This is a genomic window from Streptomyces sp. NTD91 (genome assembly GCF_059510455.1).
This window is the reverse complement of record NZ_JCAJZW010000025.1, coordinates 56,191-112,314: the sequence shown is the minus strand read 5'-3', so window position 1 is coordinate 112,314 and position 56,124 is coordinate 56,191. Positions and strand designations below refer to the sequence as shown.

Here is a 56,124-nt window from a genome sequence, read left to right as displayed (position 1 = left end):
GGACATCTGCCGTGAGGCCGGCCGCGAGGACGCCCCGGTCTCGACCACCGCCGCGGGGCTGTCCACGCTGGTCCAGTTGGTCGCGGGCGGCCTCGGGTGCACGCTGCTGCCACGTACGGCCCTCAAGGTGGAGACGACCCGCAGCAGCCAGCTCCTCACCGGCTACTTCGCCGAGCCGGCCCCCAGCCGCCGGGTCGCCTTCGCGATGCGGGCGGGAGCGGCACGCTCCGCGGAGTACGAGGAGCTGGCGGAGGCGCTGCGGGGGGCGCTGGGCGCGTTGCCCGTGCGGGTACCGGACTAGGGCCTGCCTGCCGATGCGCGTCGTTGCCCGAGGGCGGCCGCCCGACGCCCGGCACGCACTCGCGCCGACCGGAAGCCCACGTACGTCCAGTACGATGGCTTCCGGTCGGCACGCCGACAGCACGCACCGGGCGCCGCTCCTTGACGGGCGAACGGTGCCTGCCGGGGCACTGGTGCCCCGGAGGGGGCGTGTCCGGCATGCGGTTCCGCCGCGCGGGCGCGATCAGGCCCCACCGAACGGCCGCCGCGTGCACTCCGGTTCCCCTCCCGGAGCGGCCACGCTGAACCAGAGCCGCGCCGCCGTCACCGTCTTCGTCGCCAAGAACGCCTCCGTCGCCCTCATGGACGCCCACGTCGGCCCCGAGCACCGCCCGGCTACTCGGTCCGCAGCCCCTCCGGCCGCATCATCCGCACCAACGGCGGCAGGCTGAGCAGCGTCACCGCGAGGACCACCGCCGCCCCCGCCCCCGTCATCGACAGCAGGCCCGGCCAGTCCACGCCCACCGTCGCGCCCACCATCTTCAGCAGCACCGTGCCCAGCGCCAGCCCGACGGCCGCGGCGAGCAGCAGGCCCAGGGCGATCGGGATCGACGTCTGCCAGAGCACCGACAGGCTCAGGGTGCGCCGCCGGGTGCCGAAGGCGACCAGCGAGGACAGCAGCTTGCGCCGCTCGCGCAGCTGCTCCAGCTGGGAGACGAGCAGGCTCAGTCCGATCAGCGTCAGCACGCAGATGGCGCCGACGAACGTGCCGGTGCGGATGGAGGTGAACTTGTGCGACTGCTCGGTGGACGACCACACCATCGCGTCCGCCAACGGGTCGACGCGGGCCGCGGTGTTGCGGACGTACTCGTGCACGTCCGGCACCGTCTCGTCGAGCCTCAGGTACACGGATCCGGTCAGTGCGCCGCTCATGCGACCGGTCAGCGCTGCCGGGGTCATCAGCACCTCGCTGTCCATGATGCCGGTCGGGCCCTTGATCGCGTGGGCCTGCTTCGGCGAGTGCGGCACGGTCCACACGACGTCCGGTCCGCTGCCCAGGCCGCTGCTCGTGTCGAGGTGGAGCGTGCGGCCCGGCCGGACGAGCCGGTCCAGGTCGGCGTCCCGTTCCCCGCCCCGCGCCGTGAAGACGTCCCCGTCGCGGCAGGACGGCAGGTCGGCCACCGTACGCAGCGCGGCGCAGGTGCCGACGGTGAGGCCGACCGAGGTCGCCGGGCCCTTGTCGGGCCTCCAGCGCCCGTCGCCCAGTTCGGTGCTGCCGAGTGCGACGGCCCGGCGGACGCCCTTGGTCGAGGCGAACGTCTTCGCGGCAGGGGCGAAGGGCATGCCCCGTGAGAGGTTGACCTGCATCTGCCACTGGTCGGTGTCCTTGGCGGTCTGCTTGGTGTAGTCGCCCTGGATGCCCGCGAACAGCATCTGCAGCGCGATCGCCCCGGCCACCGCGACCGCGATGCCGTTGACCATGCGGGCCGCCGAGCCACTGCTCAACTGCAGCCGCCGCACAGCCAGTTGCCAGGCGACGCCGCCGTGCCCGAGCCGGGCCACGACGGCCTCGACCACCCACGGCAGCAGCGCGGTCACGCCGACGAGCAGCAGCAGGACACCGCCGATCACCAGGTACTCGTTGAAGGCGCCGTTGTAGCGGCCCTGTCCGACCATCGGCGCGAGGCAGGCGAGGCCGCCCAGCGGCAGCAGCAGCCGCCACCACAGCCGGCGGCGGGCGGGCCTGGCCGTACGGACCACGCCCAGCGGCTCGATGACCACCCCGCGCAGCGCGAACAGCGTCACCAGCACCGCCGCCGCGGGAACGGCGAGGGCGACCAGCGCGGCCAGCGTGGGCGAGGGGTCGAGGTAACTGGGGAACACGCTGATGTCCATGACCTCGACCGAGCCCGCGAGCTGCCGGCCGAGCAGGAAGAAGACGGTGCCGAAGACCAGTCCGACCAGCGATCCGGCGAGCGCCTCGCCGGCCGCGATCCGCCGGGTCATCCGGCTGTCGGAGCCCACCAGCCGCAGCGCGGCCAGCCTGCGGTCGCGCCGCTCGCCGCCGAAGCGCACGGCCGCGGCGATGAACACCGCGACCGGCGTCAGCAGCACCACGAAGACGACCAGCACCAGCAGGATCAGCACCGGGTCGAGCCCGTCGCGCTGGGATGCCTGCTGCGGCCCGAAGTGGGTGATGCGGGCCGTCCGCCAGCCGTCGATGCGCGGGGCGAGGTTCTTCGCGCCCGCGTAGTAGGCGAGTTCGTGCGAGCCGACGAGTCCGCGCTCGGCGATGGTCCCGACGATCCGGTACGGCAGCCGCTCGCGCAGCAGCTTGCCGTCCGCCGAGTCCAGGAGGTGTTTCAGCGCGGGGGAGACGACCATCTCGCCCGGCGCCGGGTACTTCGTGAGGCCCGGCGCGAGCGGGGCGCGGGGCCCCTCGGGCTCCACCAGCCGGCCGCGCACGTCGCTGCCGCGGAAGGCGCTGTCGACGTCGGAGATCACGAGGGTGTTCGCGGCCCTGGGCCGGGGCGCTCCGTAGGTGTAGTCGAGGCGGTCCTGGTTGCGCTGGTCGCGGACCGCGAGCGCGTTCGGGATCGCGGTCGTCAGCAGCAGCAGTGCCACGCCGAGGCCGACGCCGACCGCCGTCAGCAGCACCCGGATCCAGCCCTCGCGTCCTCCGGTGAAGGCGAACCGGACCCCCATGCCCAGATCGCGGGTCCACTGGGATCCAGGGGCGGCGCGAAGCGCCTCGGAGCTGGTGGCGGGTGACGAGCGGGCGTTCATATGGCGCGCTCCATGTCCCGGGACCGGCCGTCGCGTACGACGATCTCGCGGTCGGAGTAGGCGGCCACCCGGGCCTCGTGCGTGACCAGCACGACGGCCGCGTTGGTGGAGCGGGCCGCGTCGGTCAGCAGTTCCATCACGCGCTCGCCGTTCAGGGAGTCGAGTGCGCCGGTCGGCTCGTCGGCGAAGATCACGCGTGGCGCGGTGACCAGCGCCCGCGCCACCGCGACACGCTGTCCCTGGCCGCCGGAGACCTCGCCGGGCCGCTTGTCCTTCAGGTCGTCGACCTCCAGGCGCTCCATCCAGCCCAGCGCCGCCTTCTCGGCCGCCCTGCGGGACGTCCCGTTCAGCCGCAGCGGCAGGGCCACGTTCTCGACGCAGGTCAACTCCGGCACCAGTTGGCCGAACTGGAAGACGAACCCGAACTCGGACCGCCTGAGCGCACTGCGCTCGGCGTCGCTCATCCCGGCCAGTTCCCGGCCGTCGTAGGTGATGGACCCGGAGTCGGGCGGCACGATCCCGGCGAGGCAGTGCAGCAGCGTCGACTTGCCGGAGCCGGAGGGTCCCATCACGGCGACGACCTCACCGGGGTGGATGGAGAACTCGGCGCCGTCGAGGGCGACGGTGGGGCCGTAGGCCTTGTGCAGGTCCTCGGCGGCGAGCAGGGAGCCGGGGGGAGCGGTCACCGGGTCACCTCCGCGCGGAGCTTGTCCAGGCGCGCCGCCGTCAGCTCCAGCCAGCGCAGGTCGGCCTCCAGGTGGAACAGGGCGTGGTCGCAGATCAGCTGGTCGGCGAGGTCGCCCCTGCGCTTGCGGTCGGTCAGGATCCGCATGCTGCGCAGGTGCTCGGCCCGCTGGCTGTCGAGGACGACGGCGGCGTCGCGGTGGGTGAGGAGGGCGAGGACGACCTTGGTGTACAGGGTCGACTGCAGGTACTCCTCCGGCTTCTCCGGAGTGAAGAGCCAGGTGTCGACGTCGGTGATGCCGGCGTCGGTGATGGCGTACCGCTTGCGCTCGGGGCCGCCGCCGGCCTCGATGCCGTCGACTTCGACGAGGCCGTGCTTCAGCAGCCGGGACATCGTCGAGTAGACCTGGCCGTAGTGCAGTGGCCGGTCGTGACCGAACTTCTCGTCGAAGGCCCGCTTCAGGTCGTAGCCGTGGCGGGGGCCGGACTCCAGGAGTCCCAGAAGGGTGTGACCGATGGACATGCTCCGCACACTACACACGGTGTATACGCGGCATGTATACGCGGAGTGTGGAGATCATGGCCCGCTGTGCGGTCGCGCAGGTGGCGACCGATTGTCACGGTTTTGGAACAGGCGGGGGGAGCGGGCTTTTCCGGGTTGTTGCCGTGGTCGAGGCAACCTCCTGATCCCCGGATCCGTCGGTTCCCTTGGGGCAGGTGCTGATTCTCACGTCCGTAAAAGAACGGATCGGACGTCCTTTGTCATAAAGCCGGGTGTTAGCTTTCGGAGCTGACCCCGAGACGGAAGCGGAGCGAAGGGACTCATGGGACGAGCGGAAGAGAGACGAGCGCGACAGCGCGGTGGACGCCGCGCGGCGCCCAGGCGCCGCCGTTCCACGCCCAGCGCGGACGCCAGGCGGCCCCTCATACGCCGGATCTTCACCTGGAAGAAGATCCTCGGCACGTTCCTCGGCCTGTGCCTGCTCGGCATCGGCGGCTTCATCGTCCTGTACATGATGGTGGACATCCCCGCGGGCAACGCCCTCGCCAAGCAGGAGAGCAACGTCTACAAGTACAGCGACGGCTCGATCATGGCCCGGGTCGGCAAGACCAACCGGGAGAGCGTGGACCTGGCCAAGGTCCCCAAGGACGTCCAGCACACCTTCGTCGCCGCCGAGAACAAGACCTTCTACACCGACTCCGGCATCGACTTCCGGGGCCTGGCCCGCGGTCTCTACAACACCGCGATGGGCCGTGGCACCCAGGGCGGCTCCACCATCACCCAGCAGTACGTCAAGAACTACTACCTGACGCAGAACCAGACGGTCACCCGCAAGCTCAAGGAGATGGTCATCTCCTTGAAGGTCGACCAGAAGCTGTCCAAGGACCAGATCCTCGCCGGCTACATCAACACCAGCTACTACGGCCGCGGCGCCTACGGCATCCAGGCCGCCGCCCAGGCCTACTACCGCACCGACGCCCAGAAACTGACGGTCCAGCAGGGCGCCTACCTCGCCGCACTGCTCCAGGCGCCGAGCCAGTACGACTGGGCCGTCGCCACCGACACCGGCAAGCGGCTGGTGCAGGCCCGGTGGAACTACGTCCTGGACAACATGGTCAAGCAGCACTGGCTGGACCCGGCCAAGCGGCAGGCCATGACGTTCCCCAAGCCCAAGGAGCCCAAGGGAGCACCCGGCCTCGAGGGCCAGAAGGGCTACCTGGTCGACCTCGCCAACCAGCAGCTCGAACAGCAGCTGATGCAGCAGGAGAACATCAGCCGCTCCCAGGCGGAGGCCGAGGTGGTCGACCGCGGCTGGACCATCACGCTGAACATCGACAAGAAGAAGCAGGCCGGCCTGGAACGGGCGGTCAAGTCCGAGCTGACCGGCAAGCTCGACGCGAAGAAGCGCAAGGTCGACAGCGCGGTCCAGGCCGGCGCGGTCTCGGTGGACCCGAAGACCGGCAGGATCCTCGCGATGTACGGCGGCAAGGACTACTTCCAGCACTACGTCAACAACGCCACCCGCCGCGACTACCAGCCCGCCTCGACGTTCAAGCCCGTCATCCTCGCCACCGCGCTCGAGAACAGTGCGACCACGCAGGACGGCAACCCCATCACCGCCAACACGATCTACGACGGCACCAGCGGCCGCCAGGTCGTGGACCACGGCAGAAAGGTCGGCTTCGGCCCGCCGAACGAGGACGACCACAGTTACGGCCCCATCACCGTCCAGCAGGCCATGAACAACTCCGTGAACTCGGTCTTCGCCCAGATGGGCGTGGACGTGGGCATGGAGAAGGTCATGAGCACGGCCAAGCAGCTCGGCATGGACACCACGGGCATGGAGGCGGTGCCCGCGCAGACCCTCGGCTCCATGGGCGCGAGCCCCCTGGAGATGGCCGGCATCTACGCCACGCTCGACAACCACGGCAACAAGGTCACGCCGAGCATCCTGAAGTCGGCCGAGAACAGCGGCCGTACGGCCCAGCTCGCCGCCCCGGTCGGCGGCCAGGTGATCAGCCGGACCGCCGCCGACACCGTGACCTCCGTGCTGACCGGCGTGGTCGACGACGGTACGGCCAAGGAGCACGTGGCCGACAACCCGCTGCGCGACGGCCAGCAGGTGGCCGGCAAGACCGGTACCTCGGACGAGGACAAGTCGGCCTGGTTCACCGGCTACACGCCCGACCTGGTCACCTCCGTCGGCCTGTTCGGCGAGGAGAAGGGGACCGGCCGCCATGTGTCCCTGACGGGCGCGACCGGCCAGATCCCCCCGCCCGGCCGCGTGAACGGCGGTGGCTACCCGGCGCAGGTCTGGGCCGCGTACACCTTCGGCGTGACGGACAAGTCCTCGTTCGACCTGGACACCACCCAGGGCGCCGCCGTCCAGCCGACGGACAGCCCGACCGTCAGCCAGAGCCCGACGCAGACGCCCTCGCACACGCCGACCAGCAAGCCGCCGACGTCGTCCGCGCCGCCCTCCACCACACCGCCGACGCAGACGCCGACGCAGACGCCGACGCAGACTCCCACGCAGAGCCCGACGCAGAGCCCGACGCAGAGCCCGACGGGCGGCATCACCGGCAATCCGCTCGATCCGGGCGGCGGCCAGAACTTCGGCCAGTAGAGACCGGCAGGCCATGGGCCAGGAGACCGGCGCACACCGGTCCTTGCGCGTGAAGGGCGCCCGGGAACTCCCCGGGCGCCCTTCACGCAGCTACGGCTGACTCAGCCCCGGTTCAGCTCGAACCAGACCACCTTGCCGGTGCTCAGCCGGGTCGCGCCCCAGCGCCGGGCCAGCCTGTTCACCAGGTAAAGGCCGCGCCCGCCCTCGTCCGTCGCCCGCGCCTGGCGCAGCCGCGGCAGCTGCGGCACGTCGTCTCCGACCTCGCAGCGCAGCACATCGGTGCGCAGCAGCCGCAGCGTCACCGGCCGCGACGCGTACCGCACGGCGTTGGTCACGACCTCGCTGACCAGCAGCTCCACCGACTCCGTCAGGTCCTCCAGGTCCCAGCGGGCCAGCGCGCGCCGGGCCAGCCGCCGGGCCTGGCCGGGGGCCGTCTCCTCCGGGTCCAGCTTCCAGTACGCGACATCGCTCGGCGCGATCCCGTCGAAGCGGGCCGCAAGCAGCGCGATGTCGTCGTCCCGGTCGCCCGGACCGAGCATGTCCAGCACCTCGTCGCACAGGGCTTCCAGCGGCGGCGGATGGTCCGGCCCCGTCAACTGTGCGGTCGCGGCGAGCTTCTCACGCAGCTGCTCTATCCCGGTCCACACGTCCCGCAACCGGGACTCCACCAGCCCGTCGGTGTAGAGGAGCAGGGTCGCCCCGGCGGGCGCGTCCAGCTCGACCGCCTCGAAGTCCACCCCGCCGACCCCGATCGGCGCGCCCGACGGCACCCGCAGCACTTCGGCCCGTCCGCCCAGGTGCAGCAGCACGGGCGGCGGATGACCGGCGTTGGCGATGGTGATGCGGTGCGTCACCGGGTCGTACACGGCGTACAGGCAGGTCGCCATGCGGTCGGTGCCGAGCCGCTGCGCCTGCTCGTCCAGGTGGTGCAGCACCTCCTGCGGCGGCAGATCCAGCCCGGCCAGCGTCTGCGCGGTCGTCCGCAGCTGGCCCATGATCGCCGCCGAGGTCATGGAATGGCCCATGACGTCACCGACGACCAGCGCCACCCGGCTGCCGGGCAGCGGGATCGCGTCGTACCAGTCGCCGCCCACCCGTGCCGTCTCGGCGGCCGGCAGGTACCGGGACGCCAGCCGCACACCGGTCGGCCGGGGCAGCGTCTCCGGCAACATCGTGCGCTGCAGCTCGTCGGCGATGTACGCCTCCCGGCCGTACAGCACCGCCTTGTCGATGCCGAGCGCGCTGTGCGTGGCCAGTTGCGCAGCCACCAGCAGATCGTCGGTCTCGAAGGCCGGCCGCTCCGGGCGGCGCAGGAACAGGGCCGCGCCGATCACCCGGCGCCGGCCGCGCAGCGGCGCGAGGATCGCGTGCTGCCCGGACGGCACGACCACCTCGCCGCCGTCACCGAGCAGCTCGGGCAGCGCGGCACGGGCCGCGGGCGCGTCGGCGAACACCGGCCGGACCCCACGCAGCACCTCGTTCAGCGCGCCGCCGGGGCGCACCTCGCACAGCTCGGTGGTCAGCGCGGACAGCTCGCTCAGCGGGCTCGGCTCCGGCTCCGGGTCGAAGGCGGGCGGCAGCAGCACACCGTCGGTGTCCCGTTCCTCCGGGATCCGGTCGGTACGGCGCAGCCGCAGCACCACCGGACCGGTGGGCCGCTCGTCGCCGACCGGCAGCGGGTCGCGCAGATACACCAGGATCGCGTCCGAGAACGTCGGCACGGTCGCCCGGCACAGGCCCATCACGATCTCGTCCAGATCGAGGCCGCGCGCGATCCGCCGGGTGGCCGCGCCCACGAATCTCAGCCGGTCCCCGTCACGCCGCATCGGCATCGGCCGGCCCGGCGGCAGACCGCGCCCGGTCCGGCGCTCCGGACCGCCCGGCTCCCGCTCCTGCTCGGCGCCGGGCTGCGGCGGGATGACCTCCGGTGCGGGGCGCGGCCGGTGCGCGTCGGGCTCCGTGGTGGCGGGCTGGGAGTGCTCGGGGCCGTTGACTGGGGGCTCCTTCCCCTTGCCGTCCTTTCCCTGGCCACAAGAAGTGGCCGTACCCGGTGCGGAGGGCATTCCCTCCGGCCGGGCCTGTACCGGTAAGGCGGGGGCGGTCGCCGGCTTCGGGGTGCGCAGCAGCGCCCCGCGGCCCTCCGCGGGGTCGGCGCCCCGAGCGCGGTCGAAGGAGGTGGGCTGCTCCGTCACGCGTGTCGCATCCATCCGTACGGCACTGCGCGTCGGGCGCGCAGTTGCTCCCGCAGAAGTCCCGATACCCGCAATACGTGCCCCAGGAACGGATTTCCCGCGTGCTCGGAGGTGGTTCCTGTGCCGCCACCGATCGCGGTGGTCACGCCGTCGTACCCCTCGCTCACGTCCTGCCGCCCCTCGGTGACGATCGGTCAAGCCCGGCCCATGCCCCGGGAGTTGCTTGCGCCCTTGCGGAGGACGATCCTACGTTTCTTGCCCGGGGGCGCATCAAGGGTCTCATGAGGACACGTGCGCGGGCGTACGGTCCCAGTCCTCGGGGAGAGAAGGTACCGCCCAGGACGGATCCGGGCGCCAGTGCTGCCAGCCGTCCGAGAACGGCACCCCCCAGGACTCGATCACCTCGACCGCGTCGCGCCCGGCCGCCCGGACCCGCTCGGCGGTGGCCGCGTCCATCAGCCCGTCCTGTTGGGCCTGCGCGAACTCGTCCTCGTCGCGCCAGTGCCAGCTGCGGTCCGGGTGGACCGAGATGTCCAGGAAATAGTCCTCGGAGTCCACTCCGCCCGCCCAACGGGCCAGCGGTCGCTCCAGGTTGACGTACCAGTTCTTGAACCGCCAGCCCGGCTCCCAGAACAGCCACACCGACCAGGGCCGGCCGGGCTGTGCCAGCTTCAGCACGCCCGTGCCGAACCAGCGGTCCCGCTGCACCGAGCGCGGCTTGGTGTAACGGGACCGCAGCGGCTCCAGATGCACCGGCGTGCCGTCGGCGAGGACCGGCTTCACGCACTCGGTGCCGGGGGCCATCCACACGGCGAGCAGGTCGGCGTCGTCGCGCACGACGGTCACGGGCCGGGCGATGTGGATGTGCTCGCCCGCGTTCTCCCGGTACCGCCACAGGATCTGGGTCCCCGGAGCCCAGGCAGTCGCAGGTCCCCGGTCAGTCGTACCCGCCCCGTCCTTGTGCGTCATCGCTCCGTCGTCCGCCATGGACAGATATTAGGTGCCCCAGGCATACGACGCTGCGGTACGCGTCACCCTCGCGTGCCGGTGGCCGGAAAGGTTCGCTCGTGGTCACGGGCGCGTCATCCGCAGGACATCCAGCGCCTCGTCCAGCTGCTCCACCGTCAGGTCGCCCCGTTCGACGTACCCGCTCTCCAGCACGACCTGCCGGATCGTCTTCCGCTCCGCGAGGGACTTCTTGGCGACCTTCGCGGCCTCCTCGTAGCCGATGTACTTGTTCAGCGGGGTGACCACGGACGGGGACGACTCCGCGTACTCCCGGGCGCGCTCCCGGTCGGCGGTGATGCCGTCCACCGTCCGATCGGCCAGCAGCCGTGAGACGTTGGCCAGCAGCCGGATCGACTCCAGCACGTTCTTGGCGATGACCGGGAGCATCACGTTCAGCTCGAAGTTCCCGGACGCGCCGGCGGTGGCGATGGTGGCGTCGTTGCCGATGACCTGTGCGGCCACCATCAGGACGGCTTCGGGAATCACCGGGTTGACCTTGCCCGGCATGATGGACGACCCCGGCTGCAGGTCCGGGAGCCGGATCTCGGCGAGACCGGTCCTCGGCCCCGACGCCATCCACCGCAGATCGTTGGCGATCTTCGTCAGCCCGACCGCGATGGTCCTGAGCTGCCCGCTGGTCTCCACGATCCCGTCCCGGGCGCCCTGCGCCTCGAAATGGTCCCGGGCCTCGGTGAGCGGCAGCCCGGTGACACGGGCGACCTCCTCGATGACGGCGGCGGAGAAACCCGGCGGGGTGTTGATGCCGGTGCCCACGGCGGTACCGCCCAGCGGCAGCTCGGCCAGCCGGGGCAGGGACGCCTTCAGCCGCTCGACGCCGTAGCGGATCTGGGCGGCGTACCCGCCGAACTCCTGGCCCAGCGTCACGGGGGTCGCGTCCATGAGGTGGGTCCGCCCGGACTTCACGACGTCGGCGAACTCATCGGACTTGCGGGCCAGGGCGGCGGCGAGGTGTTCCAGAGCGGGGATCAGGTCGCGGGTGACGGCGGCGGTGGCGGCGATGTGGAGGGAGGAGGGGAAGACGTCGTTGGACGACTGGGAGGCGTTGACGTGGTCGTTCGCATGCACGTCACGGCCGAGCCGCTCGCTCGCCAGGGTCGCGACGACCTCGTTGGTGTTCATGTTGGACGACGTTCCGGACCCGGTCTGGAACACGTCGACGGGGAACTGTTCGTCCCATCGCCCCTCGGCGACCTCCTCCGCCGCGTCCTGGATCGCCTCGGCGATGCCCTTGTCGAGCACACCGAGCTGCGCGTTCACCTTGGCGGCGGCACCCTTGATCCGCGCGAGCGCTTCGATGTGGGCCCGTTCGAGGCGCCGGCCGGAGATGGGGAAGTTCTCGACGGCACGCTGCGTCTGGGCGCGCCACTTCGCCGTCGCCGGGACGCGGACCTCGCCCATGGAGTCGTGCTCGATGCGGTAGTCGCTCATGGCAGTCACAGCGATCGGGCACGCCGCATTGTTCCCGCTCGTTGCGCTCGGTGAGTGGCCGATTGCAAGGGGTGCCTGTGGGGACGGCGTACGGCGACTGGCTCCGGCAGCAGCGGGAGGCGTCGGGACTGACGCAACAGCAGCCGGCCGATGCGGCGATCATGTCGCGGACGCACATCGCGCACATCGAGGCGGGGAGGAGAGTGCCTTCCAGGGAGGAGGCACGGAGGTTGGACAGCGTCCCCGACACGAAAGGGAAGAGCGGTGCCATGACCCTGGCCTCGTTCCCCGGCCGGAAGCTGGTCGACGCTGAGTTCGCGCCGTCGTTCGTGCCCGGTTTTCTGCAGACCGAGGCGTACGCGGACGCCGTGCTGCGGGACGCTTCCTATCCGCCCATGGGCAAGAAGGTGCGTGCCGGGGCTGTTGCCACTCGGCTCGAGCGGGCTCGGATCCTGGACGACCCGCGCACACCGGTGGTCCGGGCATTGCGCGACGAGGTGGTCCTGCGGCGGCCGATCGGCGGTCCCGAGGTGATGGCAGAGCAGGTCGCCCACTTGGTACGGCTGGTGGAGGACGAGCGGATTCGGGTGCATGTGGTGCCGCTCGGTACGGGCTGTTATCCGCTGCTCGTCGGCCGGGCCAAGCTGATGTGGTTCGAGGACCAGCCGCCGGCCGTCTACGGCGAGGCGTTCCTCACCGGCACGGTGCACGACGAACCGGCGCTGGTCCGGCGCATTCAGGCGACCTGCGATCTCGTACTGGGAGAAGCACTGCCACAGAAGGAGTCTGTGGCGGTGATGCGGTCGATCGCGAAGGAACACGGCCACGATGACTGAGCGGCACATGATTCCCGACGCTTCCGCAGTGAAGGGCTGGCGCAAGTCCTCCTGCAGCGGCGGCAACGCGACCGACTGCCTCGAAATGGTGGACCACCACCCCCACGGCCTCCCCGTGCGGGACTCCAAGGCCCCGCACGGTCCGGCCGTCGTCTTCGGTCGGTCGGCCTGGTCGTGGTTCGTGACCTGGGTCGTTACGCCAGCCCCGGCCCCCGCACCGGAATCGTGGTGAACGTCGGCTGCGGGGCGGGATCCTGGAAGAAGTCGTTGCCCTTGTCGTCCACGACGACGAACGCCGGGAAGTCCTCGACCTCGATCTTCCAGACCGCCTCCATGCCCAGCTCCTCGTACTCCAGGACCTCGACCTTCTTGATGCAGTCCTGGGCGAGGCGCGCGGCGGGGCCGCCGATGGAGCCGAGGTAGAAACCGCCGTGCGCGGCGCACGCGTCGGTGACCTGCTTCGAGCGGTTGCCCTTCGCCAGCATCACCTTGGAGCCGCCCGCCGCCTGGAACTGTTCGACGTAGGAGTCCATGCGGCCCGCCGTCGTGGGACCGAAGGAGCCGGAGGCGTAGCCCTCCGGGGTCTTGGCCGGGCCGGCGTAGTACACCGGGTGGTCCTTGAGGTACTGCGGCATCTCCTCGCCCGCGTCCAGCCGTTCCTTGATCTTCGCGTGCGCGATGTCGCGGGCCACGACCAGCGGCCCGGTGAGGGACAGGCGGGTCTTCACCGGGTACTTGGTCAGCTCCGCGAGGATCGTGTCCATCGGCTGGTTGAGGTCGATCTTCACGACGTCGCCGGACTCGTCCAGGTGCTCGTCCGTCGTCTCCGGCAGGAACCGCGCCGGGTCCGTCTCCAGCTGCTCCAGGAAGACGCCTTCGGGGGTGATCTTCGCCAGCGCCTGGCGGTCGGCCGAGCAGGACACCGCGATGGCGACCGGGCAGGACGCGCCGTGCCGGGGAAGGCGGACCACGCGGACGTCGTGGCAGAAGTACTTGCCGCCGAACTGCGCGCCGATGCCGATCTTCTGGGTCAGCTCGAAGACCTTCTCCTCCAGCTCCTCGTCCCGGAAGCCGTGGCCGAGCGGCGAGCCCTCGGTCGGCATGTTGTCCAGGTAGTGCGCGGAGGCGTACTTCGCGGTCTTCAGCGCGTACTCGGCGCTGGTGCCGCCGACGACGATCGCCAGGTGGTACGGCGGGCAGGCGGCCGTACCGAGCGAGCGGATCTTCTCCTCCAGGAACTTCATCATGGAGGCCTCGTTCAGGACGGCCTTCGTCTCCTGGTAGAGGAAGCTCTTGTTGGCGCTGCCGCCGCCCTTGGCCATGAACAGGAACTTGTAGGCGCCGCCGTCCGTGGCGTACAGCTCGACCTGGGCCGGAAGGTTGGAGCCGGTGTTCTTCTCCTCCCACATGGTGAGCGGAGCCATCTGCGAGTAGCGCAGGTTCAGCTTGGTGTAGGCGTCGTAGATGCCGTGGGAGAGGTGCTTCTCGTCCTCGCCCTCGGTGAGGACGTTCTGGCCGCGCTTGCCCATCACGATCGCCGTGCCGGTGTCCTGGCACATGGGCAGCACGCCGGCCGCGGCGATGTTCGCGTTCTTCAGCAGGTCCAGGGCGACGAACTTGTCGTTGCCGGACGCCTCGGGGTCGTCGATGATCCGGCGCAGCTGGGCGAGGTGGGCGGGGCGCAGGTAGTGCTGGATGTCGTGGACGGCCTCCTCGGCCAGCTTGCGCAGCGCCTCCGGCTCCACCTTGAGGAACGTCCGCCCGTCCGGGCCCTCCACGGTGGAGACGCCCTCGGACGTCACCAGCCGGTACGGAGTGGTGTCCTCTCCCTGGGGGAGCAGATCGGTGTACGCGAACTCAGGCATCTCAGCCCATTCCTCACTCTGACGGACGGCCGCCCGCCGACGCTGGCGGGCCTCACCAGCCTAGAACCTGCCACCGGCGCGGAACCTGTGAGGTAAGGCTCAGTCCGTCGTCCACACCCCTAGTCGCGATCTATCGCGTTTCGGTACGCTGTCGGCGTGGACCTTCAGAAGCACACCGAAGCACCTGTCTCCGAGCTGCGTGCCTCGGACGCCGACCGTGACCGCATCGCCGAGATCCTCCGCGATGCCCTGGCCGAGGGGCGGCTGACGGCCGACGAGCATGCCGAGCGCGTCGAGGGCGTCCTCGCCGCCAAGACGGTGGGCGAGCTGGACGTCTTCATCCGGGACCTGCCCGCCGCCCATCGGCGCCCCGCGCCCGCCTACACGCCCGTGCCACCCCGCCCCACCCCGGGTGCGATACCGCACGAGGCGGACGCCAATGTCGTCGCCGTCTTCAGCAGCGCCGTGCGTCGGGGCCGCTGGCGCGCCGGCCGCCGCATCCACGCGTACTCGGTCTTCGGCAGTGTCGAGATCGACCTCAGCGAGGCGATCTTCGAGTACCAGCAGGTCGTGATCAAGGCCGTCTCGGTCTTCGGTGACGTCCAGATCCGTGTCCCGGAGAACGTGTCGCTGCGCGGCACCGGAGGCGGCGTCCTCGGCAACTTCGAGGTGGACACCCTGGACTCGGTCGACTCCGAGGCGCCGGTCGTCTACGTCGACGGCTGGGCCGTCCTCGGCAACGTGGAGGCGCGCCCCAGGCGTGGCAGGCGCGTGGCGGACATCCTGGACCGGGTGCAGAGCAAGGTCGACCGGAAGCTGGAGCGGGTCCAGGACAAGGTCGACAGGAAGCTGCGCAAACACCTGGGGCATTGACGGCCGCGAATCCACAGGTGAACGGAGGGCTCCGTTCCTGCTGTGCCGGTCCGGTGGGGCGTGAACGAGCCGCCGTGCGCTCCCAACTGCGAACGCTGTGCATAGGCGTGCGCACAGCGGGTAGGGCTTGCTGCATCGTCTCTCGCTCGCGAAGCCGTCGTCAGGAGTAGACCGTGCTGCAACCGCCGCATTCGTCCCTGCAGGTAGCCGCCGTTCCGGCCCAGCGGCTGCCAGCGCGAGACCGGGACCAGGACGCTCCCTGGCACACCGAGGCCGTGTGCCGACGCGACGAGGCGGGCCTGTTCTTCGCCCCCTCGAAGGAGCCGACCGCGGCCCGGCTCTCCCGCGAGGAGGCGGCCAAGCGCGTCTGCGCCCGCTGCCCGGTGATGGTCGAGTGCCGTGAACACGCCCTCCTCCAGCCCGAGCCGTACGGCGTCTGGGGCGGCCTCACGGCAGCGGAGCGCCGAGTGGTCCTGGCCCGGCGCCGCCGCCGGGAGATGGAGCTGAAGAAGGCGGCGCGGGCGACGGCGGCGAACCGCATAGCCGGCTAGGGCGTGTTTCGAAAGTAGCGTCGTCCGCCCGGAGGGCGGGGTCCGCGGCGTCTTGCATCGCAAGGCGGAGGGTCGTCCTCGTACCGGGCCGTACGTGGACGATCCCGGCAACGCGGCGAGGTGCCGTGCCAGGCGTCGCGGACCAGGCGGGACTTTCGAAACACGCCCTAGTGCCCCAACAGGCGAGGTTCGCCCCCTCGCGACGCCCGGCACGCTCCACCACTGCCTCAAGGGCGTGGGAGGTGTTCCGCTCGCCGCACCGACCGGAAGTCCGCGTACGTCCAGTACGAGGGCCTCGGGCCGGCACGCCGGCAGCACGCACCGGACGCCACTGGCCTGTCTGGCAATTCCCGTGTGCGGCGCGACGCCCGGCACGCTCCCCCACTGCCTCAAGGGCGTGGGAGGTGTTCCCGCTCGCCGCATCGGCCCCAGACCCGACTACGCCCAGTGCGAGAGCCTGGGGCCGGCACGCCGAGAGCACGCACCTGACGCCGCGCGGTCGCGCTTCGGGCAACGTGCGGGGGGCGGTGGAGGCGGGCCGCCCTCTCCGCACAGAGGACGTGCCCGTGCCTCAGGGGCGCGGGGCTGCGTTCGACATCCGGCTCCGCCGCGCGGGCGCGGCCCGCCGGGCGGCGGACCGCACTCGCGGCAGGCGCTACTTGGCCCGGTCGAAGTCGATCGCGCTGTATGCCCGCAGTTTGCTCAACCGGTGCTCGGAGTCGATCCTGCGCACCGTCCCCGACTTCGACCGCATCACGATCGACTCGGTGAGCGCGGTCTCCGACCGGTAGCGCACACCCCGCAGCAGCTCGCCGTCGGTGATCCCGGTGGCGACGAAGAACACGTTCTCGCCCGAGACCAGGTCGTCCGTGGTGAGCACCCGGTCCAGATCGTGCCCGGCGTCGATCGCCCGCTGCCGTTCCTCGTCGTCCTTGGGCCAGAGCTTGCCCTGGATCGTCCCGCCCAGGCACTTCACGGCACAGGCCGAGATGATGCCCTCGGGCGTACCGCCGACACCGAGCAGGAGGTCGACCCCGGTGCCCTCGCGCAGCGCGTAGATCGAGCCCGCCACGTCGCCGTCGGAGATCAGCTTGATGCGCGCGCCGGCCTCCCGGACCTCCCTGATCAGGCTCTCGTGCCGCGGCCGGTCCAGGATGACGACGGTCACGTCCTCGGGTGTGGACTTCTTCGCCTTGGCGATCCGTTTGATGTTGACCGCCACGGGCGCGTCGATGTCGACGAAGTCGGCGGCCTCGGGGCCGGTGACCAGCTTGTCCATGTAGAACACGGCGGACGGGTCGAACATGGCGCCCCGCTCGGCCGCGGCGAGCACGGCGATCGCGTTCGGCATGCCCTTGGCCGTCAGGGTGGTGCCGTCGATCGGGTCGACCGCGATGTCGACCTCGGGACCGGTGCCGTCGCCCACGTGCTCCCCGTTGAAGAGCATCGGGGCCTCGTCCTTCTCACCCTCGCCGATGACGACGACGCCGTTCATCGACACGGTGGAGACGAGGGTTCGCATGGCGCGGACTGCGGCACCGTCGGCGCCGTTCTTGTCGCCGCGCCCCACCCAGCGGCCGGCTGCCATGGCGGCGGCTTCGGTCACCCGGACGAGCTCCAGGGCGAGGTTGCGGTCGGGAGCCTCGGAGGGAACGTCCAGCTCGGACGGCAGGTGATGATTTTCGGTCATCGGAGCGCACCTTTCTGATACGACGACGGCCGGATGAGGGTGTTGGTCCCTGACTCTATCGTTAGGCAGACAAAATGAGCAGGGGACCCCACGGATGAGCGCTTGGGGCACCTGCGACGATAGGGGGCGTGGCAGGTTCGAACGGCAAGCAGAAGACGGCCCGGGACATGATCCTCTCCCTGGCCCTGATCGGCATCGCGGCGGCGGTCGTCTACTTCCTCTCCATCCCGCACGACGATCACGCTCCCGACATCAAGCGGGTCGACTACCGGGTCGAGCTGGCCACGGCCCGCCGTGCGGCGAGCTACCCGGTGGCGGCACCCGAGGGCCTGCCGAGTACCTGGAAAGCGACCTCCGTACGCTTCCAGGGCGAGAACGGCGACCGGTGGCACCTCGGCTTCCAGACCCCGGACAGCCAGTACGTGCAGATCGAGCAGTCCACGCAGAAGCCGGCCGACTTCATCGACGAGGCCAGCCAGGGCGCGTCGGCGACGAAGCAGACCGAGACGATCGACGGCCGTACCTGGACGCGGTACACGGGCGGCCGCTACGACGCCCTGGTCCTGAACGGCACGCCCGGCTCCACCACGGTCGTGGCGGGCACGGCGTCCTTCGCGGAGCTGACGAAGATGGCGGCGGCGCTGAGGACGCGGTGACCGCGCCGCAGACCCTCCCGTACGCGAAGAGACCCCCGGCGGTGCCGGGGGTCTCTCGCTGTGCGGATCCGCTCAGACGGTCGTGACGACGTCCTCGTACGCCAGGCGCGGAGAGCGCGGGAACCAGGCGTCCGGGCCCGGCTTGCCGATGTTGACCACCATCAGCGGGGTGTGGTCGTCGTCCAGGAACTCCTTGCGGACGCCCTCGAAGTCGAGGCCGGTCATCGGGCCGGCGGCGAGGCCGGCGGCACGGACGCCGATGATGAAGTAGGCGGCCTGCAGGGTGGCGTTCAGTGCGGCGTTGCTCTCGCGCACCGAGCGCTCGCCGAAGAAGAGGTCCTTGGCCTGCGGGAAGTGCGGGAAGAGCTCCGGCAGCTCCTCGTGGAACTCGTTGTCCGCGGAGAGGATCGCGACCAGCGGGGCGGCGGCGGTCTTCGGCTGGTTGCCCTCGGCCATGTGCCGTACCAGGCGCTCACGGGCCTCGGGGGAGCGGACCAGGGTGATGCGCAGCGGCGACTGGTTCATGGAGGTCGGACCGAACTTGACCAGGTCGTAGATGGCCTGGACCTGCTCGTCGGTCACCGGCTCGTCGGTGAAGGTGTTGGCGGTGCGGGCCTCGCGGAACAGCAGGTCCTGGGCGGCGGGGTCAAGAACGAGAGACATGCGTGAACTTCCTAGAAGGCGTTCGTGATCCGACGTACCGGACCGCGGTCCGGATCGGCTGACGGGACGACCCTACGCCAGTGAAGTTCAAGCTTCAACAAAGCCCTGCCCGCAGTGGCTCGCTTCACAGCCGAGCGGCCGATGCCTACTCGGCGTCCTCCTCTCCGTCCGCCTCCTCCTCGGCCAGCGCCGCGTCCAGCCGTGCCCGCGCCCCCTCCAGCCAGCGCCGGCACACCTTCGCGAGTTCCTCGCCGCGCTCCCACAGCGCCAGGGACTCCTCCAGCGTCGTACCGCCCGCCTCCAGGCGTCGTACGACCTCGATCAGCTCGTCCCGCGCCTGCTCGTAGGAGAGAGCCTCGTCCACCTTGCTCGTCATTCGCCCACCTTCACCGTGAATTCACCCTCGGCGACCCGCGCCCGCAGCGCCTCGCCGTCCGTCACCTCGTCCGGGCCGCGCACCACGTGCCCGTCGCCCCTCTGGAGCACCGCGTAGCCGCGCTGGAGCGTGGCCGCGGGGGAGAGCGCCACCACGCGCGCGTGCGTGTGCGTCAGCTCCGAGTCCGCGCGGTCCAGAAGATGGCCGAGAGTCCGCCGGCTCCGCTCGACGAGGGACGCCACATGGTCGGCGCGCTCGTCGATCATCCGGTGCGGATCCTCTATCGACGGGCGGGCCAGGGCGTGCGCCAGCCCCCGCCCCTCCCGCTCGACGAAGGCGTTCATGCAGCGCCGGGCCCGGTCCCGCAGCATCCGCACCCGCTCGAACTCCTCACCCACGTCCGGCACGACCTTCTTCGCCGCGTCGGTGGGGGTGGAGGCGCGCAGGTCCGCCACGTGGTCCAGGAGCGGGTTGTCCGGCTCGTGCCCGATGGCGGAGACGACGGGCGTACGGCACTCGGCCACCGCCCGCACGAGCTGCTCGTCGGAGAACGGCAGCAGGTCCTCCACGCTGCCGCCGCCACGGGCGACGATGATCACATCGACGTCCTCGATCTCGTCCAGCTCCTTCACCGCCTGCACGACCTGCGGAACGGCGTGCACCCCCTGCACCGGGACGTTGCGCACCTCGAAGCGGACGGCGGGCCAGCGGTGCCGGGCGTTCTCCAGCACGTCCCGCTCCGCGGCCGAGGCGCGACCGCAGACGAGGCCGATCAGCTGCGGCAGGAACGGCAGCGGCTTCTTCCGCTCCGGCGCGAACAGCCCCTCGGCCGCGAGCGCCTTCTTCAGCTGCTCCAGCCGCGCCAGCAGCTCACCGACGCCGACGGGTCGGATCTCGGCGGCGCGCAGCGAGAGCTGACCCCGGGGGGCATACCACTCCGGCTTCGCCAGGACGACGACACGGGCGCCCTCTCCCACCACGTCTGCGACCGCGTCGAACACCTGCCGGTAGCAGGTCACGCTCACGGAGACGTCGTACGACGGGTCCCGCAGCGTCAGGAACACGACCCCGGCGCCGGGCCGCCGTGCCAGCTGCGTGATCTGCCCCTCGACCCACACCGCCCCGAGCCGGTCGATCCACCCCCCGATCAGCCGGGAGACCTCACCGACGGGGAGCGGCGCTTCGGGGGTGGTCTTTGCAGCCATGGGCTCGAGAGTAACGGGGCGTACTGACAAGGGGGGCCGCGCCGAGCACGCGCCTGGCCGGGTGGCCGGGCGCCGCCGCACGCACCCTACGATGGGAGGCATGACCGCTTCGTCTGGCCGCCGTGTCCTGCTCGCCGCCCCCCGGGGCTACTGCGCCGGTGTGGACCGTGCCGTGATCGCCGTCGAGAAGGCCCTCGAACAGTACGGGGCCCCGATCTACGTCCGGCACGAGATCGTCCACAACAAGTACGTCGTGCAGACCCTGGAGAAGAAGGGCGCCGTCTTCGTCGAGCGGACGGAGGAGGTGCCGCCCGGCAACATCGTCATGTTCTCGGCGCACGGCGTCGCCCCGGTCGTGCACGAGGAGGCCGAGCGGGGCCGGCTCGCCACCATCGACGCCACCTGCCCGCTGGTCACCAAGGTCCACAAGGAAGCCGTACGCTACGCCAAGGAGGACTACGACATCCTCCTGATCGGCCACGAGGGCCACGAGGAGGTCATCGGCACCTCCGGCGAGGCCCCCGACCACATCCAGCTCGTCGACGGCCCCGCGGACGTCGACAAGGTCGAGGTCCGCGACCCGTCCAGGGTGGTCTGGCTGTCCCAGACCACCCTGTCCGTGGACGAGACCATGGAGACCGTCGACGCCCTGAAGACCAAGTTCCCGGGCCTGGTCTCCCCGCCCAGCGACGACATCTGCTACGCGACGCAGAACCGTCAGCTCGCCGTGAAGCAGATGGGTGCCGAGGCCGACCTGGTCGTCGTCGTCGGCTCGCGCAACTCCTCCAACTCCAAGCGGCTGGTGGAGGTCGCCAAGCTCGCCGGCGCCCGCGAGGCCCGCCTGGTGGACTTCGCCGACGAGATCGACGAGGCCTGGCTGGAGGGCGTGGACACGGTCGGCGTCACCTCCGGCGCCTCGGTCCCCGACGTGCTGGTCGAGCAGGTCCTCGAGTGGCTCGCCGAGCGCGGTTACGGCGACGTGGAGATCGTCAAGGCCGCCGAGGAGTCCATCACCTTCTCCCTTCCCAAGGAGCTCCGCCGCGACCTGCGCGAGGAGGCCGCCGCCCTGGTCGCCGAGCGCGGCGGTACCGGGACGCCCGGGGAGTGACCGCCACACCCCCGTCGTAACGTGGTGCCATGCAGATCTTCGGCGTGGACATCGGCGGGTCCGGCATCAAGGGCGCTCCTGTGGACCTGGAGAAGGGCGACCTGGCCCAGGAGCGCTGCAAGGTGCTCACCCCGCACCCGGCGACGCCCGACGGTGTGGCCGACGGGGTCAAGGAGGTCATCGACCACTTCGGCTGGACCGGCCCGGTCGGCGCGACCTTCCCCGGAGTGGTCACCGGGGGAGCCATGGTCCGTACGGCGGCGAACGTCGACAGGAGCTGGATCGACACCGACGCCCGCGCCCTGTTCGGCGGCAAACTGGGTGGCCTGCCGGTGACGGTCGTCAACGACGCGGACGCGGCGGGCGTCGCCGAGATGCAGTTCGGTGCCGGCCGGGACCGCAGGGGCACGGTCATCCTGCTCACCTTTGGCACCGGCATCGGCAGTGCCGTCTTCGTGGACGGCGTCCTCGTTCCGAACACGGAACTGGGCCACCTCGAGCTGGACGGTCACGACGCGGAGAAGAAGGCCTCCAGCAAGGCCAAGGACGACCACCGGCTGAGCTGGGAGCAGTGGGCCCGGCGCGTCCAGAAGTACCTGAGGCACGTCGAGATGCTGTTCTCGCCGGAGCTGTTCATCATCGGCGGCGGGGTCAGCCGCAAGTCCGACAAGTTCCTGCACCTCATCGAGGGCGTCAGAGCCGAGATCGTCCCAGCGCAACTGCAGAACAACGCGGGGATCGTGGGCGCGGCGATGAGAGCGGCCCAGCAGGCGTAGGGGCGCTTGTTCAGGCACGGCGCCGACGCCGTACCCACCGCACCCGGCGGACGAGCACGATCACGCAGACGACCAGCGTCCCGCCGTACAGCCAGCCGGCCTGTGTGGCGAGCCCGGTGAACAGCCCCATCAGTCGGCCGAGCAGCCCCCCGCCGTCCTCGGCCACGGGGACCAGTCCCGCGGCGAACGCGATCGGCACGACCACCGGGGCGGTCAGCACGTCCGCGGCCCGCACCCACAGCGCGGTCAGGACGCTCACCGGCAGGAACAGCACGCCGTACACGGTCAGGGCCCCGTCCAGCAGCAGCGTGTCCAGACAGCCGAGCAGGAACATCAGGAGGATGCAGAACAGCCCGCCGCCGAGCCCGGTGAGCCGGGGGCTCGGCAGCCGCGGCCCGGGCGGCACGGGCCGGGGAGCCCGCGGCTGCCGGCTCGGCTCCGCAGCCCCGCGCTCGCCGCCGGGCCTGCGCCGGGCCTGCGGCGGCAGCGGGGCGCGCTGCTGCGGCGTGCCGCGTCGCGGTCCGTCGTTCGGGGGTCGCGTTCCGTGTTGCTCCACCCGACCAACCTAGGTCTGTTTATGTGCCGAATAGGCCATCAGACACGCCGGTGGACAGAGCTTGGCCAGGCGTTCGAAGCTCCCGGGAGCCGCCAGGCGCGGACGCCGTAAACTGGTGGATCGGCCAGTGTCGGTCTCCGGCCCCTGGCACCCCCGGCCCACTCATCTACGGGAAGTCGCAACGTGTCGCTCACGATCGGAATCGTCGGCCTGCCCAATGTCGGCAAGTCGACCCTTTTCAACGCCCTGACCAAGAACGACGTGCTGGCGGCCAACTACCCGTTCGCCACGATCGAGCCGAACGTCGGTGTGGTGGGCGTCCCCGACGGCCGTCTGGCGGAGCTGTCCTCGATCTTCGGCTCCGAGCGCATCCTCCCGGCCACGGTCGACTTCGTCGACATCGCCGGCATCGTGCGCGGCGCCTCCGAGGGCGAGGGTCTCGGCAACAAGTTCCTCGCGAACATCCGCGAGTCCGACGCGATCTGCCAGGTGATCCGTGCCTTCAAGGACGAGAACGTCGTGCACGTCGACGGCAAGGTCTCGCCGAAGAACGACATCGAGACGATCAACACCGAGCTGATCCTGGCGGACCTGCAGACCATCGAGAAGGTGCTCCCGCGCCTCCAGAAGGAGTCGCGCATCAAGAAGGACGTGGCCCCGAAGGTCAAGGCCGTCGAGGAGGCCAAGGAGATCCTGGAGAAGGGGGACACCCTCTTCTCCCAGGGCATCGTCCAGGGCACCGAGCGCGCCGAGCTGCTGCACGACCTGCACCTGCTGACCACGAAGCCGTTCCTGTACGTCTTCAACGTCGACGAGGACGAACTGGTCGACGAGGACTTCAAGAACGAGCAGCGCGCCCTGGTCGCTCCCGCCGAGGCGATCTTCCTGAACGCGAAGCTGGAGGCGGACCTCGCCGAGCTGGACGAGGACGAGGCCCTGGAACTCCTCCAGTCGGTGGGCCAGGACGAGCCCGGTCTCGCCACCCTCGCCCGCGTCGGCTTCAACACCCTCGGCCTCCAGACGTACCTCACGGCCGGTCCCAAGGAGTCCCGCGCCTGGACGATCAAGAAGGGCGCCACGGCCCCCGAGGCGGCCGGCGTGATCCACACCGACTTCCAGAAGGGCTTCATCAAGGCGGAGGTCATCTCCTTCGACGACCTGGTCGCCGCCGGGTCGGTCGCCGAGGCCCGCGCCAAGGGCAAGGCCCGCATGGAGGGCAAGGACTATGTGATGCAGGACGGGGACGTGGTGGAGTTCCGCTTCAATGTGTGATCACCGCGTCACCGGGCGCTGAGCAATACGTCAAGACACAGCCCGGAAGGGGTCAGGCCCTGGTGGGTCCGGCCCCTTCGGTGTGCCCAGGGCGGATTCGTCCCGCGTGGTCGGGGCCGGCGCGCTCGCGGTCGGCAGCCAGGTCGCAAGCCGCGGCTCCCGGTGGCCGGCCGCGCCGGGGTGAGCGGCGGCAGGTGCCACCGCCGCGGTGCTCAGCCCCGCTCGTCGAGGTCGCCGAGGAGCTGCCGCAGCAGCTCCTCGTCCCCGGCCGGCAGGCTTTCCACGAACCGGGCCAACACCGCCTCGCGGTCCGGATCGGAGTCCAGCACCTGTCGCATCCGCTGGGCGGTCATGCCCTGGGCGTCCGTCACCGGCGCGTACGCATACGCGCGGCCGTGCTTGGACCGGATCAAAAGCCCCTTGTCGAACATGCGGGACAGCACCGTCACCACGGTGCTGTACGCCAGGCCGCCATCCAGGCGCTCCAGCACCTCGCCCGGGGTCAGCGCCGAAGCCGAGGACCGCAGCAGTGCCATGACCTCGGCCTCCAGCGCACCGCCCGGCCTGCGATCACCCGGAGCATGTCTGGTGTTCACGAGTTGGCTACCTTCCATTCATCGTCTACAGTCCTGTAGAACTTCTACGACTCCGTAGAAGTCGGCGACGCCGAGTCTGACACACAGACCCGGGCGCACCCCCGGCCGCGACCTGAGGCCGTGCGACACGACGCCGACTTCTACAGGCGTGTAGGCGTTCTCTGCCCGGCTCACCGGGCCCTGCCGTCTTCCCTCGATTCCGGGAGATACCGCCTGATGACGCTCCACCCTGCCGTCCAGCTCGCCTTCGATGGCTCCGGCATCGACGGCTCGCTGTTCACCACCGTCACCGACTTCGCCCGCGGCACCAAGTGGCTGAACACCCCACTCAGCCTGTGGACCAACGCCGGGCTGGGGGTTTTCGCGGTGCTGATGCTGGTCGGCTGGTGGAAGGCCCGCCGCCGCGACACCGCCGCCATGACCCTCGCCCTGGCCGCCCCCGTCGCCGTCGTGGTCGCCTTCGCCGTCGCGGAGATCGTCAAGAAGGCCGTCGCCGAAGTGCGGCCGTGCTACTCGCTGCCCCACGACTACTTCGTCAGCGCTTGCCCCGCCCGAACCGACTACGCCTTCCCCAGCGGACACACCACGACGGCCGCGGCGACCGTCGCCGCGCTGTGGCTGCTGGAACGGCGCCTCGCGGTGATCGCCGCGGCCTTCGCCCTCCTGGAGGGCTTCACCCGCGTCTACCTCGGCGACCACTATCCCCACGACGTGATCGGTGCCGCCCTCCTGGCCCTGCCCATCGCCTACGCAACCAGCCGCGTCCTGGGCCGTGTCGCCCTCCCGCTCGTCGAGCGCCTGCGCACCGGTGCCCTCCAGCCCCTGCTCGCCGCCGCACCCGCGGGCGCCCACGCCGTCCGCTGAAACCGGTCGGCCGGGCACCGCCACGCTCCCCGCCACGGGGTCCGGCCCCGCCTCCGCCGACGAGCCCGGGTCTCGCCACGAACGACGTGACGAGAAGTGGGTGCGGCGGGTACTCGGCGCACCATGTCGAGGTTGCATCTTCCAGGGCGAAAAGACCACCGGGGCAGTGATGAGCAGCCGGGGCCGGAGGAGGCCGGGCCGGGACCCGAGGTGGAGCGGGCGGCACCGGATGCGCCGACGGAGCTGCCGATGCGGTCGTGGGGCGCGGTCCTCAGGGGCAGCCTGCGGGAGTTCAGGGACGATGAGCTCACGGACCGCGCGGCGGCGCTCACCTACTACGGGATTCTGTCCCTTTTCCCGGCGCTGCTCGTCCTGGTGTCGATCCTGGGCCTCACCGGCAGGTCGACCACGGACAAGGTGCTCGGCACTCTCCGGCGGCTCGCACCGGAATCGGCCCGTGACGTCATCACCGGGGCCGTGAAGCAGGTGCAGGGCAGTGCGGGCATCGGCTCGGTGCTGGCGGTCGTCGGACTGGTGGTGGCGGTGTGGTCGGCGTCCGGTTATGTCGCGGCGTTCATCCGTGCCGCGAACGCCGTCTACGACATGCCCGAGGGGCGCCCGGTGTGGAAGATCCTTCCCGTCCGGGTCGGGCTGACCGTCGTGCTGCTGGTCCTGGCGGTGATCAGCGCGCTCATCGTGGTCTTCAGCGGTGGCCTGGCCCGTCGGGCCGGCTCCGCCCTCGGCGTCGGGAGCACCGCCTTGACGGTGTGGTCGATCGCCAAGTGGCCGGTGCTGGTGGCCCTGGTCGTCGTCATGATCGCGCTGCTGTACTGGGCGAGTCCGAACGCCAGGGTGAAGGGCTTCCGATGGATCACGCCGGGAAGTTTCCTGGCCCTGCTGATCTGGATGACCGCCTCCGGCGCCTTCGCGTTCTACGTCGCCGGCTTCGCCTCGTACAACAAGACCTACGGCACCATGGCCGGCGTCATCGTCTTCCTGGTGTGGCTGTGGATCACCAACCTGGCGATCCTGCTGGGGCTGGAGTTCGACGCGGAGACCGTGCGGCAGCGGGCGATCGCCGGGGGATTCCCGCCGCACGAGGAGCCGTACACGCAGCCGCGTGACACCCGGAAGTGGGACGAGCAGGACCGGCGCCGGCTGGGGGACGGCTGACCGGTTGTGACGCTCGGGCGGGCGGTCCTCGGCCCACTGCCCTGAACCGGTCCGTCCGGGGTACTCGCGTCCCCGCAGGCGGCCGGAGCGCCCAGACACCGTCCGGCCGACACGAACGGGAAGACGGGAGGTGATCGTCGTGTCGCGAGTGCAGCCGCCCCCTGCCGGAACCGGCCGGGAGGCACAGCGTTCCGACGCGGAGCCGGTGAGCGAACTTGTGCAGCGGGCGTCACAGCAGCTGACGGATCTGGTACGTGGCGAACTGAGGCTGGCGCAGGCCGAGATGAAGCAGAAGGGCAAGCGGTACGGCAGGGGCGGCGGCCTCTTCGGCGGCGCCGGTGTCGTCGGCTTCCTGACCTTGCAGGCCCTGGTCGCCACCGCGATCGCGGCCCTGGCGGTGCCGCTGCCCGTGTGGGCGGCCGGGTTGATCGTGACCGCGGTGCTGGGCCTGATCGCCTCGGTGCTGGCCCTGTCGGGCAAGAAGCAGGTCGGCCGGGCGGCCCCGCCCGTGCCCGAGCAGACGATCGAGAACGTGAAGTCCGACGTGGCCGAGATCAAGGAGAGTGCGCACCGATGACCCAGCCGCCTCACGACGAGCAGACCGCTTCCGGCCCCGAGGAACTGCGCGAGCAGGTCGAGCAGACCCGCGAGGAACTCGGGCGGACGGTCCAGGCGCTGGCCGCCAGGACCGACGTCAGGGCCCGGGCTCAGGAGAAGGCCGCCGAGGTCGCACAGCAGGCCGCCGCCAGGGCCGGCGAGCTCCGGGCCAAGGCCGCCGATGTCGTCCACCAGGTGCAGGACAAGGCGCAGGACAAGGTGCCCGGCCCGGTCAAGGACAAGGCGGCCGAGGCCGCCGGGCAGGCACGGGCCACGGTCGCCCGGGCCGGGCGTGTGTGGGAGGAGAAGGCGCCTGAACCGGTGCGGCGCAACGCCGCCCGGACCGCGCGCGCGGCACGGGACACCCGCATCCGGCTGACGGCGGCCCTCGCACTGGCCGGTGCGGCATGGCTGGCGTACCGCCGTCGGAAGGGCTGAGGCCGGTGAAGGTCTCGAAGATCGCCTACAAGCCGGTCGGATTCGCCCTCGGAGCCGTCAGCGGCATGGTCGCCGGCGCGGTGTTCAGGCAGGTGTGGCAGATACTCGGTCACGGCGAGGATGCCCCTGACGCCACCGACGAGGACCGGACCTGGCGCGAGGTCCTGCTCGCCGCCACCCTGCAGGGCGCGGTCTTCGCCGGGGTCAGAGCGGCCGTCGACCGCGCCGGCGCGACCGCGGTCCGCGGCCTGACCGGCACCTGGCCCGACTGACGTCACCGGGACCCGGCAGGCGCCGATCACCGGCGCCCGTCCCGCGTCAGCCCCGCCGGCCCGGCCTCCCGCGGCGGCTCACATCCCCGTCACCCGCGCCACCGTGAACGGCGGTGTCGGCGTCCCGGGCCCCATCGGACCGCCCTCGTCGAACTGGGAGCGGACGACGAGGAGGCCGTGGGGGGTGTGGGCCAGGGTGGTGGGGATCTGGAGGGCGGTGTCGGTCAGGCTGCGGGTGAGACGGGCCTCGGTGCCGTCGGGGGAGAGGTGCCAGCGGGTCAGGGTGTTGCTCCTGTTGTGGGCGGCCCACAGCGTGCTGTGGGACAGCTCCAGGCCGTCGCCGTTCACCAGGTCGCCGCCGTACAGCGTGACCCGACGTACGGAGCCGTCGGTCACGTCGACCCGGTACAGGCCGCCGCCGGTCATGTCGACGACGAGGAGCAGGCGTCCGGTGGGGTCGGCGGCGATGCCGTTGAGGGCGTAGGCGGTCGGCCCCTGCGGCGGTACGGCCCCGCTCAGGTCGAAGTGTGCGACCAGGGGTGCGCGGCCGGCGCGGGCCACCTCGGCCGGAGTGATCCGGTAGATCAACGGGCGCACGCTGTCGGTGGCGTACGCCGTACCGTCCGCGGTGATCACGAGGTCGTTGAGGAAGTGCTGGTCGCTCTCCGGTGCCTCGAAGCGGGCCAGCAGGCGGCGGTCGCGCAGGTCGTAGACGTCGATTCCGGCGGTGTGGTCGATGACCCACAGGCGGCCCGCCCGGTCGGCCTTCAGTCCGTTGGCCGTCGTACGGCCGTCCGCGCCGGCGGGCAGGAAGAGCTCGGCGGTGCGGCTGCCGGCGGCGGCGCGGTAGATCGCGCCGGTCGTGAAGGAGCCGACGTACGCGTCGCCCGTGCGCCGGTCGAGGGCGATGCCCTCGGGATAGGCCCGGTCGTCGGGGAGGGTGAAGGCGGTCGAGATGCGGGGCCGCGCGGCGGCGGCGCGCGCCGTGGGCGCGGCGAGGGCCACGGCGGCGGCCGTGGCGCCGGTCAGGAAGGTACGGCGGTGGATCGAACGGGACACGACGGTGCCTCTCGGTTCTGCTGCTCACTCAAGGACGAAGGCCAAGCTATATTAGACCTCTAATGCTCGCCAGTATGTTAATCATCATCAGAGTCCTCATCATCGTCCAGGTATTAATCTGGGCCGGTGACCTCCATGCCCGCGTCCGAGCGCCTCGGCTCCCATCTCAAGCGGGCCGAGCAGGCCCTCAACGCCACCAAGACAGCGGTCCTCAAGCCCGCAGGCCTGACCGTCGCCCAGTACGCCGCGCTGCTCCACCTCTCCGACAACCCGGGCATCTCCGCGGCAGCCCTGGCCCGGCTGTGCGGGGTGACCCCGCCGACCATGAACACGGTCCTGAAGAACCTCCAGGACCGCGATCTGATCGCCCGCAGCCCGCACGAGTGGCACAGGAACGTCCTGGAGACCCGGCTCACGGACGAGGGATGCGCCGTCCTGGCGGAGGCCGACGCGGCCGCCGTACGCGTCGAACGGGCCCTCGCCGCGGAGTTCACCGATGCGGAGCGCGACGCCCTGACCGGGCTGCTCGCCCGCTGCGTCAGAGTCCTGGAGGAACGGCGCCCGGGAAACTGACAACGGACTCCGGCGCCGGATCCGTCACCCAGCCCGCCAGCAGCACCAGTCGCGACTCGCGGTCGACGGCGAGGAAGCCGAAGGGGCGGTCGAAGGCGGCGCGCACGACCGTGGTCTCGTAGCGGTACCGGGGCGGGGCACTGCCGTACGTCTCCGCGACCGCCGTCACCGCCGCCGCCCGGAAGCCCAGCGGGCCGAACTGCGCCACCGCCGACTGGCGGGCCCGGCCCACGGCGAGAGGTTGGTCGCCGATGCCGGGGAAGTGGCCGTGGCCGGTGTCCGTGGCCGCCGACAGGCCGAACAGTCCCGCCAGGGCCAGCAGATCGTGGTCGGCGCGCACCTCGTACGCCACCGTCCGCACGTCCAGCGTCAGCGGCTGCGGCTCCACGGCCGGCTCCCGCTCGACGTGCAGGCCCGGCCCCACGTGCCCGTACGGCAGCGAGCCGCCCCCGGTGACCGGCAGCGACCGCTCCACGATCCCCACCCCGGCGCCCAGCACCTGGCCCGGCGTCATGTGCTCCTCGCCCAGCACCAGATGGACGTCGACGCCGTTGTCGCCCGGCACCGTCAGGGCCGTGACGAAACCGTCCGGCGTCCCCGCCACACCCACCCGGTCGGGGCGCGGGCCGCGCCGGTGCAGCCCGCGCAGCGCACGCCCCTGCCACGGGCCGCCGGCCGGCCTGAGCGACAGCTCGGTGAACGGCTGCCGCCAGGTCGTGCGCAGCGCGAGGGCACTGGCCAGCACCATCCGCGCGTCCCGGGTCAGCGTCACCGGCATGCGCTCGACCAGCCCGCCGGTCCGCTCGGCCGCCCAGGCGTCCAGCCGCTCCTGCGCGCTGACGAGGTCGTCCCCGAACACCCCGTGCGTTGCGGCCGGCAGTCCGGCGCGCCACTCCTCGCGCAGACCGAGCCCCAGGTGCGTCCACAGCCCGAGCGCCACGTCCAGCCCGGACACCCTCGCCAGCGCCCCCATCAACTCCCGCGCGGACCCGGCCGCCTGCCCGGCAGGCACCCCCACCGCCTCGGACAACTCCGCCCGCGCCGCGCCCGCCGCACCGTCGGCCAGGAAGGCCAGCAGGGGCCAGACTCCTGCCGCCGAGAAGACCGTGCCGGCGGGCGTGGTCGTCGCCCAGCGCTTCGTCAGTCCGTTCGCCGCCCGGACGACCGTGTCGCCCGCCCGGCCCCCGGTCAGGGTGTCCACCCTCATTCCGCCCCCGTTCGTGCCCCGCCTACCATGCGCCCAGTCGTACGTCAGCCCGGTCACCGGCCGTTCACCGGTCCGTGCTGCCGCCGCCCGATCCAGGAGCACGGTACCCGGTGTCCATACCCCCGCCTCCCGGCCCCCACCAGCCACAAGGGCCGTATCAGCCACCTCCGTCGTACCCGCAGGGGCCGTACGGTCCGCCGCCGTACGCCGGGCAGCCCGGCGCGCCGGGGATGCCGCCGTATCAGCCGTGGGCGCAGGGCTACAGCCCCTTCAACCGGCCGGCGCCCGTCAACGGGCTCGCGATCGCCTCCCTCGTGCTCGGCGTCCTGTGCTGTCTGCCGGGGGTGGGGCTGGTGCTCGGGCTGCTTGCGCTGCGGCAGATCCGCCGGCGCGGCGAGCGCGGGACCGGTGCGGCCGTCTGCGGCGCGGTGCTGTCCGGCGTGGGACTGGTGCTGTGGGTGTTGTTCTTCGCGACCGGAGCCGCGTCGCAGTTCTGGCAGGGGTTCAAGGAGGGCGCACGCGACCGCGCGAGCATCTCGCTGGTCAAGGGCGGGTGCTTCAACACGCCCGGCGGCGCGCTGAGCGGTGAGACCTACGGCGTCGACAAGGTGCCCTGCGCCGGCGCACACGACGGCGAGGTGTTCGCGGCCTTCCGGCTCACCGGCCGCGGATACCCCGGCGAGGAGAAGGTCACCGGCATCGCGGGCGACCGCTGCCGGAGCCAGCGGGACGGCTGCGCGACGGACGGCCGGGCGGTGCCGGACGACGCGTCGTGTACTGCCTGACCCCGACCGAGGACGGTTGGGACGCCGGGGACCGCGAGGTCACCTGTGTGTTCGGCAGCACCGAGGAGGGCGGCAAGCCGACCGGCTCGCTGCGCAACGACGAGACGGTCCTCGACGCCGACCAGGTGGCCTGTCCGAAGGCGGTGCACGTCCTCAACTCCGCGCTGGACAGCGCCCCGACGCGGAGGACGTGGGCGACGACCTGTCCGGCCACAAGCAGTGGGCGGGCCGGGTCCCGGCCGCCCCGGGCGAACAGGCCCGGATGCTGCGGGCGCACGACTGGCCGGTCCGCGCCCGGCGGCAGGTGACCGACCTGGCCGCCGATCTCGACAGGGCGCGGGCGGAGTGGGCGACGGTGGCGGAGGCCGAGGACGCGGACGCCTTCCACGACCACTACGACCGCCCTCGGCCTGATCGAGCCGGGCCGTGGGGTCACCGTGCGCAAGGCTCTGGGCCTGGCCACGGTCCCGCCCCGGGGCGGTGCCGACACGAGCGTCCGGGTGTGAGCGCGCCCGCCCGAGCGCATGCATGGATCCGGGGCAGGACGTCTACAGAAGTGCTGGAGGGGGAAGACGTCGAGGTGCAACTGCCGGGAAAGCGCCTGGGTGATGCCTGCCCCGCCTGATGTCATCACATCGAGTGATTCTCTGGCCTTCGCTTGCACGGCACAACCCACGGTTGCCAGTCTGTTGCTGTCTGTACAACCTGATGGGAGCGGCCAGTGACTTTCGGTGAGCAGCCGGCGTACCTGCGTGTCGCGGGTGATCTCCGCAAGAAGATCGTCAACGGTTTGCTGCCGCCCCACACGCGCCTGCCCTCGCAGGCCCGCATCCGCGAGGAGTACGGCGTCTCGGACACGGTCGCGCTGGAGGCCCGCAAGGTGCTGATGGCCGAGGGCCTGGTCGAGGGCCGCTCCGGCTCGGGGACGTACGTGCGCGAGAGGCCGGTGCCCCGCCGGGTGTCCCGCTCCGGCTACCGTCCGTCCGGCGGGGCCACGCCCTTCCGGCAGGAGCAGGCCGACGCCTCGGTGCGCGGTACCTGGGAGTCCAGCAGCGAGCAGGCCGAGGCCGGCGCCGCCGTCGCCGAGCGGCTCGGCATCCGGGCCGGCGACCGGGTCATGCGCACCAAGTACCTGTTCCGGGAGGCCGGCGAGCCGATGATGCTCTCCACCTCGTGGGAGCCGCTCGCCGTGACCGGCCGCACCCCGGTGATGCTGCCCGAGGAGGGGCCGCTCGGCGGCATGGGTGTGGTCGAGCGCATGCGCGCCATCGACGTCGTCGTCGACAACGTCACCGAGGAGGTCGGCGCCCGCCCCGGCCTCGCCGAGGAACTGCACCTCCTCGGCGGTGTCCCCGGCCATGTGGTCCTGGTCGTCCACCGCACGTACTACGCCTCCGGCCGCCCGGTGGAGACGGCGGAGGTGGTGATCCCGGCGGATCGGTACCGGGTGGCTTATCACCTGCCGGTCAGATGAGCGGTGGGGGGCGGCCGCCCACGGCGCGTGACGCTTCCGCGCGCCGCCGGTCCCGCCCAGCCCGTCCGCCGGTCAGGTGCGCGCCCCCTGAGTGAGGTAGCGCACACCCTCGTACGTCCCACGGGTGACCGGGCCGGTCGCAGGGGTCTCGCCCGAGTCGGAACAGCCGGTGTGATTCAGCCGTTTTCCCAGGTGACCAGCGGTCACACCGATACGCCTCCGAATGGCGGCCGCAGCGCTCACGACGGCGCGTTCATTTTTGTGCGCCCCCTGCGTTCTGGCTGGTTGCATACCTCTTTGTGAAAAGCCGTGTTCGCTGCGTAAAGGTTGGGCGTACGCTCGGGCATATGCGTATTGCGGTTTCCTTAGGCGAGGCTCGAGGAAGCGGGTGGGGCGGTGCGAGAGGGAGCGACTCGGGTGGTGGGGACCATGGGTGAGGGGACGGTCTCCCTGCCCTGGATCGTGATACGGCAGGACGACAACGGCAACCGCTACCGCGTCGGCCGGTACGCGACCCGTGCCGAGGCTCAGAAGATCGCCGACAGTCTCGACGACCGGGGACACAAGCAGATCTACTGGGTCGAGCGCATCGGCCAGAATGGCGACGGCGCCCGCAACTGACCACGCGCGCCCTCCCGTAGGCTCCGCCCCATGACGCCCATGACACCCGGCACACCGATGACGGACCGGATCGTGGTGGTGGGAGCCGCCCTGTTCGACGGCGGCCGGCTGCTCACCGCCCGCCGCAGCGCACCCGCCGATCTGGCCGGACGCTGGGAACTGCCCGGCGGCAAGGTCGAGCCGGGCGAGCGCCCCGAGAACGCGCTCGTGCGCGAACTGCGCGAGGAACTCGGCGTCGACGCCGAGCCGGTCGAGCGCGTGCCCGGCGAGTGGCCGCTGCGGGCGCCCTATGTCCTGCGGGTGTGGACCTCCCGCCTGCGTCCCGGCTCGCCCGCGCCGAAGCCCCTCCAGGACCATGACGAACTGCGCTGGCTGACCCCGGACCGGCTCTGGGAGGTCGACTGGCTCGACCAGGACGTCCCGGCGGTCGAGGCGGTGGCCCGTCGATGGGGCGACGGGTGAAAACCCGCACGGGGAGCGGGGCGTAGCCCCTGCAGGGGGCGCGGGGCTGTGCCGAGATGCGGCCCCGCCGCGACGGGGCTTCCCGTGTTCGGGCGAAGCCGGGAACCGGGAAGAGCGGCCGGCCACCGCGAACCCGCGGCCGCACGAAGACCGGCACTCCCGAGTTCTTGTGCGCCCGGTCCCACCCCAGGCGCTCCGTACGCCGTTCGTGCCACTGTGCGCCCGCCCGCGCGGTACTGCCGCAGGGATATCGGGTATGTGCCCATTAACCCCATGAAATCGGACATGGGTGGGGCTCGCTGGCCTGGGAAGTGATCGGCGTGATCGACACCGATGGCGACTGCGCCGAGTGGACGTTTTCCGCGGAACCGGGCGCCGTGCGTGCCGCCCGGGCCGCAGTCCGTGGCCAGTTGCACGGCTGGGACCTCGACTGCCTCGCCGACCTCGCCGCGTTGCTGGTCAGTGAGCTGGTCACCAACTCGCTGCGGCACGCCACCGGTCCCATCGGCGTACGCCTCGTACGGCCCGTGCGGATCGGCGACGCACTGCTGGTGGAGGTCTCCGATCCGCTGCCCGATCCGCCGCGCGAGCGGGTCGCCCGCGCCGAGGACGAGAGCGGGCGCGGGCTGCAACTGGTCGCCGGTTCCTCGCGCCGCTGGGGCACCCGGCCGGGCGCGAGCGGAAAGACCGTCTGGTTCGAACTGGCGGTGCCGGGGTGAGCCGGAGGCACCCGGGGAGCACGGGGGTGTACGGCTGACGGCGGCAGGGCCGGCGTGCGCTCCGGGCGCGCGGCCCGGTCCGGGGGGTGTGATTCGACGGCCTCTTCCTTGGTTAGAAGAGTGGGAGTGTTGTCACGGAGCGGTCCGAAAAACATCTGGACCGAGCTGTGATCGTGAACACCGTGTCGTGCGGCGCCGTAGTGCTGGATACTGCGGGCAGCCGCCTTTCGGTGACCGGTACCGGGCGCGGTGAGCTGGAGGGGACGGTTCGCGTGAGCGAGATACCAGCGAAGGCCACGGAGTCCGAGGACCCGTCGGACGGCGCTACGCACCTGGCCGCCGAGGCGGCCGTACCCGGCGACGCCATGTGGCAGAGCAGTCCGCCCGGTTCGATGTACGACTACATCAGGGTCGCGTCCTTCTCCATCTCTCCCGGCGGGCTGGTCGACCAGTGGAGCCTGCGCGCCGAGCAGCTCTTCGGCATCCCGGCCGCACGCGCCGTCGGCATGGACCCGATAGAGGCCTTCGTCGATCCCGACCTGCGCGAGCGCGGCCAGCGCAAGATGGCCGAAATCCTCGACGGACGGGAGTGGACCGGAGTCGTGCCCTTCCGTATGCCGGACAAGGGGGACGGCGCCCGCGGCGAGGAGGGCCTGGCCGAGGTCTACGTCATGCCCACCCGCACCGCCGAGGGCGACAACGCCGCCGTGTGCATCGTCGTGGACGTCCGCACCCTGCGCCGCATCGAGACGGACCTCGCCGCCTCGCAGGCCATTTTCGGTCAGTCGCCGTTCGGATTCCTGCTCATCGACACGGATCTGAGGGTGCGCCGGGCCAACGAGCGGTTCGCCTCCATCTTCGGCGGAAACCCCGACGACCACCGGGGCAAGGGAGTTCACGACTATCTGCCGCGCGGTGAGGCCGAGCGGGTCGCGGCCACGCTGCGCCGGGTCCTGGAGACCGGCCAGTCCATCACCGACATGCATGTCACCGGGTACGTCCCCGGCTCCGAGGAACGCCGGCACTGGTCCGTCAACCTCTACCGTGTCCGCAGCGGCAGCGGCCGGCCCATCGGCATCGCCTGGCTCGGTACCGACATCACCTCCCGCCGGGCCGCCGCCCGCGAGGCCGCCGCCGCCCGCCGCAACCTCGCCCTGCTCAACGAGGCCGGCGCCCGCATAGGGAACTCCCTCGACCTGGAGACCACGGCCCGGGAACTCCTCGACGTCGTCGTCCCCGGGTTCTGCGACCTCGCCACCGTCGACCTCTACCAGGGCCTGCTCACCGGCGACGAGACCCCGCCCGGCCTCGCCGACGGCAGCGCCGAACTACGCCGGGTCGCCTTCGCGAGTGCCGTGTCGGACGCGCCGTTCAGCGGCTCCGGGGAACCCGTCGCGGTCGGCGCTGTCCACCACTTCCCCTTCAACTCGCCCTGCGCGGACGCCCTGCGCACCGCCAGACCGCAGGCCGTGCCGCCCGAGGAGGGCGGGCTGGTGCAGTCCACGCTGGCCGTGCCGATGGTCGCCCACGACACCGTCGTCGGTCTCGCCCAGTTCGCCCGCACCAAGGGCAGCGAGCCGTTCGGCGACCGGGACCGGGACCTGGCGGTGGAGCTGGCCGCGCGCGCCGCCGTCTGCATCGACAACGCGCGCCTGTATCGCCGGGAGCACGAACGGGCGCTGATACTGCAGCGCTCGCTGCTGCCGCCGGGCGACCCCGAGGCCTCCGGGCTGGACATCGCCTGCCGCTACCTGCCCGGCAACGCCGCCACGGAGGTGGGCGGTGACTGGTTCGACGTCATCGAACTGCCGGGCCACCGTACGGCGTTGGTCGTGGGTGACGTGATGGGGCGCGGCCTGCGCGCCGCCGTCGCCATGGGTGAACTGCGCACGGCCGTCAGGACGTTGGCGCTACTGGATCTCGAACCGGCAGAAGTGCTCTCCGCGCTGGACGAGATCGCGCGGGGGCTGGGCACACCGGGCGGTGTGCAGCAGGCGACGCGCACGGCCCGGCAGCCGAGGGACGCCGACCTCTCCGAGGTCTACCTGGCGACCTGCGTGTACGCCGTCTACGACTCCGTGACCAGACGCTGTACGTTCGCCAACGCCGGCCATCTGCCGCCGGTGCTGGTCGAGCCCGGTGAACCGGCCCTCATGCTGGACGTGCCGCCCGGCATGCCGCTCGGGGTGGGCGGCGAGCCCTTCGAGGAGGTCGAGGTCGAGCTGCCGGAGGGGGCGCTGCTGGCGCTCTACACGGACGGTCTGGTCGAATCCCGCGACCATCCGCTGGACGAGGGTCTGCAGGCGTTCGTCGGCGCGCTCACGGACCCGTCCCGCCCGTTGGAGGACGTCTGCGACCACGTCCTCAACACCCTCGACACCCACCACGGCGAGGACGACATCGCGCTGCTCATGGCGCGGGTGCAGGGGCTGCCCGCCGACTCCGTGGGGGACTGGACGCTGCCGCGCGAGCCGCGGAGCGTGGGGCGGGCGCGCGAGCACGCCCGGCGGCAGTTGCTGAGCTGGGATCTGGAACCGCTGGTCGACACCACGGAGCTGCTGGTCAGCGAGCTGGTGACCAACGCGCTGCGGTACGGCGAGGGGGAGATTCGGCTACGGCTGCTGCTGGACCGCACGCTGGTGTGCGAGGTGTGGGACAGCGGGCTGGTGCAACCTCGCCGGCGGCGCGCCCGGGACACCGACGAGGGCGGCCGGGGGCTGCAGCTGGTCGGGCTGCTCAGCGCGGCCTGGGGATCCCGGCGGACCCCGCGGGGCAAGACGGTGTGGTTCGAGCTGCCACTGCCCGGCGGAGAGACCGGCCTGACCGACCCGGCGGAGGCCCTGCTGAGCCTGTTCTGACCGGCGGGCACGCCGGGTCTCCCGGCCCTACGTGATCGACTAGAGGCCGCGGCGGCCCCTCGTCTTTGGCCCTCCGAAGCTCGCCGGTGGGCCGCCGTCCGGCTGGTCCGCCAGCAGGACACCGCCCACGATCGCGGCGGCCAGGCCGGGGGAGTCGCCGTCGGCGCTCGTGCGGGGGTTGCCGTGGGCCCGTACGTCGCGCTCGGCCAGGTCGCGGGCCTCACGGGCCAGGGTGTCGGCCCGGTCGGCGTGGCCCGCGCCGAGTTCCCGTGCCGCCTCCGCCAGGCGGACCCGGGCCTCCGGGCCGACCACGCCCCGGTGCACCGTGAGGAAGTCCTCCGCGGCGGCGAGTGAGCCGCGCGCGACGAGGAGCACGCCCGCCGCCGGGGCGCCGGCGTGGCCCGTGTCCAGCCGCTCCACCGCCCGCGCGATCCGGCGCAGGGCGTCCAGCGGGTCGTACGGGCCCGCCGTCAGCTCCCGGCGCACGGAGGCCGCCACGGCGTCCGCGTGGGCCAGCCGGGCGGGCAGCTCGCCGCTGGTCAGGGGGCTCTGCACCGCCCCTTTCCGGGCCACCGCGATCTCCGCCTCCGCACCGGTCAGCGCGGCCGGCACCAGCGCCGCCGCCTCCCGCAGCCGTGCCGCGAGCCGCTCGGCACCGGTCACCAGGACGTCGGCCTGCGCCACCGCGCCCTCGGCGGCCCGCAACTGTCCGGCGGCCCGCCCGCCGTCGCCCGTGTCGGCCGCCTGACGGGTCTCGTTGAGCCGCGTGGTGGCGAACACCAGCCGGTCCTTGGCCTGTTCCAGATATCCGGTGACGGGCTCGGCGGACGAGGGCGTGCAGCGGTCGCGCAGGGAGCCGAGGGTGTCCTCCGCGGTCACCGTCCGCCCGGCCAGCTCCCGGAACCGTTCCTCGGCCGTCTCCAGCGCCCCGGCCAGCCCCCGCCCCTCCAACTCCCGCAGGCCGTCCAGCGCGGGGGCCGCCGCGTCCAGCAGGCGGCCCGCCTCCGCGCACCGGCCGACCACGCCGACCAGCACCTGCCGCCGGGCCACGGCGTCCTCCGGCGCCCCCTGCTCGTACCGCCGCCAGATCGCGCACGCCGCCGCCAGCTCGGTCCCGGCGGCCCGCAGGGCGTGCGCGAAGGGCTCGGTGTCCGGCTCCGCGAACCGCGCTCGCACGAAGGACAGTTCCTCCCGGCTGGTGCGGACGCAGTCGTCGGCCAGCACCAGCGCGGCGCGGGCCTGCCGCTCGGCGTCGGCGGGGGAGGGCGTGGGCGGGGCGAGGGAAACGGTGCCGGGGGTCGTGCGGGTGCGGGCGCGGCGGGTGCGGCGCAGATAGCCGTACCCGGCCAGGGACACGGCGGTGACCGCCGCGATCAGGGGCAGCGCGTAGTCGGCGGTCGACGTTCCGCCCCGCTGCGCGGCGGCGTCCGCGGCGGTCCCGGCGGGCGGCGCGGGAACCGGATCTTGCGAGCCCGCCGTCATCACCGGCAACACCAGCCACCCGACCCCGGCCACGACACCCAGCACGGCATGCGCCACCCGCACCCGTATGTGCGCCTTGGCGCGCCGGGGCCGGCCCCGGATCAGGGAGGACGTCACATTTCGGAGCGTATGGGCAGGTGGGCGGCTTCGCGAGCGGGACGGATACGGGCGGGGGACAAGGGAAGAAGGGGGCAGAAAATGGACGACCGCACCGGCCTGCGGGAAGAGACGGGGGCAGAGGGCGCCGGCGGCGCCGGCACCGAGCGGGAGCCGCGGGCCGTCCCCGGCCACGACACCGAGCGGGATCCGTCCGCACCCGGCGGCGAGGCCGTCCCCGGCGCCGACGAGCAGGTCCCGCGGCCCGCCCCCGCCCCCGTCTCCGACGCGACCGCCGCAGGCCGGAAGAGGAAGGTCCGCCGACGTGTCCGGCGCTGTGCCCTCGCCGCCCTCGCCCTTCTGCTGCTGCCCCTTCTCGCCGCGGAGACCGCCCTGCGTCTCAACTACGGCGGCACCCCCGACCGCGGCGCGCACACCCGCGGCCGCGACGCCGTCTGGGTCGGGCACGCCTGGATCGACGGCCGGAAGACCGACGCCGACGTCACCGCCCTCGTCCACCGTCTGCGGCACACCGGCATCCGTGACCTGTACGTCCACGCGGGCCCGCTCGAACACGACGGCACGCTGCCCGAGTCGGCGTATCCCAGGGCCGGTTGGCTCACAAGGACCCTGCGCCGTCGAGCGCCGTGGCTGCGCGTGCAGGCCTGGCTCGGTGACGAGGTCGCCCCCGAGAAGCCGTACGCCATGCACCTGGAGCGCCCCGCGACCCGCGCCGCCGTGGTGGAGTCCACCCGCCGCGTCCTGGACGCCGGTTTCGAGGGCGCCCACTTCGATCTGGAGCCGCTGCACTCCGGCGACCGGAACTACCTCGCGCTTCTCGACGCCCTGCGCCGCGTCACCCGCGGCCACCACGCCCTGCTCTCCGTCGCCGCCCACCAGATCGATCCGCTCCCGGCGTTCCACTCCTTCTGGGGCACCCTCACCGGGCACCCCAAGTGGTGGTCGCAGGAGTACTTCGGGCAGGTCGCGCGGCGGGTCGACCAGATCGCGGTGATGTCGTACGACACCATGCAGCCGACGCAGAGTCTGTACGGCGGCTATGTCGCCCAGCAGACCTCGCTGGCGCTGGAGGTCACCCCCGAATCCACCGACCTGCTCATGGGCCTGCCCTTCTACCACGAGAACCGCTTCGGCCACTGGGCCCATGCCGAGACCGTCCCGGCCGCCGTACGCGGCGTCCGGCTCGGCCTGTCCCGCACCGACAAGGGCCGGGCCCGGTTCGGCGTGGCCCTGTACGTGGACTTCGCCGCCACGGAGGCGGACTGGCGGGCGTACGAGGGAAAATGGGTCCGCTGACGGGAGCCGCTGCGGAACACTCGGCGCGGTGACCCGAACACGGCAGCACCGGACCGTCGCCGGCCTCGCCCCGCTCACCCGCGCCGCCCTCGGGCGCCACCGCACCCTCACGGCAGTCACTCGGCTGCGCGGCGGCTCCAAGAAGGGTGTCCACCAGCTCCACCTGGACGACGGCGGCACCGCGATCGCCTACGTCTGGTCGCCGGACGAGGACTACTGGGACCAGCCGGAGGCCGACCCCCAGGACCTTTCTCGCACGCCTGCGGACTCGATCTGTTCACCGCCTCCCGCGAGCGCCTGGCGGCCGTCGGTGTCCGCACACCCCGCCTGCTCCACGTCGACCGCGCCCTGTCCGCCGCCGTGGTCGAGGACCTGCCCGGCGGCAGCCTTCAGCAGGCCCTGCGCCGGGACCCGCGAGCGGCGGGACTCGCCGACGGCGACTTTCCCTTTGCGAAATCCATGCGCGACGTCGCCGAACACAACCTGGTGCAGGCGCTGGACCTGGTGACACGCTGACCGTCATGCGCATGTTCCTGGCGGTGGCGGGCGCCATCGCCTTCGGCCTGCTCGGACTGTCCGGGATCGTGAGCCTCGTCACCGGCTGGGTCCTGCCCTGGGGCCGCAGCCGGGTACTGCGCCCGCGGCTGTGGGGTTCAGGCAGCCTGCTGGGAGCTGTCGGCGGGGCGGTGTACCTCTACCTGGGCCCGCTCTCCGAGGAGTACGGCCCCGTGCCCTGGCTCGGCTGGATCGTCTTCATGGCCGGGCTGGGCCTGCAGGTGCTGGCCCGGCGGCCCGGCCGTCCTGTTCCTACGAAGACCTCCTCCTGATCTTCGAGCCCAGCCACACCAGCGGGTCGTACTTGCGGTCGGCCACGCGCTCCTTCAGCGGGATCAGGGCGTTGTCCGTGATCTTGATGCCTTCGGGGCAGACCTCGGTGCAGCACTTGGTGATGTTGCAGTAGCCGAGGCCGTGGTCGTCCTGGGCCGTGCGCTTGCGGTCCAGGCCGGTCCCGGCGGCCGCGTCCAGCGGGTGCATGTCCAGCTCGGCGATCCGCATCAGGAAGCGCGGGCCCGCGTACGCCGGCTTGTTCTGCTCGTGGTCGCGCACGACATGGCAGACGTCCTGGCACAGGAAGCACTCGATGCACTTGCGGAACTCCTGCGAGCGCTCCACGTCCTCCTGCATCATCCGGTACTCGCCCGGACCGAGACCGGGCGGCGGCACGAAGGCCGGAACCTGCCTGGCCTTCTCGTAGTTGAAGCCGACATCGGTCACCAGGTCGCGGACCACGGGGAACGCGCGCAGCGGGGTGACCGTGATCGTCTCCGCCCGGTCGAAGACCGACATGCGGGTCATGCACATCAGCCGGGGCCGGCCGTTGATCTCCGCCGAGCACGAGCCGCACTTGCCGGCCTTGCAGTTCCAGCGCACGGCCAGGTCGGGCACCTGGGTGGCCTGGAGGCGGTGGATGATGTCCAGGACCACCTCGCCGTCGTTGACCTCGACGGTGAAGTCCTCCAGGCCGCCGCCCTCGACATCGCCCCGCCACACCTTGAAGCGGGCCTCGTAGCTGGTCACTCGTACAGCTCCTCTTCGGCGAGGTACTTGACCAGCTCCTCCTTCTCGAAGAGGGCGAGCAGGTCCGGGCGGATGGGGTCGGTGGTCTCACGGGTGAGGCGGATCTGGCCGCGCGCGGGATCGGTCGCCGCGAGGCCGCCGGTCGGGTCGGCGAGGGTGCACAGCAGGTTCACGTTGCGCCAGACGCGGTCCATGGTCGGGTGGTCCTCGCGGGTGTGGCCGCCGCGCGACTCGGTGCGTTCCAGGGCGGCGCGGGCCACGCACTCGCTGACCAGCAGCATGTTCCTGAGGTCCAGGGCCAGGTGCCAGCCGGGGTTGAACTGACGGTGGCCCTCCACCCCGGCCCGACGGGCCCGTGCCCGCAGTTCGGCGAGCTTGTGCAGGGCCTGCTCCATCTCGCCCTCGCGGCGGATGATGCCGACCAGGTCGTTCATGGTCTGCTGGAGCTCCTGGTGCAGGGTGTACGGGTTCTCCGGCGGCCCCGCCTCGCCCTCCCGGTCCGCCTCGGCGGAGAAGGGCCGCAGGGCCTCCGCCGCCGCCGTGTTGACCTGGGCGTCGTCCACCGGGGGGCGCCGGTGGGCCAGCCCCTGCGCGTACTCCGCCGCGTGCCAGCCCGCCCGGCGGCCGAAGACCAGCAGGTCGGAGAGCGAGTTGCCGCCGAGCCGGTTGGATCCGTGCATCCCGCCCGCCACCTCACCGGCCGCGAACAGACCGGGCACCCCGCGCGCCGCCGCCGTGTCGGAGCCGACCGCGATGCCGCCCATCACGTAGTGACAGGTCGGCCCGACCTCCATCGCCTCCGCCGTGATGTCGACGTCCGCCAGCTCCTTGAACTGGTGGTACATGGACGGCAGCCGGCGCCGGATCACCTCGGCCGGCATCCGGGTGGACACGTCGAGGAACACCCCGCCGTGCGGGGAGCCCCGGCCCGCCTTCACCTCCGAGTTGATGGCGCGGGCCACCTCGTCGCGGGGGAGCAGCTCCGGTGGGCGCCGGTTGTGGTCCGGGTCGTCGTACCACCGGTCGGCCTCCTCCTCCGACTCGGCGTACTTCTCCTTGAAGACGTCCGGGACGTAGTCGAACATGAACCGCTTGCCCTCGGAATTCCTGAGGACACCGCCGTCGCCGCGCACCGACTCGGTGACGAGGATGCCCTTCACCGACGGCGGCCAGACCATGCCGGTCGGATGGAACTGCACGAACTCCATGTTCAGCAGCGGCGCGCCCGCGAGCAGCGCCAGCGCGTGGCCGTCGCCGGTGTACTCCCAGGAGTTCGAGGTGACCTTGAAGGACTTGCCGATGCCGCCCGTGGCGACGACGACCGCGGGGGCCTCCAGGACGAAGAAGCGGCCGGTCTCGCGCTCGTAGGCGAAGACGCCCGAGACGCGCTCCCCGTCCTTGAGGACCCGGGTGACGGTGCACTCCTGGAAGACCTTCAGCCGGGACTCGTGGTCGCCGGTCTCCTTGAAGTCCTCCTGCTGCAGGGCGACGATCTTCTGCTGCAGGGTGCGGATCAACTCCAGACCCGTACGGTCGCCGACGTGGGCGAGGCGCGGGTACTCGTGGCCGCCGAAGTTGCGCTGGGAGATCCGGCCGTCCTTCGTACGGTCGAACAGCGCGCCCCAGGTCTCCAGCTCCCACACGCGGTCCGGGGCCTCCTTGGCGTGCAGCTCGGCCATCCGCCACTGGTTGAGGAACTTGCCGCCGCGCATGGTGTCGCGGAAGTGCACCTGCCAGTTGTCGTGCTCGTTGGCGTTGGCCATGGCCGCGGCGATGCCGCCCTCGGCCATCACGGTGTGCGCCTTGCCGAACAGGGACTTGCAGATCACCGCCGTACGGGCGCCCCGCTCGCGCGCCTCGATCGCGGCCCGCAGCCCGGCGCCGCCCGCACCGACCACGACGACGTCCCACTCCTGCCGGTCCACCACGGACATCTGACGGCTCACCTGTTTCTAGAAGAAGCGCGGGTCGGCGAAGACCCCGGACGCGACGAGATAGACGTAGAAGTCGGCGAGCGCCACGCTCAGCAGCGACGCCCAGGCCAGCTGCATGTGGCGCGCGTTGAGCCGGCCGACGAACTGCCATGCCTTGTAGCGCACGGGATGTTTGGAGAAGTGCTTGAGCTTGCCGCCGACGATGTGCCGGCAGGAGTGGCAGGAGATGGTGTAGGCCCAGATCAACGTGATGTTGACCAGGAAGACGACGGTGCCGAGGCCCATGTGGCCCCAGTTCTCGTGCGTGTCGCGGAAGGACAGCACCGTGTCGTACGTCAGGACGCCCGCGACCAGGATCGCCGCGTAGAAGAAGTACCGGTGGACGTTCTGCAGGATCAGCGGGAAGCGCGTCTCGCCGGTGTACGTGCGGTGCGGCTCGGCCACCGCGCAGGCGGGCGGGGACGCCCAGAAGCTGCGGTAGTACGCCTTGCGGTAGTAGTAGCAGGTGAGGCGGAAGCCCAGCGGGAAGATCAGGATGATGATCGCCGGGGAGATCGCCCACCAGCTGCCGAAGAGATCGGCGTTCGGGCCCGCGGGCATGCTCTTGCAGTTCTGCGCCAGGCACGGCGAGTAGAACGGCGAGACGTACGGTGCCGAGTAGTAGTGCGCGTCTGCGAAGGCCCGCCAGGTCGAGTAGACGACGAAGGCCAGCAGACCGGCCGCGGTGACGGCGGGCGCCAGCCACCAGCGGTCGGTCCGCAGATGCGGGGCGGTGATCGCGGCGCGCGTTCCGGTCCGTACGCCGCCGCTGTTCTGTTGGGGTTCCGTACCAGTGGCCAAGACAGGCTCCGGTCTTCGGGGATCAGGGGGCGTGGCGGTCGCGGGCGCCCAGACCCTCGTCGTCCGTGTCCGTCCACAGGCTGAGGTCGTAGGGCGCGTCGGAGATGGTGACGAGGTCGGGGCGGCGTGGCGCCTCCGGCGCGGCGGCCGCCTCGCGCAGCAGTGCCACGCTCTCCCGCAGATGGTCGGCGTCCAGCCGGACCCGGCGCATCTCCAGGCCGCCGCTGCCGAGCTGGTGTTCCAGGCGCCCCAGTGACCGGTACAGGTCGTCGAGAGAGCGCTGGACCGAGGTGATGTCGTCGTGCACGGACATGGCTTGCCCTCACTTCCGCGGGTCCGGCTGGCCCCGAGCGGCAACGTTCATGCGCCTTGGAGTGTTGCGCCTCACACCTGCCGGTGTGAAGGCGTGTGCAGCGATTGGCGGAGGCGAACGGATGCATCACCGGTGGCGTTGCGCCATACGGGTGAGGCTGCCGCCCGTCGTCGCCGTGTCTCCCGCGCCGGCCGGATCCTTTCCTCTTCAGTGGGCCGCATAGATCTGATCAGCTCCATATACCGCCAAAGGTGATCAGCTCCATATTCCGACAAATGTGAGCATAAAGCCCGCGGCTTCCCGGAGGTAGCAGAGATGTCCCACGACGGAGTCGGACCGCGCGCCGTGAGGCGATCGGTCGCCTTCCTGACCGCGGGCGCGCTCGCGGTTCCGTTCCTCGCCGGGTGCGGCTCCGACGAGAAGGTCAGCAAGCCCCTGGCCGGGCAGGACATCGCTCCGGTCGCCCGCGACCGGGTCGCCGACGGCGGCACTGTGAAGTGGGCCGTCGACACCCTTCCCGAGACCCTGAACACGTTCCAGGCGGACGCGGACGCCGGCACGACCCGGGTCGCGCAGGCGGTCCTGCCGTCGATGTTCCGGCTGGACGCCGACGGTCGGCCGGTGCCCAACCCCGCCTACCTGGAGTCGGCCAAGGTCATCGAGACCGAGCCGCGCCAGGTCGTGCTGTACAAGCTGAACCAGCAGGCCGTGTGGAGCGACGGCCGAAAGATCGGCGCGGCCGACTTCGTGGCCCAGTGGCGCGCCCTGTCCGGCAAGAACAGCGCCTTCTGGACGGCTCGGAACGCCGGCTACGACCGTATCGAGAAGATCGAGCGCGGCTCCGGCGACTCCCAGGTCCGGGTCACCTTCTCGCGCCCCTACGCAGACTGGAAGTCGCTGTTCTCCCCGCTGTACCCGAAAGAGGTCATGGGCAGCCCCAGCGCCTTCAACGACGGCGCCCGCCGCAAGCTGCCGATCACCGCCGGCCCGTTCACGGTGGAGAACGTCGACACCGCCAAGAAGGACGTCGTCCTCACCCGTAACCCGCGCTGGTGGGGCAGGCGGGCCAAGCTGGCCCACATCGTGCTGCACGCCGTACCCCGCGACAAGCGGGCCGCCGCGCTCGCCGACGGCAGCGTCGACATCGCCGACGTCGAACCCCGTGATGCCCAGCGGATCGGCCTCGCCGCCCGCAGTACCACGAACCCGGTGCAGGTCCGCAGGTCCCTGGAGCCCGCCTACACCCAGCTCGCTCTGAACGGCTCCCGGGGCCCCCTCGCCGACGAACGCGTCCGCAGGGCCGTCGCCCGCGCCCTGGACCGCAAGGAGCTGGCCAAGCTGGTCCTCGCGCCGCTGGGGCTGCCCGCCGTCCCGGTCGGCAGCCACCTCGCCCTGTCGGGGCAGCCCGCGTACGCCGACGACAGCGGCGCGATCGGCGGCCACGACACCAAGGAGGCGCAGGCGCTGCTCGCCGATGCCGGCTGGGTGCCGGGCGGCCCGCTCAAGCAGCCGAACTCGGCCGGCGGCCAGAAGACGGGCGACAAGGCGGCCGGCCCCGAGCGCGACAAGAGCGACGGGAACAACCGCGACAAGAACGGCGGCGCCACGAGCGACGGGGACAACAAGAGCGGGGGACGCGGCAACGAGGGCGACCGGCATCTGGCGCAGGAGGGCCGGCGCGGCGGCGCGCAGGGGGCGTACGCCCCTCAGGGCACGGCCGCGCCCGTCGTCGCCGCGCAGCCGCTCGCCAAGGACGGCAAGCCGCTGACGCTCCGCTTCGTGCTCCCCTCGGGCCCCGGCTCCGAGACCCTGGCCGCGGTCGCCGCGCGGATCTCGGTCATGCTGGACCGGATCGGCATCCGGACGACGATCACCAAGGTGCCGGACACGAGCTTCTTCAAGGACCACGTCGCCTCCGGCGACTACGACCTCGCTCTGTACTCCTGGCCGTCCTCCGCGTTCCCCGCGACGGACGACCGGCCGGTGTACGCCAAGCCGATGCCGGAGGCGGACGGGTCGGTGAACGTCGAGCAGAACTACACCCGGGTCGGCACCGACCAGGTCGACCAGCTCTTCGACGAGGCCGCCACGACGCTGGACGAGGGCGAGGCGGTGTCGCTGATCCGCAAGGCGGACTCCAGGATCTGGGCGACGGCCGGCTCCATCCCGCTGTACCAGCGGCCGCAGCTGGTGGCGGTGCGGAAGAACCTGGTCAATGTCGGGGCCTTCGGATTCCAGACGCCGGTCTACGAGGACATGGGCTACCTGAAGAAGGGCACGAAGAGCGCGGCCGGGTCCACGTCCAGTCCCACGGGCTGACCTTTCGGGGCGGTGGTCACACGGCCCTGAGGAGCCGACTCCCTCGGGGCCACGTACCATGGGGTGAGGCCGTGGCGTGTCAAGCCCGGCAGGGCCCGCGTAACGCACACGTACGCGCAGGCTTTCCTCACACTCCGGGAGTTCGCCGCAATATGGCCACGCGCCACGACATCCGCAACGTCGCCATCGTCGCCCACGTCGACCACGGCAAGACCACCATCGTCGACGGCATGCTGAAGCAGGCCGGCGCGTTCGCCGCCCACCAGCTCGACCAGGTCGACGACCGGGTCATGGACTCGAACGACCTGGAGCGTGAGAAGGGCATCACGATCCTCGCCAAGAACACGGCGGTCAAGTACCACCCGAAGGACGGCGGGGACCCGATCACCATCAACATCATCGACACCCCCGGCCACGCCGACTTCGGCGGCGAGGTCGAGCGCGGTCTGTCGATGGTCGACGGCGTCGTGCTGCTGGTGGACGCCTCCGAGGGCCCGCTGCCGCAGACCCGGTTCGTGCTGCGCAAGGCGCTGCAGGCCAGGCTCCCCGTCATCCTGTGCATCAACAAGACGGACCGCCCGGACGCGCGCATCGACGAGGTCGTCAACGAGACCTACGACCTCTTCCTCGACCTGGACGCCGACGAGGAGCAGATCGAGTTCCCGATCGTCTACGCCTGCGGCCGCGACGGCATCGCCTCGCTGACCAAGCCGGACAACGGCACGGTCCCGGCCGACTCCACCAGCCTGGAGCCGTTCTTCTCCACGATCCTGGAGCACATCCCGGCCCCGACGTACGAGGAGGACGCGCCGCTCCAGGCCCACGTCACCAACCTCGACGCCGACAACTTCCTCGGCCGTATCGCGCTGCTCCGCGTCGAGCAGGGCGAGCTGCGCAAGGGCCAGACGGTCGCCTGGATCAAGCGGGACGGCACCGTGCAGAACGTGCGGATCTCCGAGCTGATGATGACCGAGGCGCTCACCCGCAAGCCGGCGGAGAAGGCCGGCCCCGGTGACATCTGTGCCGTCGCCGGCATCCCGGACATCATGATCGGCGAGACACTGGCCGACACCGAGAACCCGATCCCGCTGCCACTGATCACGGTGGACGAACCCGCGATCTCCATGGTCATCGGTACGAACACCTCCCCGCTGGTCGGCCGCGGCGGCACCGGCAAGGGCGCCGACGCGAAGGCGGCCGTGAAGGACCGCAAGGTCACCGCGCGCCAGGTCAAGGACCGTCTGGACCGCGAGCTTGTCGGCAACGTCAGCCTCCGCGTCCTGGACACCGAGCGCCCCGACGCCTGGGAGGTGCAGGGCCGTGGTGAGCTGGCGCTCGCCATCCTGGTCGAGACCATGCGCCGGGAGGGCTACGAGCTGACGGTCGGCAAGCCGCAGGTCGTCACCAAGGAGGTCGACGGCAAGGTCTACGAGCCGGTCGAGCGCATGACGATCGACGTGCCCGAGGAGCACATGGGCGCGGTCACGCAGCTCATGGGCGTCCGCAAGGGCCGCATGGACAACATGTCCAACCACGGCTCCGGCTGGGTGCGCATGGAGTTCGTGGTGCCCTCGCGCGGTCTGATCGGCTTCCGGACCGAGTTCCTGACGCAGACTCGCGGCACCGGTATCGCGCACTCCATCCACGAGGGCCACGAGCCCTGGTTCGGCCCGCTGCAGACCCGTAACAACGGCTCGCTGGTCGCCGACCGCTCCGGCTCCGTCACGGCGTTCGCGATGACGAACCTTCAGGAGCGCGGCGTGCTCTTCGTGGAGCCGGGAACCGAGGTGTACGAGGGCATGATCGTCGGCGAGAACTCCCGCTCCGACGACATGGACGTCAACATCACCAAGGAGAAGAAGCTCACCAACATGCGGTCCTCGACGGCCGATGTGGCCGAGTCGATCGTGCCCCCGCGCAAGCTGTCGCTCGAGCAGTCGCTGGAGTTCTGCCGTGACGACGAGTGCGTCGAGGTGACTCCGGAAGCCGTTCGCATCCGCAAGGTCGTGCTCGACCAGCGGGAGCGGGCGCGCGCCGCGAGCCGCGCCAAGCACGGCTGATCCGCCGGCAACAGAGCCCGGGTGCCCCCAGCATGGGAGCGCCCGGGCTTTTTGCAACCCGTTTTCCAGGTGTGCATGTCCGACATGCGGAGATCCCTGACCGATAGCCAAGTAACAAGTCCGTTTCGCGCCTTCTTCGGTCGAACAGTTTGTCCAGATTTTGGAAGGTCTAGCCGTGAGCTGTGACTGAATTGAGATCTACGGGCGGTGGTCGGTGGTCGACCCATGGCAGATAGTTAGCCGCGTAGCGCTCGGGTCAATGGGTCTCGCGCTGTGGGGACAGCGCCCGACTCACGAGCACCAGGGGGTGTCTGGCCCTCCGTCAGGGGTGTCGGAGGGAAGACGGAAACCCTCTCCAGTTGGTGAACACGTGAAGTCATGAGGAGGAAACCCCCATGCGCGGTGTCACACGCACCAGGTGGGTCGGTTCGTCGGTTCCAGTGGTGTGACTCGGTTGTAGAACTACGCGCGTCCGGCTGTGGTTTCGCGCGTACTCGGCATACCCGGGCACCACTCACACTCATACCTGTGAAACGGACGAACCGTGACAAGTCCTATCGACATTGAGGGCGGCGGGACTTCGGTCGTCGTCGACGGCGAACCAGGGCCGGAGGCGGAGGGCGAAGCCGTCAAGCTCGAAGGCCGGTCTCCCGGCCAGCTGATGTGGCTGCGTTTCAAGCGCGACCGCACGGGCGTGATCTCGGCCTACGTCGTGGGCTTCTTCTTCCTGATCGCACTGCTCGCCCCGCTGATCGCCAAGCTGTACGGGAAGAACCCCTACACGGTGTACGCGGACGAGCGCCCGGAACTCTTCGACAGCGCCGGCGTTCCGGTGCAGCCCAACGGCGGTATCAGCAGTGATTTCTGGTTCGGCCTCGAACCCGGCAACGGCTACGACGTCTTCACCAAGCTGATCTACGGCATCCGCACCTCGTTGATGATCTCGGTCGCCGTCACGCTCGCGGTCGTGGTGACCGGCATCCTGCTCGGTGTCGCCGCCGGCTATCTCGGCGGCAGGGCGGACTACTTCATCGGCCGCGTCATCGACTTCCTGCTCGCCTTCCCGGCGCAGCTGTTCTTCATCGCGAGCATGCCGGTCGTGGTGTCGCTGTTCGTCAGTCCCCGCGACGAGACGCCCACCTACGTCCGCGTGGTGGCCCTGATCCTCGTCCAGTGGTTCCTGGGCTGGATGGGTCTCGCCCGTATCCTTCGCGGAACCGCGCTCGCCCTGCGGGAGCGGGAGTTCATCGAGGCGGCCAAGGTCAGCGGAGCCTCGCCGTGGCGGATCATCCGCAGGGAGATCCTGCCGAACATCGTCACCCCGCTGCTGGTGCAGGCGACGTACATGCTGCCCAACTTCGTGACGGCCGAGGCCGGTCTGTCCTATCTGGGGGTCGGCATCGTCGAACCGACCCCGGACTGGGGGCAGATGTTCTCCAAGGCGTCCACCGAATTGGTGATGCAGAACGACATCACCTACATGTTCTTCCCCGGCGTATCGATGATCATCTTCGTCGTCGCGTTCAACCTGCTCGGGGACTCGGTCAGGGACGCCTTCGATCCCAAGACCGCGCGCTGACCGCAGTACGTCAACCACACGGAACGTCAGTTTCAAGGATGGGTGGGAAATTTCGTGATGAGTAGGGGCGGACGCCACGTCTACAGCGCGCTCTCCGTGCTCGCCGCCGGGGCTCTCGTGCTCACCGGTTGCAGCAAGGGCGGCAGCGACACCGGTACCAACGACAAGAAGGACCAGCAGGACGCCAAGGCGCAGCAGGCGGCCATCAAGTTCGGCAATGCCACCGACTCCCAGGGCCCCGCGGCCGACGTGCCGGGCGCCAAGAGCGGCGGCACCATGGAGGTGCTGCAGCGGGACAGCTTCGCGCACCTCGACCCGGGGCAGATCTACGTCTCCGACCAGATGGCGCTCGCCCAGCTGATCCACAGAGGCCTCACCGGCTACAAGGCCACCAGCAACGACGGCAAGCAGCACGAGGTCGTCGGCGACCTCGCCACCGACTCCGGCACTACCACCGATGGTGGCAAGACCTGGAAGTACACGCTCAAGGACGGCATCAAGTTCCAGGACGGCAGCCCGATCACGTCCAAGGACGTCCGCCAGTCCATCGAGCGGCTCTTCGCGCCCTTCATCACCCAGGGCCCGACCTACCTCCAGCAGTGGCTGGCCAACGCCTCGGGTGCCAACTACCGCAAGCTGCTCCCGGACGGCCCCTACAAGGGCAAGCACTTGCCGAACAGCGTCCTCGAGACGCCCGACGACAAGACGATCATCTTCCACTTCGCCAAGCCGCACCCGGACCTGCCGTACACGCTCGCCATGGCGGGCTACTCCGTCGTGTCCGCCAAGGGCGACACCAAGGAGAAGTACGACAAGACGCCGCTGGCGACCGGCCCGTACGAGGTCCAGTCGTTCAAGTCCGGCAAGTCCATGGTGCTGGTCAAGAACCCCAACTGGGACCCGAAGACGGACCCGATCCGTCACCAGTACGTCGACCAGTTCAACTTCACGTTCAACCAGCAGTTCGAGACCTCCACCAAGGCCCTGCTGGCGGACAGCGGCCCCGACCAGACCGGCATCAGCTTCAGCAACCAGGTCGACGCGGGCAACCTGTCCCAGGTGCTCCGGGACCCCAAGCTCAAGTCCCGTACGGTCTCCGGCTACCAGCCGTACGTCGGCCAGATGAACATCAACATGAGCAAGCCGGAGATGAAGGACGTCCGCGTCCGCCAGGCCATCGCGTACGCCCTGCCGGTCACGCCGTTCGTGCGTGCCTACGGCGGCACCGACGCGATGGAGGTCGCCGGCGGCATCATCAGCCCGACCGTCAGCGGCTACGACGCCTCCTTCGACCCGTGGGGCAAGAAGAAGAACCCGGCCGGTGACCCGGCGAAGGCCAAGGCGCTGCTGAAGCAGGCCGGCAAGCTCAACATGAAGCTGACCTTCGGCTACATCAACACCCCCGAGGGCCAGCAGTACTCGACGGCCATGGCGGCGGGCCTGCAGAAGGCCGGCTTCAACGTCCAGCGCCAGGAGATCCCGTCCGAGACCTACTACGACCAGGTCTCCAAGCTGAACAACAACTACGACATCTTCCACACCGCGTGGGGCGCCGACTGGCCGTCCGCCTCGACCGTGATCCCGCCGCTGTTCGACGGCCGCGGCATCGCCGACGGCGCGCAGAACTACCCGCAGCTCAACGACCCCAAGGTCAACAGCGAGATCGACCGGATCAGCACGATCACCGACCCGGTCAAGGCCGCGGCCGAGTGGGAGAAGCTCGACCAGTACATCGTCAAGGACGCCGTCGCCGTCGTCCCGACCGCGTACTACAAGCAGACCCAGATCGCCGGTTCCAAGGTCGGCGGCCTCGTCTACGACGACGTGATCGGCGGAGTCGACCCGCGCCGCCTCTTCATCAAGTAACCGTCCTCTCCCGGTACCCGGCGCGCTCCCCGAGCAGGGGCGCGCCGGGCGCCGCCCAGGCCGCCGACGTCTGAGAGCTGCCCCGACATGCTGCGCTTCCTCGTCCGCCGGATCATCGGTGCCATAGTCATTCTGTTCCTGCTGAGCATCGTCACGTTCGTGCTGTTCTTCGGGGTGCCCCGGGATCCCGCGCTGATGATGTGCGGCAAGACCTGCAATCCCGCGAGCATCGCGAACATCCACCACGTGCTCGGCCTGGACAAGCCCATCACCGAGCAGTACTGGATCTTCCTGCACAACCTCTTCATGGGCAGCAACCAGTTCGACCAGGGACCATGCCCTGCCCCATGCTTCGGCTACTCGTACCACACCAACGAGCTGGTCTGGGGCACCCTGATGGACCGGCTGCCCACCACCGTCTCGCTCACCCTGGGCGCGAGCGTGTGCTTCCTGCTCGTCGGGCTCGGCACCGGTCTGCTCGCCGCCTGGCGGCGCGGCACGCTGATCGACAAGACGGCCACCGCGGGCGCCATGGTGGTCAGCTCGCTGCAGATCTACTTCCTCGGCCCACTGGCCCTGGCGATCCTCGTCTACCAGACCCACTGGTTCGACAAGCCGGCCTACAACGAGTTCACCCAGGACCCCGTCTCGTGGTTCACCGGCCTGATCATCCCCTGGGTGGTCCTCTCCACGATCTTCGCAGCGCAGTACACCCGTATGGCGCGGTCCTCGATGATCGAACAGCTCCAGGAGGAACACGTCCGGACCGCCCGTGCCAAGGGCATGTCCCGCGCTTACGTCTTCTTCCGCTACGCGTGGCGCGGTTCGCTGATCCCGATCGTCACCATCTTCGGCATCGACCTCGGCTCACTGTTCGGCGGCGCCATCATCACCGAGTACACCTTCAGCCTGCCGGGCCTCGGCAACCTCGCCGTGCAATCCGTCTTCTTCAGCGACCTGCCGCTGCTGCTCGGCGTCATGCTCTTCTCCGCCAGCATGATCCTGCTGTTCAACATCATCGTCGACGCCGCGTACGCCTTCATCGACCCGCGCGTGCGGCTGTCCTAGGAGCACTGTCGTGACCACTCTGACCAAGGAGGCCGGTGCCCCGAACCCGGCCGGTACCGCTCCCCTGCTCTCGGTGCGGGACCTGCACGTCAGCTTCAAGACCGAGGACGGCGTCGTACGGGCCGTGGACGGTCTCTCCTTCGACCTGGAGCGCGGCAGGACGCTCGGCATCGTGGGGGAGTCCGGCTCGGGCAAGTCGGTGACCAACCTGACCATCCTCGGCCTGCACAACCCCATGTTCACCACGATCGAGGGGGAAATCCTCCTGGACGGCCAGGAGTTGACCACGGCCCGCGAGTCCGAACTGGAGAAACTGCGCGGCAACAAGGTCGCCATGATCTTCCAGGACCCGCTCACCGCGCTCTCCCCCTACTACACGGTGGGCCGGCAGATCGCCGAACCGTTCATGAAGCACACCGGCGCCTCGAAGAAGGCGGCCTGGGACCGGGCGGTGGAGATGCTCGGCAAGGTCGGCATCCCCAACCCGAAGGAGCGGGCGAAGGACTACCCGCACCAGTTCTCCGGCGGTATGCGCCAGCGCGCCATGATCGCCATGGCACTGGTCTGCGACCCCGACCTGCTGATCGCCGACGAGCCGACCACCGCCCTCGACGTGACGGTCCAGGCGCAGATCCTCGATCTGCTCAAGGACCTGCAGCAGGAGTTCGGATCCGGCATCGTCTTCATCACCCACGACCTGGGGGTGATCGCCGACATGGCCGACGACATCATGGTGATGTACGCGGGCGGAGCGGTGGAACGCGGCACGGTCGACCAGGTGCTCAGGTCCCCGCGCCATCCCTACACCTGGGGCCTGCTGAACTCGATGCCGCGCCTGGACTCCGACCTCGGCGCCCCGCTCTCCCCGATCCCCGGCACCCCGCCGTCGCTGCTCACCCCGCCGTCCGGCTGCCGCTTCCACCCCCGCTGCGCCTATCCGGAGCGCGTCGAGGGCCAGGGCCGATGTGTGCGCGAGCGTCCGCTGCTGTCGCCGGACCGGGCGTCCGCGTGCCATCTCACGGAGGAGCAGAAACGGACCATTTTCATCGAAGAGATCAAGCCCCGGCTCGGCTAGGCCGTCATGGTCGGCGTAGTCGTCGCAGTCGCTCGTACGTCCTAGGAGGACATCGGCATGAAAGAGGACCTGGTCCTCCCGGCCCCGCGCGAGAAGAGCGCCGGCGCGGACGGGGAGCCGCTGCTGGAGGTCTCCGGGCTGAAGAAGCACTTCCCGGTCAAGGGCGGGTTCCCGATCCGGCGGACCATCGGCGCCGTGCAGGCCGTGGACGGCGTCGACATCGCCGTGCACGCCGGGGAGAGCTTCGGCCTGGTCGGCGAGTCCGGCTGCGGCAAGTCGACCACCGGCCGGCTGATCACCCGCCTGCTGGAGCCGACGAGCGGCACCATCACCTACCGCGGGCAGGACATCAGCCACGCCACGCGCAAGGAACTCGCCCCGATCCGCTCCGAGATCCAGATGATCTTCCAGGACCCGTACTCGTCGCTGAACCCGCGGCAGACGGTCGGCAAGATCATCTCGGGTCCGATGGAGATCAACGACGTCAACCCGCCCGGCGGCCGCGAGAAGCGGGTGCGTGAGCTGCTCGAGATCGTCGGCCTGAACCCCGAGCACTACAACCGGTTCCCGCACGAGTTCTCCGGCGGCCAGCGTCAGCGCATCGGCGTGGCCCGCGCGCTCGCGCTGGAGCCGAAGCTGATCGTCGCGGACGAGCCGGTCTCCGCCCTGGACGTCTCCATCCAGGCGCAGGTGGTGAACCTGCTCCAGAAGGTCCAGCGGGAACTGGGCATCGCGTTCGTCTTCATCGCCCACGACCTGGCGATCGTCCGGCACTTCTCGCAGCGCGTCGCGGTCATGTACCTCGGCAAGATCATCGAGGTGGGCGACCGCGACTCCATCTACACCCGGCCGCGCCACCCCTACACCCACGCCCTGCTGTCCGCCGTCCCCGAGGTGAACCTGGCGGACGAGGACTCCGGCGGGCGCGAGCGCATCCGCCTGGCC

Annotated in this window: 53 protein-coding genes and 1 pseudogene (2 of these 54 cut by a window edge); 34 read left to right on the top strand and 20 right to left on the bottom strand. The window is 70.9% G+C overall.

The window, feature by feature from the left end; genetic code table 11:
- Positions 1-301, top strand: partial view of a LysR substrate-binding domain-containing protein gene (locus AC5WRT_RS24475; RefSeq protein WP_496095919.1) — the end only. Its footprint begins 638 nt before the window's first position; only the last 301 of its 939 coding nucleotides appear in the window; its start codon lies beyond the left edge, outside the window; the stop codon is at positions 299-301.
- 374 nt (positions 302-675) lie between these two features.
- Here AC5WRT_RS24475 and AC5WRT_RS24470 read toward each other — a convergent pair whose 3' ends face one another.
- From AC5WRT_RS24470 to AC5WRT_RS24460, 3 genes are read right to left on the bottom strand one after another with little or no spacing between them, the layout of a single operon-like run.
- The gene (locus tag AC5WRT_RS24470) at positions 676-3,066 is read right to left on the bottom strand and encodes an FtsX-like permease family protein (protein WP_496095918.1); all 2,391 of its coding nucleotides are present in this window, start codon (positions 3,064-3,066) and stop codon (positions 676-678) included.
- Entirely contained in the window at positions 3,063-3,752 is a 690-nt protein-coding gene (locus tag AC5WRT_RS24465; protein WP_496095917.1) for an ABC transporter ATP-binding protein, read from the bottom strand. Before AC5WRT_RS24465 ends, AC5WRT_RS24470 begins: the two co-directional genes overlap by 4 nt.
- Positions 3,749-4,273, bottom strand: a complete 525-nt coding sequence (locus AC5WRT_RS24460; RefSeq protein ID WP_496095916.1) for a PadR family transcriptional regulator — start codon at positions 4,271-4,273, stop codon at positions 3,749-3,751. The genes AC5WRT_RS24465 and AC5WRT_RS24460 overlap by 4 nt, the downstream gene beginning before the upstream one ends.
- Positions 4,274-4,574: 301 nt before the next feature.
- Here AC5WRT_RS24460 and AC5WRT_RS24455 point away from each other — a divergent pair, with 301 nt between their 5' ends.
- A complete protein-coding gene (locus tag AC5WRT_RS24455; protein ID WP_496095915.1) occupies positions 4,575-6,878 on the top strand; it encodes a transglycosylase domain-containing protein in 2,304 nt (767 codons plus the stop codon).
- A gap of 101 nt (positions 6,879-6,979) precedes the next feature.
- Here the strand turns inward: AC5WRT_RS24455 and AC5WRT_RS24450 are convergent, their stop codons facing one another.
- The 3 genes from AC5WRT_RS24450 to AC5WRT_RS24440 all read right to left on the bottom strand — a co-directional run bounded on the left by AC5WRT_RS24450 (position 6,980) and on the right by AC5WRT_RS24440 (position 11,527).
- Positions 6,980-9,070: a SpoIIE family protein phosphatase gene (locus AC5WRT_RS24450; RefSeq protein ID WP_496095914.1), complete on the bottom strand. Its 2,091-nt coding sequence runs from the start codon at positions 9,068-9,070 to the stop codon at positions 6,980-6,982.
- A gap of 279 nt (positions 9,071-9,349) precedes the next feature.
- The gene (gene fomD, locus AC5WRT_RS24445) at positions 9,350-10,057 is read right to left on the bottom strand and encodes a cytidylyl-2-hydroxypropylphosphonate hydrolase (protein ID WP_496095913.1); all 708 of its coding nucleotides are present in this window, start codon (positions 10,055-10,057) and stop codon (positions 9,350-9,352) included.
- Between the two features lie 84 nt (positions 10,058-10,141).
- The gene (locus AC5WRT_RS24440) at positions 10,142-11,527 is read right to left on the bottom strand and encodes a class II fumarate hydratase (RefSeq protein ID WP_496095912.1); all 1,386 of its coding nucleotides are present in this window, start codon (positions 11,525-11,527) and stop codon (positions 10,142-10,144) included.
- Between the two features lie 50 nt (positions 11,528-11,577).
- Here AC5WRT_RS24440 and AC5WRT_RS24435 point away from each other — a divergent pair.
- From AC5WRT_RS24435 to AC5WRT_RS24425, 3 genes and pseudogenes are all read left to right on the top strand, one after another.
- Positions 11,578-11,709 (top strand): annotated as a pseudogene (locus AC5WRT_RS24435) (helix-turn-helix domain-containing protein); the annotation flags it as partial.
- A gap of 87 nt (positions 11,710-11,796) precedes the next feature.
- The gene (locus AC5WRT_RS24430) at positions 11,797-12,363 is read left to right on the top strand and encodes a DUF5753 domain-containing protein (protein ID WP_496095931.1); all 567 of its coding nucleotides are present in this window, start codon (positions 11,797-11,799) and stop codon (positions 12,361-12,363) included.
- Positions 12,356-12,595: a DUF397 domain-containing protein gene (locus AC5WRT_RS24425; protein WP_496095911.1), complete on the top strand. Its 240-nt coding sequence runs from the start codon at positions 12,356-12,358 to the stop codon at positions 12,593-12,595. Before AC5WRT_RS24430 ends, AC5WRT_RS24425 begins: the two co-directional genes overlap by 8 nt.
- Here AC5WRT_RS24425 and AC5WRT_RS24420 read toward each other — a convergent pair.
- Positions 12,558-14,228 carry a fumarate hydratase gene (locus tag AC5WRT_RS24420; RefSeq protein WP_496095910.1) on the bottom strand — a complete coding sequence of 557 codons (1,671 nt, stop codon included), beginning with the start codon at positions 14,226-14,228 and terminating at the stop codon, positions 12,558-12,560. The genes AC5WRT_RS24425 and AC5WRT_RS24420 overlap by 38 nt on opposite strands.
- 156 nt (positions 14,229-14,384) lie before the next feature.
- Between AC5WRT_RS24420 and AC5WRT_RS24415 the strand changes: the two genes are divergently transcribed.
- Together AC5WRT_RS24415 and AC5WRT_RS24410 are read left to right on the top strand one after the other, a co-directional pair.
- Complete coding sequence (locus tag AC5WRT_RS24415; protein WP_496095909.1) at positions 14,385-15,101, top strand: DUF1707 SHOCT-like domain-containing protein; 717 nt, start codon at positions 14,385-14,387, stop codon at positions 15,099-15,101.
- Positions 15,102-15,274: 173 nt separating this feature from the next.
- A complete protein-coding gene (locus AC5WRT_RS24410; RefSeq protein WP_496095908.1) occupies positions 15,275-15,652 on the top strand; it encodes a WhiB family transcriptional regulator in 378 nt (125 codons plus the stop codon).
- 655 nt (positions 15,653-16,307) lie between these two features.
- Here AC5WRT_RS24410 and glpX read toward each other — a convergent pair.
- Positions 16,308-17,342, bottom strand: a complete 1,035-nt coding sequence (glpX, locus tag AC5WRT_RS24405) for a class II fructose-bisphosphatase (RefSeq protein WP_496095907.1) — start codon at positions 17,340-17,342, stop codon at positions 16,308-16,310.
- Positions 17,343-17,470: 128 nt separating this feature from the next.
- On the opposite strand from glpX, the gene AC5WRT_RS24400 reads away from it, so the two are divergent.
- Positions 17,471-17,998, top strand: a complete 528-nt coding sequence (locus AC5WRT_RS24400) for a DUF4245 domain-containing protein (protein WP_496095906.1) — start codon at positions 17,471-17,473, stop codon at positions 17,996-17,998.
- Positions 17,999-18,070: 72 nt separating this feature from the next.
- Here AC5WRT_RS24400 and AC5WRT_RS24395 read toward each other — a convergent pair whose 3' ends face one another.
- The 3 genes from AC5WRT_RS24395 to xseA form a co-directional block, all read right to left on the bottom strand.
- Complete coding sequence (locus tag AC5WRT_RS24395; RefSeq protein WP_496095905.1) at positions 18,071-18,661, bottom strand: malonic semialdehyde reductase; 591 nt, start codon at positions 18,659-18,661, stop codon at positions 18,071-18,073.
- 145 nt (positions 18,662-18,806) lie between these two features.
- Positions 18,807-19,037 (bottom strand): exodeoxyribonuclease VII small subunit, encoded by a 231-nt coding sequence (locus AC5WRT_RS24390; RefSeq protein ID WP_496095904.1) that lies wholly within the window; start codon positions 19,035-19,037, stop codon positions 18,807-18,809.
- Entirely contained in the window at positions 19,034-20,242 is a 1,209-nt protein-coding gene (gene xseA / locus AC5WRT_RS24385; RefSeq protein WP_496095903.1) for an exodeoxyribonuclease VII large subunit, read from the bottom strand. The genes AC5WRT_RS24390 and xseA overlap by 4 nt, the downstream gene beginning before the upstream one ends.
- 91 nt (positions 20,243-20,333) lie before the next feature.
- On the opposite strand from xseA, the gene AC5WRT_RS24380 reads away from it, so the two are divergent.
- On the top strand, positions 20,334-21,350 hold the full coding sequence (locus tag AC5WRT_RS24380; RefSeq protein WP_496095902.1) for a 4-hydroxy-3-methylbut-2-enyl diphosphate reductase: 1,017 nt from the start codon (positions 20,334-20,336) through the stop codon (positions 21,348-21,350).
- 29 nt (positions 21,351-21,379) lie between these two features.
- A complete protein-coding gene (gene ppgK / locus AC5WRT_RS24375; RefSeq protein ID WP_496095901.1) occupies positions 21,380-22,126 on the top strand; it encodes a polyphosphate--glucose phosphotransferase in 747 nt (248 codons plus the stop codon).
- 10 nt (positions 22,127-22,136) lie between these two features.
- Here the strand turns inward: ppgK and AC5WRT_RS24370 are convergent, their stop codons facing one another.
- Complete coding sequence (locus tag AC5WRT_RS24370; protein ID WP_496095900.1) at positions 22,137-22,682, bottom strand: DUF6542 domain-containing protein; 546 nt, start codon at positions 22,680-22,682, stop codon at positions 22,137-22,139.
- Positions 22,683-22,865: 183 nt separating this feature from the next.
- Between AC5WRT_RS24370 and ychF the strand changes: the two genes are divergently transcribed.
- Positions 22,866-23,954 (top strand): redox-regulated ATPase YchF, encoded by a 1,089-nt coding sequence (ychF, locus tag AC5WRT_RS24365; RefSeq protein ID WP_496095899.1) that lies wholly within the window; start codon positions 22,866-22,868, stop codon positions 23,952-23,954.
- Positions 23,955-24,166: 212 nt separating this feature from the next.
- On the opposite strand, the gene AC5WRT_RS24360 is transcribed toward ychF, so the two are convergent.
- Positions 24,167-24,550: a BlaI/MecI/CopY family transcriptional regulator gene (locus AC5WRT_RS24360; RefSeq protein WP_496095898.1), complete on the bottom strand. Its 384-nt coding sequence runs from the start codon at positions 24,548-24,550 to the stop codon at positions 24,167-24,169.
- Between the two features lie 216 nt (positions 24,551-24,766).
- Here AC5WRT_RS24360 and AC5WRT_RS24355 point away from each other — a divergent pair, with 216 nt between their 5' ends.
- The 5 genes from AC5WRT_RS24355 (at position 24,767) to AC5WRT_RS24335 (ending at position 27,894) form a co-directional block, all read left to right on the top strand.
- Positions 24,767-25,414 carry a phosphatase PAP2 family protein gene (locus tag AC5WRT_RS24355; RefSeq protein WP_496095897.1) on the top strand — a complete coding sequence of 216 codons (648 nt, stop codon included), beginning with the start codon at positions 24,767-24,769 and terminating at the stop codon, positions 25,412-25,414.
- A gap of 123 nt (positions 25,415-25,537) precedes the next feature.
- Positions 25,538-26,587 carry a YihY/virulence factor BrkB family protein gene (locus AC5WRT_RS24350; RefSeq protein ID WP_496095896.1) on the top strand — a complete coding sequence of 350 codons (1,050 nt, stop codon included), beginning with the start codon at positions 25,538-25,540 and terminating at the stop codon, positions 26,585-26,587.
- A gap of 205 nt (positions 26,588-26,792) precedes the next feature.
- Positions 26,793-27,164, top strand: coding sequence for a phage holin family protein (locus AC5WRT_RS24345; protein WP_496095895.1), 372 nt, complete (start codon positions 26,793-26,795; stop codon positions 27,162-27,164).
- A complete protein-coding gene (locus AC5WRT_RS24340) occupies positions 27,161-27,622 on the top strand; it encodes a DUF3618 domain-containing protein (RefSeq protein ID WP_496095894.1) in 462 nt (153 codons plus the stop codon). Before AC5WRT_RS24345 ends, AC5WRT_RS24340 begins: the two co-directional genes overlap by 4 nt.
- 5 nt (positions 27,623-27,627) lie before the next feature.
- On the top strand, positions 27,628-27,894 hold the full coding sequence (locus AC5WRT_RS24335; RefSeq protein ID WP_496095893.1) for a DUF4235 domain-containing protein: 267 nt from the start codon (positions 27,628-27,630) through the stop codon (positions 27,892-27,894).
- Positions 27,895-27,972: 78 nt separating this feature from the next.
- On the opposite strand, the gene AC5WRT_RS24330 is transcribed toward AC5WRT_RS24335, so the two are convergent.
- Positions 27,973-28,953, bottom strand: a complete 981-nt coding sequence (locus tag AC5WRT_RS24330; RefSeq protein WP_496095892.1) for an SMP-30/gluconolactonase/LRE family protein — start codon at positions 28,951-28,953, stop codon at positions 27,973-27,975.
- Between the two features lie 135 nt (positions 28,954-29,088).
- Here AC5WRT_RS24330 and AC5WRT_RS24325 point away from each other — a divergent pair, with 135 nt between their 5' ends.
- Positions 29,089-29,526 carry a MarR family winged helix-turn-helix transcriptional regulator gene (locus tag AC5WRT_RS24325; protein ID WP_496095930.1) on the top strand — a complete coding sequence of 146 codons (438 nt, stop codon included), beginning with the start codon at positions 29,089-29,091 and terminating at the stop codon, positions 29,524-29,526.
- Here the strand turns inward: AC5WRT_RS24325 and AC5WRT_RS24320 are convergent.
- A complete protein-coding gene (locus AC5WRT_RS24320) occupies positions 29,492-30,733 on the bottom strand; it encodes a serpin family protein (RefSeq protein ID WP_496095891.1) in 1,242 nt (413 codons plus the stop codon). The two genes, AC5WRT_RS24325 and AC5WRT_RS24320, sit on opposite strands and share 35 nt — an antisense overlap.
- 110 nt (positions 30,734-30,843) lie before the next feature.
- On the opposite strand from AC5WRT_RS24320, the gene AC5WRT_RS24315 reads away from it, so the two are divergent.
- From AC5WRT_RS24315 to AC5WRT_RS24285, 7 genes are all read left to right on the top strand, one after another.
- Positions 30,844-31,518, top strand: coding sequence for a DUF4190 domain-containing protein (locus AC5WRT_RS24315; protein ID WP_496095890.1), 675 nt, complete (start codon positions 30,844-30,846; stop codon positions 31,516-31,518).
- Positions 31,506-31,826 carry a hypothetical protein gene (locus tag AC5WRT_RS24310; protein ID WP_496095889.1) on the top strand — a complete coding sequence of 107 codons (321 nt, stop codon included), beginning with the start codon at positions 31,506-31,508 and terminating at the stop codon, positions 31,824-31,826. The genes AC5WRT_RS24315 and AC5WRT_RS24310 overlap by 13 nt, the downstream gene beginning before the upstream one ends.
- A gap of 413 nt (positions 31,827-32,239) precedes the next feature.
- Positions 32,240-32,992, top strand: coding sequence for a GntR family transcriptional regulator (locus tag AC5WRT_RS24305; protein WP_496095888.1), 753 nt, complete (start codon positions 32,240-32,242; stop codon positions 32,990-32,992).
- A gap of 429 nt (positions 32,993-33,421) precedes the next feature.
- Positions 33,422-33,613 (top strand): SPOR domain-containing protein, encoded by a 192-nt coding sequence (locus AC5WRT_RS24300; protein ID WP_496095887.1) that lies wholly within the window; start codon positions 33,422-33,424, stop codon positions 33,611-33,613.
- Positions 33,614-33,670: 57 nt separating this feature from the next.
- Positions 33,671-34,075 carry a (deoxy)nucleoside triphosphate pyrophosphohydrolase gene (locus AC5WRT_RS24295; protein ID WP_496095929.1) on the top strand — a complete coding sequence of 135 codons (405 nt, stop codon included), beginning with the start codon at positions 33,671-33,673 and terminating at the stop codon, positions 34,073-34,075.
- A 311-nt stretch (positions 34,076-34,386) separates the two neighbouring features.
- On the top strand, positions 34,387-34,794 hold the full coding sequence (locus AC5WRT_RS24290; RefSeq protein ID WP_496095886.1) for an ATP-binding protein: 408 nt from the start codon (positions 34,387-34,389) through the stop codon (positions 34,792-34,794).
- A gap of 272 nt (positions 34,795-35,066) precedes the next feature.
- Positions 35,067-37,652, top strand: a complete 2,586-nt coding sequence (locus AC5WRT_RS24285; protein WP_496095885.1) for a SpoIIE family protein phosphatase — start codon at positions 35,067-35,069, stop codon at positions 37,650-37,652.
- 39 nt (positions 37,653-37,691) lie between these two features.
- On the opposite strand, the gene AC5WRT_RS24280 is transcribed toward AC5WRT_RS24285, so the two are convergent.
- On the bottom strand, positions 37,692-39,251 hold the full coding sequence (locus AC5WRT_RS24280) for a hypothetical protein (protein WP_496095884.1): 1,560 nt from the start codon (positions 39,249-39,251) through the stop codon (positions 37,692-37,694).
- Between the two features lie 81 nt (positions 39,252-39,332).
- On the opposite strand from AC5WRT_RS24280, the gene AC5WRT_RS24275 reads away from it, so the two are divergent.
- The 3 genes from AC5WRT_RS24275 to AC5WRT_RS24265 all read left to right on the top strand — a co-directional run bounded on the left by AC5WRT_RS24275 (position 39,333) and on the right by AC5WRT_RS24265 (position 41,374).
- A complete protein-coding gene (locus AC5WRT_RS24275) occupies positions 39,333-40,547 on the top strand; it encodes a glycoside hydrolase family 18 protein (RefSeq protein ID WP_496095883.1) in 1,215 nt (404 codons plus the stop codon).
- Positions 40,548-40,907: 360 nt separating this feature from the next.
- Positions 40,908-41,063 carry a hypothetical protein gene (locus AC5WRT_RS24270; RefSeq protein ID WP_496095882.1) on the top strand — a complete coding sequence of 52 codons (156 nt, stop codon included), beginning with the start codon at positions 40,908-40,910 and terminating at the stop codon, positions 41,061-41,063.
- A gap of 5 nt (positions 41,064-41,068) precedes the next feature.
- Positions 41,069-41,374 (top strand): hypothetical protein, encoded by a 306-nt coding sequence (locus AC5WRT_RS24265; RefSeq protein ID WP_496095881.1) that lies wholly within the window; start codon positions 41,069-41,071, stop codon positions 41,372-41,374.
- On the opposite strand, the gene AC5WRT_RS24260 is transcribed toward AC5WRT_RS24265, so the two are convergent.
- The 4 genes from AC5WRT_RS24260 to AC5WRT_RS24245 are packed head-to-tail and all read right to left on the bottom strand — an operon-like array spanning position 41,355 to position 45,212.
- Entirely contained in the window at positions 41,355-42,125 is a 771-nt protein-coding gene (locus AC5WRT_RS24260; RefSeq protein WP_496095880.1) for a succinate dehydrogenase/fumarate reductase iron-sulfur subunit, read from the bottom strand. The genes AC5WRT_RS24265 and AC5WRT_RS24260 overlap by 20 nt on opposite strands.
- On the bottom strand, positions 42,122-44,059 hold the full coding sequence (locus tag AC5WRT_RS24255) for a fumarate reductase/succinate dehydrogenase flavoprotein subunit (protein WP_496095879.1): 1,938 nt from the start codon (positions 44,057-44,059) through the stop codon (positions 42,122-42,124). The genes AC5WRT_RS24260 and AC5WRT_RS24255 overlap by 4 nt, the downstream gene beginning before the upstream one ends.
- 18 nt (positions 44,060-44,077) lie before the next feature.
- Positions 44,078-44,899 carry a succinate dehydrogenase subunit SdhC gene (gene sdhC / locus AC5WRT_RS24250; RefSeq protein WP_496095878.1) on the bottom strand — a complete coding sequence of 274 codons (822 nt, stop codon included), beginning with the start codon at positions 44,897-44,899 and terminating at the stop codon, positions 44,078-44,080.
- A gap of 22 nt (positions 44,900-44,921) precedes the next feature.
- The gene (locus AC5WRT_RS24245; RefSeq protein ID WP_496095877.1) at positions 44,922-45,212 is read right to left on the bottom strand and encodes an Rv0250c family protein; all 291 of its coding nucleotides are present in this window, start codon (positions 45,210-45,212) and stop codon (positions 44,922-44,924) included.
- 315 nt (positions 45,213-45,527) lie between these two features.
- Here AC5WRT_RS24245 and AC5WRT_RS24240 point away from each other — a divergent pair, with 315 nt between their 5' ends.
- The 7 genes from AC5WRT_RS24240 to AC5WRT_RS24210 form a co-directional block, all read left to right on the top strand.
- Positions 45,528-47,531 (top strand): ABC transporter family substrate-binding protein, encoded by a 2,004-nt coding sequence (locus tag AC5WRT_RS24240; RefSeq protein ID WP_496095876.1) that lies wholly within the window; start codon positions 45,528-45,530, stop codon positions 47,529-47,531.
- A gap of 152 nt (positions 47,532-47,683) precedes the next feature.
- Complete coding sequence (typA, locus tag AC5WRT_RS24235; RefSeq protein ID WP_496095875.1) at positions 47,684-49,591, top strand: translational GTPase TypA; 1,908 nt, start codon at positions 47,684-47,686, stop codon at positions 49,589-49,591.
- 544 nt (positions 49,592-50,135) lie between these two features.
- On the top strand, positions 50,136-51,170 hold the full coding sequence (locus AC5WRT_RS24230) for an ABC transporter permease (protein ID WP_496095874.1): 1,035 nt from the start codon (positions 50,136-50,138) through the stop codon (positions 51,168-51,170).
- Between the two features lie 57 nt (positions 51,171-51,227).
- Positions 51,228-53,036, top strand: a complete 1,809-nt coding sequence (locus AC5WRT_RS24225; protein ID WP_496095873.1) for an ABC transporter substrate-binding protein — start codon at positions 51,228-51,230, stop codon at positions 53,034-53,036.
- An 87-nt stretch (positions 53,037-53,123) separates the two neighbouring features.
- Complete coding sequence (locus AC5WRT_RS24220) at positions 53,124-54,104, top strand: ABC transporter permease (RefSeq protein WP_496095872.1); 981 nt, start codon at positions 53,124-53,126, stop codon at positions 54,102-54,104.
- A gap of 10 nt (positions 54,105-54,114) precedes the next feature.
- Positions 54,115-55,179, top strand: a complete 1,065-nt coding sequence (locus AC5WRT_RS24215; protein WP_496095871.1) for an ABC transporter ATP-binding protein — start codon at positions 54,115-54,117, stop codon at positions 55,177-55,179.
- A 57-nt stretch (positions 55,180-55,236) separates the two neighbouring features.
- Positions 55,237-56,124 carry the 5' portion of an ABC transporter ATP-binding protein gene (locus tag AC5WRT_RS24210; RefSeq protein ID WP_496095870.1) on the top strand. The gene runs 231 nt beyond the window's last position, so 888 of the gene's 1,119 nt are visible here — the first part of the coding sequence; it begins with the start codon at positions 55,237-55,239; its stop codon lies off the right edge, out of view.

What these genes read in the sequence shown, in the direction of transcription:
- AC5WRT_RS24470 (WP_496095918.1), bottom strand. Translation starts at nt 3,066, where the DNA reads ATGAACGCCCGCTCGTCACCCGCCACCAGCTCCGAGGCGCTTCGCGCC.
- AC5WRT_RS24295 (WP_496095929.1), top strand. Translation starts at nt 33,671, where the DNA reads ATGACGGACCGGATCGTGGTGGTGGGAGCCGCCCTGTTCGACGGCGGC.
- AC5WRT_RS24340 (WP_496095894.1), top strand. Translation starts at nt 27,161, where the DNA reads ATGACCCAGCCGCCTCACGACGAGCAGACCGCTTCCGGCCCCGAGGAA.
- AC5WRT_RS24355 (WP_496095897.1), top strand. Translation starts at nt 24,767, where the DNA reads ATGACGCTCCACCCTGCCGTCCAGCTCGCCTTCGATGGCTCCGGCATC.
- AC5WRT_RS24240 (WP_496095876.1), top strand. Translation starts at nt 45,528, where the DNA reads ATGTCCCACGACGGAGTCGGACCGCGCGCCGTGAGGCGATCGGTCGCC.
- glpX (WP_496095907.1), bottom strand. Translation starts at nt 17,342, where the DNA reads ATGACCGAAAATCATCACCTGCCGTCCGAGCTGGACGTTCCCTCCGAG.
- AC5WRT_RS24380 (WP_496095902.1), top strand. Translation starts at nt 20,334, where the DNA reads ATGGGAGGCATGACCGCTTCGTCTGGCCGCCGTGTCCTGCTCGCCGCC.
- AC5WRT_RS24245 (WP_496095877.1), bottom strand. Translation starts at nt 45,212, where the DNA reads ATGTCCGTGCACGACGACATCACCTCGGTCCAGCGCTCTCTCGACGAC.
- typA (WP_496095875.1), top strand. Translation starts at nt 47,684, where the DNA reads ATGGCCACGCGCCACGACATCCGCAACGTCGCCATCGTCGCCCACGTC.
- AC5WRT_RS24320 (WP_496095891.1), bottom strand. Translation starts at nt 30,733, where the DNA reads ATGAGGGTGGACACCCTGACCGGGGGCCGGGCGGGCGACACGGTCGTC.
- AC5WRT_RS24460 (WP_496095916.1), bottom strand. Translation starts at nt 4,273, where the DNA reads ATGTCCATCGGTCACACCCTTCTGGGACTCCTGGAGTCCGGCCCCCGC.
- AC5WRT_RS24390 (WP_496095904.1), bottom strand. Translation starts at nt 19,037, where the DNA reads ATGACGAGCAAGGTGGACGAGGCTCTCTCCTACGAGCAGGCGCGGGAC.
- AC5WRT_RS24455 (WP_496095915.1), top strand. Translation starts at nt 4,575, where the DNA reads ATGGGACGAGCGGAAGAGAGACGAGCGCGACAGCGCGGTGGACGCCGC.
- fomD (WP_496095913.1), bottom strand. Translation starts at nt 10,057, where the DNA reads ATGGCGGACGACGGAGCGATGACGCACAAGGACGGGGCGGGTACGACT.
- xseA (WP_496095903.1), bottom strand. Translation starts at nt 20,242, where the DNA reads ATGGCTGCAAAGACCACCCCCGAAGCGCCGCTCCCCGTCGGTGAGGTC.
- AC5WRT_RS24395 (WP_496095905.1), bottom strand. Translation starts at nt 18,661, where the DNA reads ATGTCTCTCGTTCTTGACCCCGCCGCCCAGGACCTGCTGTTCCGCGAG.
- AC5WRT_RS24300 (WP_496095887.1), top strand. Translation starts at nt 33,422, where the DNA reads ATGGGTGAGGGGACGGTCTCCCTGCCCTGGATCGTGATACGGCAGGAC.
- AC5WRT_RS24350 (WP_496095896.1), top strand. Translation starts at nt 25,538, where the DNA reads ATGTCGAGGTTGCATCTTCCAGGGCGAAAAGACCACCGGGGCAGTGAT.
- AC5WRT_RS24275 (WP_496095883.1), top strand. Translation starts at nt 39,333, where the DNA reads ATGGACGACCGCACCGGCCTGCGGGAAGAGACGGGGGCAGAGGGCGCC.
- AC5WRT_RS24265 (WP_496095881.1), top strand. Translation starts at nt 41,069, where the DNA reads ATGCGCATGTTCCTGGCGGTGGCGGGCGCCATCGCCTTCGGCCTGCTC.
- AC5WRT_RS24325 (WP_496095930.1), top strand. Translation starts at nt 29,089, where the DNA reads ATGCCCGCGTCCGAGCGCCTCGGCTCCCATCTCAAGCGGGCCGAGCAG.
- AC5WRT_RS24420 (WP_496095910.1), bottom strand. Translation starts at nt 14,228, where the DNA reads ATGCCTGAGTTCGCGTACACCGATCTGCTCCCCCAGGGAGAGGACACC.
- AC5WRT_RS24220 (WP_496095872.1), top strand. Translation starts at nt 53,124, where the DNA reads ATGCTGCGCTTCCTCGTCCGCCGGATCATCGGTGCCATAGTCATTCTG.
- ppgK (WP_496095901.1), top strand. Translation starts at nt 21,380, where the DNA reads ATGCAGATCTTCGGCGTGGACATCGGCGGGTCCGGCATCAAGGGCGCT.
- AC5WRT_RS24425 (WP_496095911.1), top strand. Translation starts at nt 12,356, where the DNA reads ATGACTGAGCGGCACATGATTCCCGACGCTTCCGCAGTGAAGGGCTGG.
- AC5WRT_RS24225 (WP_496095873.1), top strand. Translation starts at nt 51,228, where the DNA reads ATGAGTAGGGGCGGACGCCACGTCTACAGCGCGCTCTCCGTGCTCGCC.
- AC5WRT_RS24255 (WP_496095879.1), bottom strand. Translation starts at nt 44,059, where the DNA reads ATGTCCGTGGTGGACCGGCAGGAGTGGGACGTCGTCGTGGTCGGTGCG.
- AC5WRT_RS24430 (WP_496095931.1), top strand. Translation starts at nt 11,797, where the DNA reads ATGACCCTGGCCTCGTTCCCCGGCCGGAAGCTGGTCGACGCTGAGTTC.
- AC5WRT_RS24440 (WP_496095912.1), bottom strand. Translation starts at nt 11,527, where the DNA reads ATGAGCGACTACCGCATCGAGCACGACTCCATGGGCGAGGTCCGCGTC.